The sequence below is a fragment of the Glycomyces sp. YM15 genome (assembly GCF_016918015.1).
Lineage (GTDB): Bacteria > Actinomycetota > Actinomycetes > Mycobacteriales > Micromonosporaceae > Glycomyces.
The window spans coordinates 1-46,251 of record NZ_JAERMK010000024.1 but is presented as its reverse complement, the minus strand read 5'-3'; the positions used below and the strand labels follow the sequence as shown (position 1 = coordinate 46,251).

The following is a 46,251-nucleotide window of genomic DNA, read 5'->3' as shown; positions in this document are numbered from 1 at the left end:
TTTGTCCGGCCCCTCTTACCCCGGCCCCCCGGGGGGGGGGCCGGGGGGGGCCCCGGGGGCCCCCCCGCGGACGGTGAACCGCTCGCTCACGCGAGGGCACCCGAGACGGTCACGAACGAGTGCGCCGGGAGGTGCACCCGCAGCTTCGAGCCTTCGAGCTTGACGCCCTCGTGCGCGCGCGGCGCCACGGCCTCGAGCGCCTCGGGCGTGTTGTGCGCCTGCAGCGTATCGGCGGTGAGGATGAGCGATTCGTACTCGCCCAGGCCGCCGCCGCGCAGGTCGATCTCGACGTCCTGGCCCTCGCTCGCATCCAGGTTGGACAGCGAGACGAGCAGGCGGCCGTCCTTGCGGGAGGCCGAGACCGACACCGTCGGGAGCTCCTTGCCGTCGACCTCGCGGGTCGGGACGCCCTTCGGGGTGTCCACGCGCAGGCTGGCGGCGTCCTGGTGGCCCTTGTTCATCTGGAACACGTGGTAGGTCGGGGTGAGCACCAGCGCGCCCGTGTCGGGGTCGGTGAGGATCATGGCCTGAAGCACGTTCACCGTCTGCGCGATGTTCGCCATGACGAGGCGGTCGGCGTGCTTGTGGAAGATGTCGAAGTGGAGGCTCGCCACCAGGGCGTCGCGCATCGTGTTCTGCTGGTACAGGAACCCGGGGTTGGTGCCGGGCTCGACGTTCCACCACGTGCCCCACTCGTCCATCACGATCCCGATCTCCTTGGTCGGGTCGTACAGGTCCATGACGTTGGCGTGGCCGGTGAGCAGCTCGTCGGTGCGGTTGGCCTTGAGCATCGTCGTGTAGTACTCGTCGTCGGTGAAGACGGTGGCGTCGCCCTTGTCGTCCCAGGTGCCCGCGATCGTGTAGTAGTGCACGGAGACGGCGTTGTAGAGCTTGCGCTCGACGCGCTGGCAGCCGATGTGGCTCAGCTGCTCCATGAGCGTCTTGGTCCACTCGTAGTTGAAGTCGGCGGCGCCGGCGGCGATGCGGTAGAGCTTGTTGTCGCCGTAGTCGCGGCAGTAGGTGGCGTACTTGCGGGCGTCCATCGCGTACTGCGCGGCGGTCATGTTGCCGCCGCAGCCCCAGGTCTCGTTGCCGAGGCCCCAGAACTTGACCTTCCAGGGCTCGTCGCGGCCGTTCCGCTTGCGCAGGCGCGCCATCGGGGATTCGCCGTCGCGGGTGATGTATTCGACCCATTCGCTCATCTCGCGGACGGTGCCGGAGCCGACGTTGCCGGAGATGTACGGCTCGGTGCCGAGCATCTCGCACAGGTCCATGAACTCGTGGGTGCCGAAGTGGTTGTTCTCCTCGACGCCGCCCCAGTGGGTGTTGATCATGACGGCGCGGTCCTCCTTGGGGCCGATGCCGTCCATCCAGTGGTACTCGTCGGCGAAGCAGCCGCCGGGCCAGCGCAGGTTGGGGATGTCGAGGTTGCGGAGGGCTTCGACCACGTCGAGGCGGATGCCGCGCTCGTTGGGGATGTCGGAGTCCTCGCCGACGTAGAAGCCGCCGTAGATGCAGCGTCCCAGGTGCTCGGCGAAGTGGCCGTACACGTGCTTGCTGATCTGGGGGCCTTCGATGTCCACGTTGATGACTGCGGAGACGGCGTCGTTGCTCATGAGGGAGCCTTCCTGGCGGTCGAGCTGGCGGTGCGAGTGATCTTTATCGGTAAAGCGCGGTTCACTCTACCCGGTCGCACACCCGCCGTGTCAAGTCCGACGCGCGCCCGAATCCACGGCGTCCCGACCGCTGCGGCGCCGACGCGCCTCCGTGGGCGATAGAAATAGACATGCATCGATGCTTGACCCGATGTTGAAAGCGGTGTCATAATTTGCGCGGATGTTAGCGCGCGCATCCACCTCCTCCCTCGCACGTGCGAAGTCGCACGAGATAGGCCGGTCCACATGAACGCCGCATCCGCCCCTCGGGGGCGCTCCCTGCTCCGCCTGCTGATCGGTGCGCTGGCCGCGCTGATCCTCGTCCCCGTCGTCGCCCTCTCCAACCCGGCGCCGGCCGCCGCGAACACCAGCGCGTTCCGGGGCTTCAACTGGGCCATGCTGGGCGACAACTTCAACACCGGACCGCTCGTCCTCGACGGCCTGAGCCAGTCCGACAGCTACGACACCGTCCGCGCCAAGGCCGACGCCGTCTACAGCGACATGGAAGCCCTGATGGGCACCAACACGATCCGGCTCCCCGTCAACACCCACACCGTCGGCACCACCTGGTGGAACGCCTACTCCGCGACGATCGACGCCGCCACCGCCCGCGGCTTCAAGGTCATCCTCGCCTACTGGGAGGACGGCGCCGCCTCGGGCGGCCGCATCACGAACATGGCCGCGTTCAACACCATGTGGAACACCGTGGTCGCCAAGTACGGCTCCAACAGCCTCGTCCACTTCGAACCGATGAACGAGCCGCACGGCTACAGCGCCTCCGAATGGGCGAACGTCGCCGCCGCCTGGATCAACGCCCGGCCATCGGTCCCCAAGGGCCGCATCCTCATCGACGGCGCCGGTTACGCCCAGGACATCAAGCCCCTGTGCGCCGACAGCCGCCTCAACGGCACGCTCCTCTCCTACCACCACTACGCCTTCTTCTACGGCGAGCACGACTACAACTGGTGGGTCCAGAGCTTCAAGGACGGCGTCGGCAACTGCGCCTCTCGCGCCGTGCTCACCGAATACGGCTCCCCGATGGACAACGGCCTCAACTACGCCGACGCGGCCAGCTCCCAGAACTTCGTCCGCTACCTGCGCGCCGTCACCGACGCCCAGCGCCAGCTCGGCATGGGCTCGACCTACTGGCCCGCCCTCGGCGGCAAGATCACCGGCACCTCCGGCTACGACTGGTACTCCATGTTCGCCAAGAGCGGCAGCGGCACCGACCTCAACCTGACCATCCGCAACCGCTCCGGCGCCGACCGCATCCTGCACGGTTGGGGCCAGGACACCGGCAGCGGCCAGGTCACCGACATCGTCAGCCGCGTCTCCGGCAAGTGCGTCGACGTCTTGAGCGGCTCCACCGCCAACGGCGCCGAGATCATCCAGTACGACTGCCATGGCCAGGCCAACCAGCAGTGGGAACTGCGCGACGCCGGCGGCGGCTATGTCCAGCTCGTCTCCCAGGCCTCCGGCAAGTGCATCGACATCAGCGGCGCCTCCACCGCCAACAACGCCCGAGCGATCCAATGGACCTGCGGCAGCGGCACCAACCAGCAATGGCAGGTCCGCGACGCCGGCGGCGGCTACGTCGAACTCGTCGCCCGCCACTCCGGCAAGTGCCTCGACGTCATCAGCTCCGGCACCGCCAACGGCGTCCGCCTCCAGCAGTACGACTGCTACGGCGGCACAACCCCCCACGGGCCCCTCTCCCCGCGCGGCCCCGCCGCCCCGCCACCCCCCGTCGCGGCTCGGCGGGCGCGCGTTTCGTCCTCGACTCCGACCCCGGGCGCGCCGACCCCCGGCGATCATCGACCGTCCGTTCTGGAACGGTGGTCGGGGCGACCGCTCGCCCCGGCTCGACCGCTAGGCCTCGAGGTAGTCCTGGGCCTCGTCGAGGTGGCCCTGCATCGTCTCCTGCCAGGCGACCAGGTCAGTCTCGATCGGCTGGTACGCCTCGACGATCATCGCGGCCCAGCCCTGTTCGACGGCCTCGCGCAGACCGCTCTCCCGCCCGCAGGCCGCGAAGTCGCCGGCCATGGCGCGCTCGAGTTCCAGTACGCCCATGAAGTCGCCTGGGACCTCTTCGGGCCCTTCGGGAACCTCGGCGCCCTCCTCGCTGCCGTACTCATCGAAGTAGGCCTGGTCGTACATCGGCCCGAAGTACTCCCAGAGCGGCGGGTAGAACTCGTCGCCGAGCTCCCAGCCCTCGTGGCCGGCGTCGATGAGGCAGCTCTCGAACGCGTCGGCCTCGTCGCGGACGGTCGCGAGCAGCGCACCGAAGTCCTCGAACTCCTCGAGCGTGAACACCGGGCTCGGCTCGTGGGTCTGGGCGTACTCGCCGCCTTCCTCGCCGTCCTCTCCCTCGTACGTCACCATGTACGGCTCGCCGTACATGGTCTCGACCATCTGGAGCCAGCAGCCGCCGGGAGGGGCCTCGGAGTCGATCCGGGCGCCCTTGACGCCGTCCGTGATCGCGGGCGCGCCTGAATAGGCTTCGATCCACTCGGCCTGGTACGCCTGATCCTCGGCGTCCCATTCGCTCGTGTCGAGCCCCATGCCCTCCTCGTCGAGGATGCCGAAGGCGGTCCTCGCCTCGGGCGTCAGCAGTTCCTCGGCGAGGTCGTCGTTGCCGGGATTGCGCATGAAGTCGACCCAGACGCCGAACCCCCACTGCTCGGCGGCTTCTGGCGTCGGCACGGCCCTGAGCGGCGCGCCGGAGAGGTAGCCCGCCGCCCCGTACGCGGCGGTGTTCGAGGCCTGGAACTCCATGGGGTCATGGACGCGAAAGCCCTCATCCTCCATGCAGCGCTTGGTGACCCGGTGCTCGATCTCGGTGAGCTCGTCGCTGATGGCGCGGCTGTCGTTGACGATCTGGTAGAGGCGCTCCGCCTCGGCGACGGCGTCGGGTCCGGGTTCGACGCTGCCGGCGGTCGGCTCCTCTTCGGCGGTGCAGGCGCCGACCGCGAGCAGGCCGCAGACGACGGCGAGCGCGGTGAGGGCGCGGCCGGGTTCGAGTCGCACTTGGCGTGTTCCTTTCGACAGGGGCTTCGGATACGTCTCATACGCGCACCGCTCCGAGGCGGTTGCCCACGCGGAACCACTCCTTCGGTGTGAGCAGTGCCTCCCCTCAATCGGAATAGTCCTCGCCCCCGAGTCGTTAAGGTAGATGCAAACGCATGAAGATAGCACCGCCGCGGCGGGGAGAGCAGGGAATACGATGCAATTCGGTGTCTTCTCAGTCAGTGACATCACGCGCGACCCGGTCTCGGGGGAGACCCCGACCGAGGCCGAGCGGATCGACGGCATCCTCAAGATCGCCGTCAAAGCCGAAGAGGTCGGCCTCGACGTCTTCGCCATCGGCGAGCACCACAACCCGCCGTTCTTCTCCTCCTCGCCCACCACGCTGCTCTCCCACATCTCGGCGCTCACCGAGCGGCTGGTCGTCTCCACGGCGACGACCCTGATCACCACCAACGACCCGGTGCGCATCGCCGAGGAGTACGCGATGCTCCAGCACCTCTCCGGGGGCCGCATGGACCTCATGCTCGGCCGCGGCAACACCGCGCCGGTCTACCCCTGGTTCGGCCAGGACATCCGCCAGGGCCTGCCGCTCGCGCTCGAGCACTACAACCTGCTGCACCGCCTGTGGCGCGAGGACGTCGTCGACTGGGAGGGCGAGTTCCGCACCCCGCTCCAGGGCTTCACCTCCACGCCCCGGCCGCTCGACGACGTGCCGCCGTTCGTATGGCACGGCTCCATCCGCACGCCCGAGATCGCCGAGCAGGCCGCGTTCTACGGCAACGGCTACTTCGCCAACCACATCTTCTGGCCCACCTCGCACTCCAAGCGCCTCGTCGACTTCTACCGCCAGCGCTTCGAGCACTACGGTCACGGCACGCGCAAGCAGGCGGTCGTGGGTTTGGGCGGCCACGCGTACATCGCGAAGCGCTCGCAGGACGCGGTGGACGAGTTCCGCCCGTACTTCAACGAGGCGCCGGTGTACGGCCACGGCCCGTCCCTGGAGGAGTTCACGAAGGGCACGCCGCTCTCGGTCGGCAGCCCGCAGGAGGTCATCGACAAGACCCTGACCTTCCACGACGCGTTCGGCGACTACCAGCGCCAGATGTTCCTCATCGACCACGCCGGGATGCCGCTCAAGATGGTGCTCAACCAGCTCGACCTCCTCGGCGAAGAGGTCGTCCCGGTGCTGCGCAAGGAGCTCGCGGCGCGCCGTGACTCGGAGTCGGCCGACGCGCCGACGCACGCCGGGCTCGTGCGGGCCAAGTACGGCGACGCCCCGGCCCGCCAGCCGCGCCCGAACGCCAACCGCGGCGACAACACCGCCGGCGACATGCCGTACCAGGACGACGAGAGCTGAAGGGGGCGGACATGACCCGCAGCCGGAGCCGCCGCGCGAACGAGGCGTGGGAGTCGCTGCTCACCGCTCACGCCTCGCTCATGAAGCGGTTCGCCGCCGAGCCGATCTGGGGCGAGCTGTCGATGCGCGAGTACGACGTCCTCTACACGCTGTCCAAACACGATGCGCCGCTGCGGCTCTTCGAACTGGGACGCGGTGTGCTGCTCAGCCAGCCCGCCCTGTCCCGGCTCGTCGACCGCCTCGCCGAGCGCGGCCTGCTCGAACGCATCCCCGACCCCGAGGACGGGCGCGGTGTCCGGCTCGCCCTCACCGCGGCCGGGCGCGAGCGGCAGCGCGCCGTCGGCGGCCGCCACGCCGTCGACGTCGCCCGCGCCGTCACCGCCGCCCTCACCGACGAGGAGATGGCCCAGCTCGAGGCCATCGGCCGCAAGCTCGCCGCCCATGGCGCGGCGACCCCCGCACAACGCAACCGGCAGGAGGCCGTCCTGTGACCGTCCAGCAGCGCCAACCCGAAGGCGCCCAACCGTTCCGAGTGGTAGTCGTCAACGGCGGCACCAGCGACCCGTCCTCGACGCGGATGCTCGCCGACCGTATCGCCGACCGCGTCCGCACGCTCGCCGAGGACCGCGACGAGAAGGTCGCGACCGACGTCATCGACCTCCGCGAACTCGCCACCGAGATCTCGACCGCGCTCGTCTCGCAGCTCATGGGCCCCAAGATGACCCGCGCGATCGAACTGCTCGGCCGCGCCGACGCGGTCGTCGCCGGTGCCCCGGTGTACAAGGCCGCGCCGAGCGGCCTGTTCAGCTCGTTCTTCCACGTCCTCGACAACGACCTGCTCATCGCCAAACCGGTGGTGCTCGCCGCGACCGCCGGCACGGCCCGGCACGCCCTCGTGGTGGACGACCAGATGCGCTCGCTGTTCGCGTACCTGCGCACGATGACCGTCCCGACCTCGGTCTTCGCCGCCACCGAGGACTGGAACTCGAAGGAGCTGGGGGAGCGGATCACGCGCGCCGCGATCGAAGTGCTCCTGCTCATGGAGTCCGGTTTCGCCGAGAAGGTCCGCAGCGAGTCATGGAAGAGCTACCAGCACGAATACGGCAGCGCGGGCGGCACGGAGCTGGACATCGACCTCAGCACCGACCTGATGCGCCTGGCCACGGGCGGCTCGGCCAAGCCGAACCGCAAGACCTAGGGTCCCCAGTGGTGGCTCCGAGCCGGTACGTTGGAACGGAGCCACGAACTTTGGAGGCGCGATGGGCGACGGCGGCGACGCGGTGGACTACTCCGCCGCGGATCTCGCGGTGGCATTCGGCACGGAGGCCGTCGAGGCGGCCGCGGCCGCTCCTGAGGACGACTTCGGCGACGTGCTCGTCTCGCCTGGAGGCGGCGGTGACGCCGGGCGGCTCCGGGCGGAAGAGCCGGACCTCATCGAACTGACCTGGGTCGAGCCCGACACGCGGTCGGGGCCTTAGCGCGTGAGGTGCGGCGGCTGCGAGGCCGCCGCACGCTCCGCTACCGGGCCCGGTACGCGGCCACCGCCGCGTCCGTGTCCTCGTTGACCAGCTCCATGTTGATCTGCGCCCCGGCCATCGCCCCCGCTGCGGCGGAGGCGCCGACCTGGGCCATCAGGTCGGTGACGTTGCCCGCGGCCCACACACCGGGCACGTCCGTGCGGCCGAACGGATCGGCCGGGACGTGCTCGCCCGCGCCCGAAGGATGCTCGACCGCGTTGAGCCCCAAGTCCTTCAAGAACCCGGCCCGCGCCTCCATCCGGGAGGCCGTGGCCAGCACGGAACGCTCCACGAACGCGCCGTTCGCCAGTCGCACACCGCGAATGCGCCCGCCCTCGGATTCGATCCGTTCGATCGCGCCGTCCACGATCCGGGTGCCGCGCGCCTGCAGCTTCTCGACCTCCTCGGGCGGCAGTGCCAGCCGTTCATTGGTGAACACCACCAGGTCCGCGGTCCACTGCCGGAACAGCAGCGCGCCGTGCATCGACATCGGGCCGGTCGCGACGATGCCGATCGCCTGGTCGCGGACCTCCCACCCGTGGCAGTACGGGCAGTGCACGACGCCCTTGCCCCATTGCTCGGCGAGACCGGGGATCTCCGGAAGCCGGTCCACCAGCCCCGTGGTGACGAGCAGCTTGCGGGCCTTGACTTCTCGGCCGTCCACCAGCGCGACGGCGAAACCTTCCGCGTTCGCCTTCGCGCTCGTGACGGCGCCCTCGACCACATGGCCGCCGTACTGCCGCACTTCGCCGCGGCCGATCTCCAGCAGCTGCGACGGTGGCATGCCCTCGCGTCCGAGCAGGCCGTGGACCCCCTCGGCCGGGGCGTTCCGCGGCTCACCCGCGTCGATCACGGCCACCGAGCGGCGCGCGCGGGCGAGCATGAGCGCCCCGTTCAGGCCCGCGGCTCCGCCGCCGATCACCACGACGTCGTACAGTTCCCTCAGTTCATCGGTCATTGCGACCACCTCCGTGGACGACCGTAAACCCGACTGCGCGAAACCGGCAAACATTCTTGCCGATCTGGCAAACTTGCATCATGGACGACGACATGGAACAGGCGCTCGACTCGGTCGGCCCGCGCCTGCGCGCACTGCGCAAGGAACGCGAGGCGACCCTCGCGGACCTCTCGGAGCAGACCGGGATCTCCGTGAGCACCCTCTCGCGGCTCGAATCCGGTTCCCGCAAACCGACCCTGGAGCTCCTGCTGCCCTTGGCGAAAGCCCACGGCGTGACCCTCGACGACCTCGTGGACGCCCCGCCCACCGGGGATCCGCGCGTCCACATGCGGCCCATCACCCGCCACGGCATGATCCACCTGCCGCTCACCCGCCGCCCCGGCGGCATCCAGGCCTACAAGATGATCATCCCCGGCGGCTCCCGCAGCGAACCCGACTTGAAAGTCCACGAGGGCTACGACTGGATGTACGTCCTCAACGGCAACCTGCGGGTGGTCCTCGGCGAGCACGATTTCGTGATGAAGCCCGGCGAGGCCGCCGAGTTCGACACCCGCACCCCCCATTGGTTCGGCAGCGCCGACGAGCATCCCGTGGAGATCCTGAGCCTCTTCGGCAGCCAGGGCGAACGCGCCCACCTGCGCGCGAAGCCCAAATCGAAAGCCGATTGACCTCGAATCTCAGAGCGACCCGTCGCCCTTCGACCGAGCCACCGGGGGAGCGGCCGTCATCGGATCCACCCGAGACCCGATACGCCGCCCTTTGGAGCGCAACCGATCGGGTCCCGGGACGGGGCTCAGGCGAAGGTGTTCACCCCGGTGAGCTCGGCCGAGAACGCCCAGAGCCGCTGTGCCTGCTCGGGGTCGATCGCATGCGGGCGCACGCCCGGGCCGGCGTCGAGATCGGGGTTGACTTCGGCGATCTCGCAGTCCTCCAGGTAGAGGCCGCCCAGGCCGTCGAGTTTCGGCGAGGTCGCCGCCCAGGTCTGGGTCGCGGCACCGGCCTCTGCGGACTTGAAGTGCGCCGGGGGATTGCCGTGCTCGTCGATCCAGCCGATCTCGCGCTGCTCGGCCTCGGTGAAGTGGCGCTGGAGCGGCGTGAGGATCGCGCCCGGGTGGAGTGCGAACGCCCGGATCCCCGATGAGGCGGCGAGGCGGTCGAGTTCCACCGCGAACAGCACGTTCGCGGTCTTCGACTGGCCGTACGCCTGCCCGCGGTCGTAGCCGGTGTCGAAGTGCGGGTCGTCCCAGCGGATCGGCGACTGCCGGTGGCCGTTGGAGGAGACCGAGACGACACGTGCGCCTTCGAGCAGCGGCAGGAGGCGGTTGACCAGCGCGAAGTGCCCGAGGTGGTTGGTGGCGAGCTGGAGTTCCCAACCCTTTTCGGTGCGGGTCTCCGGGCAGGCCATGATGCCCGCGCTGTTGACCAGGAGGTCGATGCGTCGCCCGTCCGCGAAGCGGCGCTCCGCGAATCGCCGGACGCTGTCGAGGTCGGCGAGGTCGAGTTCGTCCACTTCGGTGCCCGCGATGCCCTCGAGGTTCGCGGCGGCGAGGTCGGGGCGCCGTGCGGGGACGACGACCTCGGCTCCGGCGCTCGCGAGGGCCCGCGTGGTCTCGAGGCCGATGCCGGAGTAGCCGCCGGTCACGACGGCGGTCTTGCCGGTGAGATCGATGCCGTCGAGCACTTCGGCGGCGGTGGAACGGTTGTCGAAGCCCGACTTGATCGGTTGCTGCTTGTCGCTCATGCCTCGACGCTATGACTTGGAGTGCACTCCAAGTCAAACCGCCAGGTCAGTTCTCACTGTGCTCAGTGGAGGCCGCGCTCTCAGGCTGTGCTCATTCAAGGAAGCCGAGCACGTGCGCCAGGCCGCGCTCGCCGGTGCGGACTTCGCCGGGGAGGAGGTACGCGCGGAGGCCGCTCGCCGCGGCGCCGCCGTCCTTCGCGGGATTGTCGCCGACCATGAGCGTGCGGCGCGGGTCGACGCCGAGCCGTTCGCAGGCGGCGCGGAACAGCACGGGGTCGGGCTTCTCGGTGCCGAACTGGTAGGAGACGACGCGCACGTCGATGAGGTCGTCGAGGCCGAAGTGCTCCATGTGGACGCCGACGTCCCAAGGGAAGTCGGAGACGATGCCGGTCTTGATCCCGCGGCGGCGCAGCTCGCGCAGCAGCGGCTCGGTGTCCGGGTAGGGGACCCACGCGTCAGGGGCGGCGATCGCGGCGTACGCCTCGGCCTCGATGCCCTGGAGGAAGTCGACGTGCTCGAACCAGCCGAGCAGGGCCACACGGTGCTTCTCGGCGGACTCGTCGCGGCCGACCTGCATCGCGGCGACCTCGGGGATCCGGTAGGCCTCGCCGAGCTGCGCGGCGGTCTTCTCGATCAGGTCGTCGTCGATCGCCCGGCCGGTCGCCGCGGCGACGCGGCGCAACCAGGTGCCCGCGTCGATGAGCTTGAAAATGGTGTTGCTGAAGTCGAACAGGACCGCCTCGATCGGCGGCACGGGCTCGGACTGCTCGGCCTCGGTCGGCCGGTACGCGGCGGCGGAGTCGAAGAGGCTGTAGATCACGGCGGGCCTTCCGTCCAGGATTGCGGCGGTCGCCGTAACCGTAACCGAGCGTGCGCGCCCGGACCACGGTTCCAGCCGCACTTCACACCGCGAACCAGGAGTTCCATCGCCGTTCAACCGCTCGCCCGCCGGGCTTTCGCTGTCGCATACGCTGCGGATGCGTCGGTCGACCGGTGCCTGGAGCTGCGCGGGTTCTGCGAGCGCTGGGAGCCGGACGGGCCCGCCGTCGCCGCGTGGGAGCGACGGGCCGCGATCACCGCGGGGTGGTGACTCAGTCCCGGTAGAGCGGGTTCGCGCCAGGCGGGCGCTCCTCCTCGGCTACCGGGTCCGGGGCGGTGCCGTCGCCGAAGGGCTTGCCGCCCAAGGATTCCCGGCCGTGGTCGGAGAGCCAGTTCTCCAGGTCCGGGCCCGCGGGCACGACCTGGGTCGGGTTGATGTCCTCGTGCACCACGTAGTAGTGCCGCTTGATCTGGTCGAAGTCCGCGGTGTCCCCGAACCCGGGGGTCTGGAAGAGGTCGCGCGCGTACGCCCACAGGACCGGCATCTCGGTGAGCTTGTTCCGGTTGCATTTGAAGTGGCCGTGGTAGACCGGGTCGAACCGCAGCAGCGTGGTGAACAGCCGCACGTCGGCCTCGGTGATCGAGTCGCCCATCAGGTACCGGCGGTCGGCGAGTCGCTCCTCGAGCCAGTCGAGGGCCTTGAACAGGCGCTTGTACGCCAGCTCGTAGGCGCGTTGCGATCCGGCGAAGCCCGCGCGGTACACCCCGTTGTTGACTTCGGTGAAGACCCGCTCGATGACCGGGAGCATGTCGTCGATGAGCCCGGCCGGGAGCAGATCCGGCGCGCCTTCGCGGTGGTGCTCGGCCCACTGGGTGGAGAGGTCGAAGGTCAGCTGCGGGTAGTTGTTGGTGACCACCCCGCCCGAGGGCACGTCGACGATCGCCGGCACGGTGATGCCGCGCGGGTAGTCCGGGAAGCGCTTGAAGTAGTGCTCCTGGAGCCGCTCGGTGCCGAGCACGGGGTCGCGGCCGTCGGGGCCCAGGTCGAACGTCCACGAGCGCACGTCGTGCACCGGTCCCGGCGTCGCCAGGGAGATGACCTCTTCGAGGCCGAGCAGGCGGCGGATGATGATCGACCGGTGCGCCCACGGGCAGGCCCGCGCGGCCACCAGCCGATACCGGCCCGGTTCGACCGGCCAGGCGTGGGCGCCCTCGGTGAGCCCGGCCATGCGCGGGTCGCCGATCTTGGCGTGCGCCTCCACGGGCGCGGCCCGCACGGCCGCGACGTCGGCGACGATGCGGTCCTCGATGTAGTTCGTGTCCCTGGTGAACTCGCCGCCGGTCACGTACGCGCCCTTGGTGGAGTGCTCGGTGCCGTCGGTCCGGTTCGGTTCGCTCTGTGCCACGGGCCCAGCCTACGCATTTTCCGTGCCGGAGGCACCGAGGAGGGCCACGCGGTGCAGTTCTGTCAATGGCTGGAAAAACTACTGGACAAACCGGGCCGCGCCGGCCAATACTCGACCGCGATGCCAGCCTCCAAACGCCGCCGCATGTTCGCGCTCGGGGCGCTCGCCTTGGGCGCGTTCGGGATAGGTCTCACCGAGTTCGTCGTGGTCGGCCTCCTCGGTCCGCTCGGCGACGACCTCCACGTCTCGATCTCCACCGCCGGGCTCCTCGTCACCGGCTACGCCGCCTCGGTCGCGATCGGCGCGCCCCTCATGACCGCCGCCGGGACCCGCCTGCCGCGCAAGACCATGCTCGTCATCCTCATGAGCCTCTTCATCGCCGGGAACGTGCTCGCCGCGAAGGCCCCCGACTACGGCGTGCTCATGACCGGCCGCGTCGTCTCCGCCCTCTGCCACGGCGCCTTCATGGGCATCGGCCCGATCATGGCCGCCGGCCTCGTCGCCCCCGAACGGCGCTCCCGCGCCATCGCCCTCATGATGACCGGCCTGACCCTCTCGAACGTGGTCGGCGTGCCGTTCGGCACTGCCCTCGGCCAGCAGCTCGGCTGGCGAGCGGCGTTCTGGGGCATCGCGATCATCGGCGCGGTCTCGCTGACCGCCATCATCGCGTTCGTGCCCTCCCGGCCCGGCGACTCGGGCGGCTCGCTGCGCACCGAACTCGCGGTCTTCCGCAGGCCACAGGTGTGGCGGGTCCTCACGATCACGATGCTCGGCTGGGGCGCGGCCTACGCCGCCATCACCTTCCTCGAGCCGATCCTCACCCGCGTCTCCGGCTTCGACACCGCCGCCGTGCCCTGGCTCCTCATCCTCTTCGGCATCGGCCTCACCTGCGGCAACCTCCTCGGCGGCCGCCTCGCCGACCGCGCGCTCATGCCGACCCTCTACGGCACCGTCATCGCGGCCACCGCCGCCCTGGCCGTGTTCGCCTTCGCGGCCCAGCACGTGGTCTCGGCCGCGATCATGGTGTTCGTGCTCGGCGCGGCCGGCTTCGCGATGGTCCCGGTCTTCCAGACCCGCGTCATGGACGTCGCGAAGGAGGCGCCCGCGCTGGCCTCCTCGGTGAACGCCGCGGCCTTCAACGTCGGCATCGCGCTCTCCGCCTGGTTCGGCGGCCTCGCCATCGACGGCGGTCTCGGCCTCATCGCTCCAGTGTGGATCGGCGTGGCGCTGGGCCTCGCCGCCCTCGTCGTGGCCGCCGCCTCCGGCGCGGCCGATCGCCGTACGAGCACCCGCCCTTCCTCCGCCCTCGCGGCTTCACACTCGGGCGCTTAGGTTGCGGTGAAGGCCGGATCCGTCAGTTGAGGGCCAAGAGGCTGACGGCGGCGGCTGCCGTTCCCAGTCCGATGAGCTGACCTCGGTGGAGGCGTTCGCCCAGCACCTTGCGGGCCAGCAGGACCGTCCCGGCCGGATACAGGGCCACGATCACGGCGACGACCGCCAGGTCCCCGCCGCGGGCCGCCAGCAGGAACAGCAGGTTCGCGATCGAGTCGAGCGCTCCCGCCGCGGCCGACACGGCGTACGCGGGACGCTCCGCTCCGAGATTGCGCCGCAGCAGGAACGCCGCGCTCAGCGTGACCCCCGAAGCGACGGCCCGGCCGACGATCAGCGGCCCGACCCCGCTCCCGGCGGGCGCTTGGTGCAGGAACACCAGCTGCAGCGCGATCGCCGCGCCCGCACCGCACGCCAGCAGCAGCGCCGTGCGCGACGGCCGCGATGACCGCATCCCCGGTCCGGCGCTCACCAGCACCACCGCCACCAGCGCGAGCGGCAGGCCGATCAGGCCGGCCGCCGCCAGATGCTCGCCCTGGAGCAGGCCCACGCCGACCGGAATCGCGGCTGAGACGAGCGCAGTGATCGGCGAGAGCACGTTCATCGGGCCGATCGCCAGCGTGCGGTACAACAGCACGAACGCGGCCGCCGAGGAGAAGCCGGAAGCCGCGCCCCAAGCCACGGTCGACAGCTCGAACGAGGCCCCGAGCAGCGGCCACAGCAGCAGCTCGACCACGAGGCTCGCCGGGGCCGCCACTCTCACCGTCCGCAGCACGTGCGCCTTCCGGGCACCGAGGCCGCCGAGGAAATCCGCGCACCCGTAGGCGAGCGAACTGCCCAGCGCGAGCACGAGCGCGATCACGGCATCCCACCATTCTTCATCGAACCGACCGGATAGAATAGTAGAACGACCGAAGCAGGCAGTCAAACGACCGCACGGACTATTCCAGTGACCTACGCGTCAAGAAAGGCGGACACATGAGCGAGGCGGAGGCGGCGCTGCGAACCGTCGCGACCAACGTCAAGGCCGCCCGCGCCCGGGCAGGCCTCTCCCTCGACGAACTCGGCCGCCGCGCCTCCGTGAGCAAAGGCGCGCTCGTCGGCCTCGAGAAAGCCCAGGGCAACCCCAACCTCGCCACCCTCGTCCGACTCGCCGACACCCTCGGCGTCTCCGTCTCCGCCCTCATGGAAGGCGCCGCCGAAGACCGCGTCCGGGTCGTCACCGCCGAGACCGTCGCGCCGCTGTGGACCGGCGAGCACGGCGGCGAAGCCCGGCTCATGCTCACCACCCCCGGTCCCGCCCCGGTCGAGGTCTGGCGGTGGCGGCTCGAACCGGGCGAGGTGTACACGAGCCACCCGCACCAGGCGGCCGTGCAGGAGACCGTGAGCGTCATGTCCGGCGCGATGGTCCTGGTCGTCGACGGCACCGAGCACGCCCTCGAAGCGGGCCAGACCGCGACCTTCGGCGGCGACGTCCCGCACGCCTACCGCGGCGCGGGCACCGGCACCTGCACCCTCGTCATGACGGTCCACCTCCCACCGGGAGCCTGAGGGACCGGCGGCGCCTTCCGCGGCCGGGCCGGCGAACCCGGGACGCGGCGTTCAAGGACGGAAGCGGTAGCCCATACCCGGTTCGGTGAGGAGGTGCACCGGGCGGGCCGGATCGGGTTCGAGCTTGCGGCGCAGCTGGGCCATGTACTGGCGCAGGTAGTTCGTCTCCCGGTCGTAGTTGGGACCCCAGACGCGGTGCAGGAGCTCGCGCTGGCCCACGAGTTTCCCCGGGTTGCGCAGGAGCACTTCGAGGAGCTGCCATTCGGTCTTGGTGAGGCGCACCTCCGCGCCGTCGCGCAGGACCTCCCGGGTCGCGAGGTCCACGGTGGCCGAACCGATCTCGGTCACCGGCGAGTCGCCGGCGGCGTTCCCGCGCCGCGTGGCGGCCCGGACCCGGGCGAGGAGTTCGCCGATGTCGAACGGCTTGGTCACGTAGTCGTCGGCGCCCGCGTCGAGGGCGGCGATCTTCTCGGCGCTCGCGGCCCGGCCCGAGAGCACCAGGATCGGCACGCTCGTCCAGCCCCGCAGGCCCGCGATGACCTCGGTGCCGTCCATATCGGGCAGCCCGAGGTCGAGCACGACGAGATCGGGGACGAGCGCGGCGGCGGCGCGCAGGGCTTGCGCCCCGTCCGGCGCGGTCGCCACCTCGTAGCCGTGCGCGCTGAGGTTGATCCGCAGCGCCCGCGCGATCTGCGGTTCGTCGTCGACGACCAGGATCTTGATCACTCGGTGCCCTTCTCATCCGCCCGCGGCGGCGCCACGTGACACGGACCCATCATTCCCCGTGCCCCGGGCCTCGGCCATCAAGAAAACGTCAAAGGTGACCTCCGCCGGTGTCGGCCGCGTCGCACCGGCTCCGACGCCGCTCGTTCGCACCGCGCTCAGCGGTCCGGCGGGGGCGCGGTGGCGTCCCGTTCGATGAGCCGGACGCTGAGCGCGGTGGCCCGGCTCGGGCGGTCCTCGCCCCGCACCGCCCGGCCCCGAAGGGTGGCCCCGCACCCGGTGCCCACCCCCACTTCGGCCGCGACGAAGTCCACGACGTCCACCGGCGCCGTCGCTTTCGGCGTCCTCGCCGGCGTCGGCGATGTCCAGGTTCGGCCGTCGCGGTGGGGCAGGGCGGCGGCCCCTCGCTCCACACCTCGTACGCATTGGGCCACAACCGCATCGACGACCCCGACACCGCCTTCCCGGCGGATCCCGACGTCTCCGAAGACTGGCTCGCATGCTCCCGGGAATCGCACCGCGAAACGGGCCCGCGTCCGGATAGGACGCCGGCCCGGTGCGTCTCACTCCCCGATGCGTGTGCCGACCGATCACAGGACCGGGTCTGGCAAGATGTCCCCGTCGCGCAGGGAGCCGCAACACGGCGCGCGCGACGACTGACCGTCGATGCGACGAAAGAAGCGCCAATGCACACTTCCCCCTGCAAGACCCGTGCCCGGAAGGAGGCCTCCCCGTGGTCGACATGACCTGGTTCGAGGCCATCGTGCTCGGGGTCGTCCAGGGCCTCACCGAGATGCTGCCGATCTCCTCCTCGGGGCACCTCCGCCTCACCTCGGCGCTGTTCTTCGAAGAGGACGCCGGCGCGTCCTTCACCGCGGTGACCCAGCTCGGCACCGAGACCGCGGTCCTCCTCTACTTCTGGAAGGACATCGTCCGCATCCTCGTGGCCTGGTGGAAAGGCTTGCGGGACAAGGAACTACGCGGCGAGACCGACTACCGGCTCGGCTGGTACGTCATCATCGGCACCCTCCCGATCGTGTTCTTCGGGCTCCTCTTCAAGGACGCGATCCGCGACGGGGCCCGCAACCTCTGGCTCGTCGCCTTCTCCCTCATCTTCTTCGGCCTGCTGCTCGCGCTGGCGGAGCTGGTCGGCAAGAAGACCCGCACGTGGAAGGACTTCCGGATGAAGGACGGCATCATCCTCGGCTTCGCGCAGGCGGGCGCGCTCATCCCCGGCGTCTCGCGTTCGGGCGGGACGATCACGGCCGGGCTGTTCATCGGCCTCGACCGCGCGGTGGCGGCGCGCTACTCGTTCCTGCTCGCCATCCCGGCGGTGTTCGGCGCGGGCATCCTGAGCCTCGGCGACGTGTTCGACCCGGCCACGGAGGGCTCGGTGCCGAGCGGTGCACAGATGCTCGTGGCGACGATCGTCGCGTTCTTCGTGGGCTTGGCCGCCGTGCACTGGATGCTGAAGTGGGTCGCTAAGCACAGCGTGTTCATCTTCGTCTGGTACCGCTGCATCCTCGGCGTGGCCGTCGTCATCATGCTCGAGACGGGTTACCTCTCCGCCACCTGACCCCAAGCGCGACAAGGAGGGCCGGTCCGATGGGCCGGCCCTCCCGCCGTTCCTAGCGTCGGGATTCGGCCAGCGCGAGGGCCGTGATCGAGCCGAGGAGGACCACCGCGCCCGCCGCGGTGGCGACGGTGAGCGGTTCACGGAGGACCGCGACGGCCAGGAACGCGGCCGTGACCGGTTCGATCAGCATCATCACCGAGGCCGTGGTGGCGCGGACGCGGGCGGCGCCCGCGAAGTACAGCGGGTAGGCGAGCGCGGTGGTGAACACCGCGAGGTACCCGATGACCGCGAAGGTCCGCACCGGATCGCCCGTGGAGGGCGCGAGGCCTTCGAACCAGGCGGGGACGAAGAGCAGGGCCGCGCCGATCCCGAAGGACCACATGGTGAGCGTGAACGGGTCCTCGCCGTCGCTGCGGCGGCCGGTGGCCCGGCCGAGGAGCGTCACGGCGGCGTATCCGGCGGCCGATAGCAGCGAGAGCGCGACCCCTGCCGGGTCGATGACGCCCGCGCCGTTGCCGAGGACGAGCACCCCGAGCCCGGTGACCGCTCCGGCGACGGCGAGCGCGCCGCCGCGGCCGAGGCGTTCGCCGAGGAGGAGCCGGCTCCCGACGGCGGTGAGGATCGGCCCGGAGCCGAGCGTGAGGAGCGTCGCCGCCGCGACCCCGGTGGCCTCCACGGCGGCGAAGTACGCGGTCTGGAAGACCGCCATGCCGATGCCGACCCCGCCCAGGAGCAGCGCCCGCCGCCGCACCGGGGCGGCCTTGGCGATGCGGGTTCGCTTGGGGCGCAGCGCGGTGAACGCGAGGAGCAGCACGAGGCCGCCGAGATGGCGCCAGAACGAGACGGCCATGGGGCCGAGATCGCCTGCGCGGTAGACGAGTTCGGCGGCGGCGCCGGTGGTGCCCCAGGCGAGGCCGGTGACGGTGAGGTAGCCGAGGCCGCGTCTGGCGGCGGGCACGGCAGGGCGGACGAGCGTGGACGTGGACATGCGTTCTCCAGATGAGCGTCGCGGATGAGTGGCACTCGTCTGCGGGCATGCCTGGGGAACCCGCCGGGTCCGAGCCCGTGCGCGGTCGTTCGGGAGCCCGCCTTAAGCGGCGGGCGGGGAGATGCCGAAGTCCATGGCGCGACTCTATCCCGTCAGTCCCGCTCGCAGTCGTTTCAGGCCCTCCTCGAGCACGTCCGCGGGCTTGCAGAACGCGAACCGCACCTCCGGCCGCGCCGCCCGGTCGAGGTAGAACGCCTGGTTGGGGACGGCCACGACCCCGCAGCGCTCGGGCAGTTCCAGGCAGAACGCCATCCCGTCCCCGTAGCCGAACGGGGCGACGCTCGTGGTCACGAAATAGGTGCCCTCCGGCTCGTGCACGTCGAAGCCGATGTCCTTGAGCCCGGCCACCATGAGGTCGCGCCGCTCCCGGTAGCCCGCGACGTAGTCCCGGTAGTAATCGTCGCCCGAGGCCAGCGCCTCCGCGATCCCGTACTGGAACGGGGTGCCGGAGGCGAACGACAGCCACTGCTTGACGTCCTTCACCCGCGCGATCAGTTCGGCGGGGCCGGTCGCCCAGCCGATCTTCCAACCGGTGACCGAGAACGTCTTCCCGGCCGAGCCGATGGTCACCGTGCGGTCCCACATGCCCGGCAGCGACGCGAGCGGCACGTGCTCGCGACCGTCGAAGACCAGGTGCTCGTACACCTCGTCGGTGACCACGAGGAGGTCGCGTTCGAGCGCGATGGCCGCGATCGCCTCCAACTCGTCGCGGCGCAGGACCGTGCCCGTGGGGTTGTGCGGCGAATTGACCAGCAGCAGTCGGGTGCGGTCGGTGACGGCGGCGGCGAGGCGCGCCGCATCGAGCCGCCAGTGCCCCTCGATGCCGACGGGGGTCTCGAGCCGGACCGGCACGAGGGTCCCGCCGGCCATCGTGACGGCGGCGTTGTAGGAGTCGTAGCTCGGTTCGAGCGCGAGCACCTCGTCGCCGGGGTCGACGAAGGCGAGCAGCGCGGCCGTGAGCGCCTCGGTGGCGCCGGCGGTGACGGTGACGCCGTCGTCGGGATCGGGCGCGAGCCCGTACCAGTGCCGCTGATGCGCGGTGATCGCATGGCGCAGTTCGGGAATGCCCGCGAGCGGGGGATACTGGTTGCGGCCCTCGCGCATGGCGGTCGCGGCGGCCTCGATGATGTGCGCGGGCCCGGACTCGTCGGGGAAGCCCTGCCCGAGGTTCACCGCGCCGTGGCGCTGCGCGAGCGCGGACATGAGCGTGAAGATCGTGGTCTGGGGCCGACGGCCGGGTCCGTTCATGGTGCCTCCTCCTCGAACGACCCGGCCATCATCCCAGGCCGCCGCGTCAATCGTCGGCAGGCCAGCGCCCTTCGGCCTTGGCCCGCTCGATCTCGGCGAGCCCTGCCGGCCGCATCCGACCGGCCGCGATGAGCGCCTCGGCGATGCCCCGGTTCCGCTTCGACCAGGGGCTGCGCCTGGTGCGCGGCGAATAGCGCTGCAGGAACGAGTCGCCGTCGAGGCCCTTGCGGTGCCCGTCGATCCAGCCGAAGCACAGCGCCGCTTCGAGCGCGGGCCCGATCCGGAGCCGCCCCTCGGGCGAGTGCTCCTTGCCGATGCGCAGCCACACCGCTCGCTCGCCCTGATGGGCTTCGAGCCAGGCCTCCCATTCGCCGCGGTCGGCGAGATCGAGCGGTTCCACCCCTACGCCCCCTTACCGATCGAGGCGAGCACGTCGAGGTAGTGCCGGTTGACCATGACCGCCAGGACGTTCCCGAACGGGTCGACGAACGAGGCCGTCTCGAAGCCCTCGCCGCGGACGATCTTCGGCTCGTACTCCTCGGCGCCCATGGCGGTCAGCCGCTCGATGGTCGCGTCGAGGTCGTCGACCTGCCAGTACGCGATGGCGCCGCCGGGTGCGGCGTTCATGTCGTGCGGCGCCCACTCGCCTTGGGCGATCCCGATCTCGTGCTGGTAGTCGCCCACGCGGAACTCGATGTACCCGGGCACCTCGAAGTAGGGCCCGGCGCCGAGCAGCTCGGTGTACCAGGCCTTCGCGGCCGCCAGGTCCTCGGCGAAATAGCTGATGGTGCTGAATCCTCGCAGCATGTGCTGGCTCCTTCTTCGATGTCGTTGAGGACCAGGCTATGGCTCATTGCGGAAGGTTCGGTTCCTCAATGTGTGGGAGTATCGGGAAATGTTGGAGACCTCAGCGCGCCTGCTCCGCGTCCTCGCCCTCCTGCAGGCGCAGCGCGACTGGACGGGCGCCGCGCTCGCCGAACGCCTCGACGTCACGACCCGCACCGTGCGCAGCGACATCGACCGACTCCGCCGGCTCGGCTACCGCGTGCACTCCGTGACCGGCAGCGCGGGCGGCTACCGCCTCGAAGCCGGGAACGCCATGCCGCCCCTCCTGCTCGACGACGAGGAGGCGGTGGCGGTCGCCGTCGGCCTGCGGGCCGCGGCCTCCGGTTCGGTGGCCGGGATCGAGGAGACCTCGCTGCGGGCGCTGGCGAAACTCGAGCAGACGATGCCTTCGCGTCTGCGGCATCGGATCGACATGCTCAGGGCCGCGACGGCTTCGGCCGCGGCGGCGGGACCCACTGTGGATGCGGAGGTGCTCACACTGATCGCCGAGGCCGTCTACCGGCACGAGCAGCTGCGCTTCGACTACCGCGACCGCGCGGGGCAGGAGACGCGTCGCCGGGCCGAGCCGCACCGGCTCGTCTACACCGAGCGGCGCTGGTACCTGCTCGCCTGGGACGTGGACCGGGGTGACTGGCGCACCTACCGCGCCGACCGCATCAGCCCGCGTATCCCCAACGGCCCCAGGTTCACCCCGAAGGAGCCGCCGGAGGAAGCGGTCGCGCACGTCCTGCACGGCCTGGGTCAGCGGGCTTGGCGGCATCAGGCCGTGATCCGCCTGCGGGCACCGGTCGAGGCGGTCGCGGCCATGCTCCCGCCGGGCAGCGGTCTCCTCGAGCCGGCGGGGGACGCGGAGTGCCTGTGGCGCACGGGCAGCGACTCCTTGCGGGACCTCACGAACTACATCACCGGGCTCGATCTGCCGTTCATCGTGGAAGCGCCGCAAGCACTTCGCGACCATCTCCGGGCGCTTGCCGCCCGATACACCGAAGCCGCGGCGCCGGATCCGAGAAGACCAGCAGAAGTAGTGGAATAAAGTATTCCGTTCTGATAAGATGGTGATATCGACAGCGACCGCAGACACCTCAAGGAGCATGACATGACCGCGACCGCCTGGCCCCTCCTCGCCGAAGCCCACGAAGCCCTGCTCAACGCCGTCAAGGGCGTCGGCGAGGACCAGTGGCACCTGCCGACCCCCTGCGACCAGTGGACCGTCACCCAGGTGCTCCAGCACGCCGCGGGCGACCAGCTCGCGTACTACGCCGCGATCACCGGCGGCGAAGGCCCCGCCGAGAACCCCTTCGCCCCTTCGGGAACGCTCACCGCCGACCCGGTCGCACTCCTCGTCGCCGCGACCGAGGCCGCGGCCACGGCCTGGGGGAGCGTCGCCGCTGACGACGCCGCGGTCCCGGTCCCGGTGCCGCCGAACACGCTCGACGCCGTGACCGGCGTGGGCGCCTGCGCTCTCGACGCGGCGGTCCACGCCTGGGACATCGCCAAGGCCACCGGCCGGGCCCAGCCGCTCAGCGAGAACGCCGCGAGCGCGATCCTCGTCGCGGCCAAGCAGATCGTCGAACCGCTGCGCGCCTGGGGCGCCTACGCTCCCGCGCTCGAGCCGCAGGACGGCGACGACGCGGTCGCGGCCCTCCTCCGCTACCTCGGCCGCGACCCCGAATGGACCGCCTGAGGATGTGACGCTCACGGCCGCGCCGGAGAACACCGGTGCGGCAGTGAGCGTCTGCCTTTGGAGGAGGGGCGTGACGGCCTGCGGCACTGCCGGGCGCTGGCCCCTTGGTCACGGCCTCCGCTGCCGAGGCTCGGGCGAGGGAGGGGCGGGGTCAGAGCGGGTGGCGACGAAGCGGTGGCGGGGCGGGTGGCGGTCGTCCTGGTGGGTTTCGACCGGGTGCGGCGCAACCGGCCACAGAGGGCTTGCATTCCCTGTGGCGCAATATGTCTGGTCCGGAATGTGAAAAGGTTCCAACCCTGCGGGTGATGACAGTCGGGGGTCGCACGAAGGATGATTGCGGTACGTACAAGGACAGGGAAAACGTACAGGTGTCGAGTAGGTGCAAGCAGACTACGACAAGCCTCTGGCCGACCGACAAACCGGACTGATTCCGAGGCGACGACCCGAAAGCCAGGGTGATCCTCCTTCTTGGAGGCGTCCGATCTCATCCTCATCGTGCTATCGCGTTCCACAGCTGACTACGGCTCCTCACCGGGCCGTACTGGGTGGGAGATCGCTGGTCGGGATCACCTCGGCCAGCGGCAGTGCTCCGAGCGAGGCACATGGCAGGCGGTAAGACCTGAGTGCATCAGGCGGCGTCCGGCCGGGCATATAGAGGACCCGGGCGGGTTGAGCAGGCTGCCAAGGCACGCGACATCATCCGAGTCCCGTCACTCGCTCGAAGGGAGAGGTAGACGAACGCGCATGGATCGTGGCGTCTCAGCGATGGGCGCCGCGCCTCTGATCGACTTGACTGGGAGGCATGAGCAACGAGAACATCATCCTGGTCACCGGCGCCACCGGCAAGGTCGGCCGCCGCCTCACCGCCCGCCTCGCCGAGGCCGGGCACACCGTGCGAGGGGTCTCGCGCAGCACTGAGATCCGCTTCGACTGGCATGACGAGTCGACGTGGGCAGCGGCCTTCGCAGACGTCAGCGCCGTCTACCTCATCCCGCCGGACGAACCGTTCCCGGCGGCGGAGGTCGTCGCCGCAGCGGAGAAGGCGGGAGTTCGCCGCCTCGTCGCGCAGTCCGGGCGCCGCATCCACGTGCTCGCCGAAGCCGCCGGCGCAGGACCCGAGGCGATCGGCATGTACGCGATCCAGGAAGCGGTCCGGGCCTCCGGCGTCGAATGGACCGTCCTGCAGGCCAACAACTTCAACCAGAACTTCAGCGAAGGCGACATGCTGAGGGCGATCCTCGCCGGGGAGCTCTTCCTGCCGGTGGAGGACACCGTGGAGCCCTTCATCGACGTCGAGGACATCGCCGCGGTCGCCGCCGCAGCCCTCACCGAGGACGGCCACCACGGCAAGGTCTACGAACTGAGCGGTCCCGAATCGCTCACCTTCGCCGCGGCGGTCGAAGCGATCGAGCAGGCCTCCGGGCGCACCATCGCCTTCGGGTCGGTGAGCCCCGAGGACTACGCCGCCGCGCTGCGCGCCGAGCGGCTCCCCGAAGACCTCGTGTTCTTCCTCGACGCGATGTACCGCGTCATGCGCGAAGGGAGGATCGGCGACGTCGCCGACGGTGTGGAGCAGGTCCTGGGCCGCAAGCCGGTCGCCTTCGCCGACTGGGCGAAGCGCGCCGCCGCGGAAGGCGCCTGGGCCGCTGCATAACCGTGTCCCGGCCGGACCCGATCGGGTCCGGCCGGGAGGTTCAGTCCTCGGCGGTCGCCAGTTTCGCCAGCAACGCGCCCAGCGCCGCCCGCTCTTCAGCGTTCAAGGCCTCGATGAGCCTGCGCTGATTCGACAGATGGACCTCCATGAGCTCATCGGTGAGTCGCAGACCCGCTGCGGTGAGTGTGATTCGGCGTCCGCGCGAGTCCTCTTCGGCCACTGATCGGGTCACCCAGCCGCCCGCCTCCAAACGGTCCACTCGCTTGGTGATCGCGCCGGTCGTCACCAGCACGGTCCGGCTCAGTTCGCCCGCCGAGAGCGTGTAGGGCTCCCCGGACCGCCGCAAGGCCGCGAGCACGTCGAAGTCCCCGTTCGCGAGGCCCGCTTCGGCGAACGGCCCCCGCAGTGCCCGGTCCCACCGGTTCGCCAAATGGAACACCCTGCCCACCACGAGCATCGGTGAGGCGTCGAGGTCCGGGCGCTCGCGTCCCCACTGCCCGACCATCTGTCCGACCGTGTCGGTCGTCGCTTCCGCATCCATGCCTTGCATCATACCTTCCACGGAAGATAGTATGTCTTCCATGGAAGATAAAATCGCTCCGGTAGGCGTCGACTGCTACTTCGACCCCGCCTGCCCCTTCGCCTGGATCACCTCGCGCTGGCTCACCGAAGTCGAGCGCCACCGCCAGATCGACCTGCGCTTCCGGATCATGAGCCTCGCGGTCCTCAACGAACACCGCGAACTCGAACCCTGGTACCGCGAATTCAACGGCCGGGCCTGGGGCCCGGCCCGCGTCTGCGCCGCCGCCGAACAACGGCACGGCACCGCCGTCCTCCGAGACCTCTACACCGCCCTCGGCACCCGCATCCACCGCGACCGCGACAAGGACTACGACCGCGTCATCGCCGCCGCCCTCGCCGAGACCGGCCTGCCCGCGGACCTCGCGGACGCGGCGCGCACCGACGCCTTCGACACGGCGCTGCGGGCAAGCCACCAGCGCGGCCAAGACGCCGTCGGAGACGAATCCGGCACCCCGCTCACCGTCATCGACGGCATCGGCCACTTCGGACCGGTCCTCACCGCGATCCCCAAGGGCGAAAGCGCCGCCCGCCTCTTCGACGCCTTCCGCGAACTCGCGGCCACGCCCGCCTTCGCCGAGCTCAAACGCAGCCGCGGCCCGCTCGACCCCTCCTGAACACCTCCCGACCGAACGAGGACCCCATGCACCGCCCCGCCTCCGCCCGCCGCCGCTTCATCGCCGCCAGTTTCGTCGACGCCATCGGCAACGGCATCTACGTGCCCCTCACCATGCTCTTCGTCCACCACCTCACCGGACAGTCCCTCACCGCGATCGGCACCGGCCTCACCATCGCCGGACTCGGCGCCCTCGCCGCGATGCCCGCCGTCGGCGCCCTCATCGACCGCCACGGCGGCAAACGCGTCTACATCGGCGCACTCGCGCTCCGAGCCGTCAGCTTCGCGCTCTACCCCCTCGCGACCACCTACCCGGCCTTCCTCGCCGTCGCACTCGCCGTCGCCGTCGCCATGTGGGCCTCCGCGCCGAGCCAGCAGTCCCTCATCGGCGACATGGCCCAAGGCGCCGAACGCGACCGCCTCCTCGCCTGGAACCGCAGCCTCCGCAACGGCGGCATGGGATTCGGCGCCCTCGCCGCAGCCGCCATGCTCGCCCTCGGCAGCGGCGGCTACCTCGCGGCCGCGCTGGTCCTCGCCGTGGCCTTCGCCGCGGCGGCCGTGCTCGTCACCTTCATCCACGTGCAGGCCGGTGGCCCGCGCCGCCGGCCCGCCGACACCTCAGGCGGCTACCGCACCGTCCTCGCCGACCGCCGCTACCGCAGGCTCACGCTCGCGAACTTCCTCATCGGCTTCGGCTACACCGCGCAGGCGATCGCCATGCCGGTCTTCCTCACCCGCGACGCCGACCTCCCCGACACCATGGCGGGCATCGTCTTCGCCGTCAACACCGCGCTCATCGCGGGCCTCGGCGTCCCGGTCGGCCGCCTGATGGCCCGGTTCCGGCGCGGGCGCGGCGCCGCCCTCGGCACCGCCGTGTTCGCACTCTCCTTCGCGGCCTTCGCATTCCTGCCCGCATTCGACGGCACCGCCGCCGTCATCGCGGTCCTCGCCGTCGCCGTCGTCTACACCGCGGGCGAGCTCGTCCACTCCGCACCCGCCGAAAGCCTCGCCGTGCACGCCGCCCCCGACCACCTGCGCGGCCGCTACCTCTCCGCCTACCAGCTCTCCTGGTCCCTCTGCCGCACCCTCGCCCCGATGCTCCTCGGCCTCCTCCTCGACGCCGGCACCTGGCAGCTCTGGGCGGCACTCGCCGCCGCAGTCCTCATCGGAGGCGCGATCCTCCTGCATACCGACCGGGCCCCCACCCGCCCCGCGCCGCAGCGGGAACCGGTGCCGACGACCGCCCGGACCACGGGACCCTACGCACCGTGATCGAGGCGTAGCCTGGAGAGTGGCCGCGATCCGACAGGCCGGCCGACCCCTCCGAAGAAGGCCGCCATGTCCAGACTCCTTGTGACCCTTCGCAGCACCGACGACCGCGACGCCGTCCTCGACAGCGTCCTCGCAACCGGCGTCGAAGTCCTCGCCGAATACCCCGACCAGCTCCTCGTCACCGGCACGCCCCGCCAGGCCCGCGACCTCGACGCCCGCGGCTTCGAGACCACGCCCCTGCCCGAGCAGCCCGTCCAGACCGCGGGCGCCAGCTTCCAGTTCGCCGCCGCCCTCGACGCCCAAGCCGCCGTCACCCTCGCACCCGAACCCGGGCGCACCGCGTACTACCTCGTCAAACTCATCGGCCCGCCCACCGCCGCCTGGCTCGACGAACTCACCGGCGCAGGGGCCGAACTCCACGGCAGCCTCTCCGGCTTCACCCTCCTCGCCGGGTTCCTTCCCGAACGCGCCGAAGCGATCCGGGCCCTGCCCAGCGTCGAGGAGGTCACCCCCTACCGCCCGGCCATGAAGGTCTCCCCGAAGCTCCATCCGGCCCCGCGCCGCGACCTCGACGCCGCCTACCTCGCGGCCGTCGACCCCGAGGACTACACCGACGACGGCCCGCAGATGATCGAGGTCGCCGTCTTCCCCGGCGAGGACACCGCGCCGCTCGCCCGCCGCATCCGGGACGCCGGGGGCTCGGTGTTCACGGCCCTGCCGAAGTCCCTCGTCGCGAGCGTCCCGCGCTCGGTGATCGCCGAACTCGCCGACCTCGAGGGCGTCCAGGCGATCGTGCCGTACGCGTTCTCACAGACCAGCAACGACCAGGCCGCCGCCATCATGGGCGTCCCCATCGACCGACGCTTCGGCGGTCTCGCGCTCGCGGGAGCGGGGCAGATCGTGGCCGTGGCCGACTCCGGTCTCGACAACGGCGACCCGGAGACGGTGCATCCCGACGTGCGGGGCAGGATCCTGGCGATCACCTCGTGGCCGACCCGGGAAGTCCTGGCGCCCTTCACGAACGACCCGCCCGGCCACGACGACGGCCCGGCCGACACCGACTCCGGGCACGGCACCCACGTCACCGGTTCGGTCCTCGGCAGCGGCGAGGCCGCCCGCCGGGCTGCAGCCGGGCCGGTCCCCGCCGGGATCGCGCCCGAAGCGACCCTCTTCTTCCAGGCGATCAATCAGAAGATCCGGTGGAAGACCCGCGCCGAGCTCGCCGCGGCGGGACTGCGGCCGTTCACATTCCCTTGGCCCCCACCGGAATCCGGCCTGTACGGCATCCCCGGCGACATCGGTGCGCTGTTCGCCGAGGCCTACGAGGCGGGCGCCCGCGTCCACACCAACTCGTGGGGTGCGCCGCTCGCGGGGGAGTACGGGCAGAACGCGCGGGCCGTCGACGAGTTCATGTGGACGCACCCGGACATGCTGGTGCTCTTCGCCGCCGGGAACGACGGCGCGGACGCGGACAACGACGGACTGATCGACCCCGACTCGATGGGCTCGCCCGGCACCGCCAAGAACTGCCTCACCGTGGGCGCCAGCGAGAACCTGCGGCCGAACGGTTCGGAGCCGCCGCCCGGCATCGACCGCAACTGGAGCCAGCTCGGGCGCTACCCGAAGCTCGGCGCGGCCGGGCACGTCTCGGACGACGCCGACGGCATGGCCGCGTTCTCCTCCCGCGGGCCCACCGACGACCTGCGGATCAAACCCGACGTGGTCGCCCCGGGCACCAACGTCCTGTCCATGCTCACCTCGGTGTACGCAGGGGACGACGACCCGCTGTGGGGCCGCCTGCCCGAGGGGCATCCGCTGCGCGAGCACTACTGCTGGAGCGGCGGCACGAGCATGGCCACGCCGCTCGTCGCGGGCGCGGCGGCGCTGGTGCGCCAGCATCTCGTCGAGCAGGGCCACGCCGAGGACGGCCGCCGCCCTTCGGCGGCGCTCCTGAAGGCGCTCTTGGTGAACGGCGCGGCCGCGATGCCCGGCCAGTACCCGGGCGAGGTCCCCGCGGGCCCGAACCCGGTGAGCGGTTTCGGCCGCATCGACGTGACCGGCGCGGTCGGCGGCGCCGCCCGCAGCCGCTTCGCCGACGCGCCCGCCGATGCGGTCGCGACCGGCGAGATCCGCCGCTACCGCATCGAGCCCGCCGATCCCGGCCTGCCGCTCAAGGTCACGCTCGTGTGGACGGACGCGCCGTCGCTCGAAGGCCTCGGCGGCTTGGTGAACGAGCTGTACCTCCAACTCGAGACGCCCTCGGGGGAGCTCCTCAACTGGGACGACAACCCGGCCACGCGCGTCACCAACAACGTCCAGCAGATCCACGTCCCCGCACCGGAGGACGGCGTGTACACGGTTCGGGTGCGCGGTGTCTCGGTCACCCGGCACGCCCCGGGCGCGGTCCCTTCGGACGGCCTCCGCCAGGACTTCGCGCTCGCCGCGTCCAACGCGATCGCCGAATCCGACGGCGACGCCGCGCTCGCCCCGATGGCCGCCTCACGATGACGGAGGCGGGCCGCTGTCGCCGAAGCGCTCGACCCGCGCCTCGCAGCGCTTCGGCGCGAAGCCGAGCCTCTCGGCCATTCGGAGAACGCCCGCGAGTCGAGTGCGGCGAGCGGGTCGTCGCCGACCGCTCATCCGCCGGCGTCCCGGCGGGCCATCGGCGCCCGGAACAGGATCTCCACGTACACGATCCGCTCGTCGAGGACATCGAGGATCAGCATGCCCTCCTCCGGATCGAGTAGGACGTTCCGGTGCCCGGGGCCGTACGGCGTGCCCGGCGGATGCTCCGCGGTGCGGATGCTCTGGCAGCAGTCGTCCTTGCACCCGCATTCGGCGACGAGCCGGAGGTCGTGCGCCACGATCGCCAGGTGCCGCTCGCCCTCGGCCTCCAAGAGGCGGGCGAGTTCGGCGACGAGTTCGGGATAGACCTCCCGGACCAGCGGATGCTCCTCCATGAACGCCAAGCATAATGACGCCGCAGCCCTGCCGAAACGGCATTGCCCCGGCGCCCCCGGTTCCCTGGACTCACCGCATGGACTGGGTCGAGGACTTCTACTCCCGAACCGGACGCTGGTGGGCCGAGGCCGAATCGGGTCTCGGTGACCGCGATCGGAGTCGCGTCGAGCGCCTGCACCGCGTGTGCGGCCCCGAACCGCGGCGCGTCCTCGAACTCGGCTGCGGCTACGGCAGCACCGCCGCCGCCTTCGCCGAGGCCGGGCACCGCGTGACCGGCATCGAGCTCACCGACCGCGCCGACCACGCCAAAGCCCATCTCGAGCGGCTCGGGCCCGAACGCCTGCAGATCGTGCGCGGCGACTTCTGCACCGCGGACTTCGAGGGCCGCTTCGACACGGTCGCCTACTGGAACGGCTTCGGGATCGGCTCGGACGCCGACCAGCGCCGCCTCCTGCGCCGGATCGCCGACGAATGGCTGGAGCCGGACGGGACCGCGCTGGTCGACGTGTACAACCCGCTGGTCTGGGCCAGTTGGGACGGCGAGGTCGAACTGCTGCAGGCGAATCCCGAACGCGGCTACCATCACGAGCTGCAGCAGCACCTGGCGTTCGATCCCGTCACCGCCACCGCCGTCGACACGTGGTGGGACACCGCCGAACCCGAACACCGCATCACGCAGCGCCTGCGCTGCTACAGCCCGGCCGACCTGCGGCTGCTCCTCGAAGGCACCGGGCTGGCACTCGCCGGCGTCCTGGTCGGCGGCGAACCGGTCGATCTCGCCGCCGACCACACCGGTGACCCTGCCTGGCTGAGGGACCACTACGAATACCTCGCGGTCCTCAAGCCTGCGCTCTAGACCGGGCGCGGATCTCGGCCACCGCCTGCTGTGGATCGTCCACTTCGAGCAGCAAACGGTCGTATCCGGCGCCTTCGAGTTCGATCACGATGGCCCGGTCCGGATCGGCGACGTCCCAGAAGTCCCGGTTCCCGCCCCGCCGGAACGAGCCCGCGTTCAGGACTCCGGGGATGTTGGTGGCCACGCCCCACCGCGCGCCGGGGAAGACCCGGGCCGCCGCGGGGTCGGCGCGGACGGCCGTGATCGCCGCCAGCGGGACGGTGAGCGGCCGCCAGCGCCCGAGGACCCGCCGGGCCCCCGTGAGCGTGATCGTCAGGTGTGTGTCGGTGTACTGCAGGTTCGCCATGTCGTTGTCCTTCTCTCGCTTCAGGTGACGTCGCGTCGCATGGGCAGCAGCACGGCCGCGCCCGCCGCGAGGACCGCATAGGCCAGGAGCACCGCCGCGCCGAGCGCGGGCGGCAGCAGTGTCGCGGCCGAGCCGGTGACCTCGACGGCGGCCTCGCCCATGAGGCTCGCCTGGGTCAGCGCGGCGGTCGCGCCACCCGGCAGGAACGGGTAGACCGCGCCGACGCCGGGGATGAGCACGAGCAGGTGCTCCACCATGTACAGGTAGGCGCCGAGCACCGCGAGCGTCGCGGTCTGGTCGCGCAGCAGCGCTCCGACGCCGACCCCGATGACGGTGTAGACGGTCATCGCCGCCGCGAGGCTCGCGAGGAGGCCGATCACGGTCCCGACCGGGGCGCCGACGTCGACGCCCCGCGCTGCCGCGCCGCCGTAGAGCGCGGCCGCCGCCGAGACGGCGACGATGAGGCCGTACCCGTTGCCCGCCAAGGCGTACGCCGCGAGTTTCGCCGCGAGCACCCGGTGCCGCCGTGGCGCGAACAGGAACGTGTAGGTGATGGTGCGGTGCCGGTACTCGGAGGTGACCGCGAGCGCCCCGAACAGGGCCGGGGCGAGCACGGTGAGTCCGATCATGCTGATCACCAGGCGAACTCCGGCTTCGGTGTCCATGCCGGGCATCGGCGGGTCGAAGTGCTCGGGGCCCACGAGCACGGCCGTCGCGGTGAGCGCGCCGCCCGAAAGGACCGCGACTGGAGGGCCCCACCGCCACAGCGGGGTCGAGAAGAGGCGGCGCAGTTCGGCGCGGACGAGGCGGTTCATGCCGCGGCTCCCGTCAGTCGGAGGAAGGCCTGCTCGAGGCCGGTGCCATCGGCGGTCAAGGCGTCGAGGGCGCCGGCGGTGAGGAGTTCGCCGCGATGCATGACGACCACGTCGTCGACGAGCCGTTCGGCCTCGGAGAGGACGTGGCTCGCCACCAGGACGGTGCGGCCCTCGGCGGCGAGGTCCCGCAGGAGGCGGCGCAGCCAGGCGATGCCCTCGGGGTCGAGGCCGTTGGTGGGCTCGTCGAGGACCAGGACGGGCGGGTCGCCGAGCAGTGCGGTGGCGAGGTTGAGGCGCTGGCGCATGCCGGTCGAGTAGCCGCCGGCCTTGCGGTGGGCGGCGTCGGCGATGCCGGTGAGCGCCAGGACGAGCTCGATCCTCGCGGCCGGGGCGCCGAGCATGTCGGCGTAGACGCGCAGGTGGTCGCGGCCGGTGCGCGCGGGGTGGAAGTTGGAGGCCTCGAGGACCGCGCCGACGGTGCGGGCGGGTTCGGGCAGGTCGCGATAGCCACGCCCGCCGATGCGCGCGGTGCCCGCGTCGGGGGCGACGAGGCCGAGCAGCATCCGGAGGGTGGTGGTCTTGCCGGAGCCGTTGGGGCCGAGGAAGCCGGTGACGCGGCCGGGTTCGACGTCGAAGGTGAGGCCGGTGACGGCGGCGACAGGCCCGAATCGCTTGGTGAGGCCCCGGAACTCGAGGCGGTGGGGAGGATGCATCGCGAAAACTCCATCTCTTCTATCTGTTCTAGTTCATGTATATCAGATAGACTTGACGTATGCGCATCATGCTTGCGGTGGACAGCGAGATCCCGATCTATCAGCAGATCCGCGATCAGATCGTCACCGCCATCGCCACCGGCGAGCTCACCGCCGAGACGCCCCTGCCCTCCACCCGGCAGCTCGGCGCCGACCTCGCGGTCAACTTCCACACCGTCAACAAGGCCTACGACCTGCTGCGGCACGAGGGGTTCATCCGCGTCAACCGCAAGAGCGGCGCGGTGATCCGCCGCGACCGGACCACCCCGCCCGATCCCGGCACCGCCGACGCCTGGCAGGAGCGCCTGGCGATCATGCTCGCCGAGGCCGTCGCGCACGGACTGGACCGCGATGAAGTCCTCGGCCGCACCGCGCGGATGCTCGACGCCTTCACCGCCCCAGAGAGGACTGAACCGTGACCCTCCCGCTCGTCACCCTGCTCTTGACCGTCGCGCTCGTGACCGCCCTCTGGCGCGCCGTCCCCGCCCTCGCCCGGCCCGCCCTCCCGTTCGGCGTCACCGTCCCGCCCGACCGGATCGACGACCCCGCGATCCGCAAGGCCCGCAACCGCTTCGCCCGCGCAGTCCTGGCCTGCGGCGCGGTCGCGGTCGCGCTCGCCCTCCCCTCGGCCCTCCTGTTCGACCCGGCGGCGGTGACCGCAGCGGCCGTACTCGCGCTGGTCCTGGCCGACACCGTCGCCTACACGGTCGCGGGCCGGCGGGTACGGGCCGCGAAGACCGCAGGCGACTGGTACGCCGGGACGACGCAGGCCGTCACGGCCGACCTCGGCTTCCGCACCGACCCAGTGCGCGTGCCGTGGCGCTGGACCGCCCCCGCCGTCCTGATCCTCGCGGCCACGGCCGCCACCGGGCTGGCCCGCGCCGGTTCCCTCCCCGCCACGCTCCCCGGACTCGAGGGCCTCACCCTCGACAGCGGACCCCGCGTGCCCACCGGGTTCCTCGCGGCCGCGAACCCGGTCCTGGCGCAAGCCGCCCTCACCCTCGCGGCCCCGCTCCTGCTGGCGGCGATCATGAAGTCCCGCCCCGAGATCGACGCCGCCCGCCCCGCCGACTCCGCCCGCCGCTACCGCGCCTACCTGCAGGCGCTCGCCAAACTGCTCCTGTTCACGGCCGCCTGCGCGAACCTCACGCTCCTCGGGATCGCCCTGCGCCTCTGGGAACTCCTGCCGCCCTCGGCCGCGGCGACCATCGCGATCTTCACGCCCCTGCTCGCGGCGGCGGCCACGGCCGTCCTGTTCGAACGCCGCGTCGGCGCCGGCGGCCACCGCCTGCCGGGCGGCGATCCCGAGGACACCGGCGTCGTGCAGCGCGACGACGACCGGCACTGGCACCTCGGCGGCTTCGTGTACGCCAACCGGAACGACCCGGCGTTCCTGGTCCACCAGCGCGCCGGCGGATCGCAATGGACCGTGAACCTCGGCCACCCCGTCGGCTGGGGCGTCGCCGCACTGCTCGTCCTCATCACCGCCGCCTCGATCGGCGCCGCCGTCCTCGACGGCCTCGGCGTCGTCGACCTCCCGAACACCCGCGGTCTGTGACCGAGCGACCAGGAGCGACCGTGGATCTCGACCAGTACTTCGAACCACTGGGCGCCAACGTCGTCGCCCACATCCGCGACCTCTCGGACGGGCGCGGCCTCGGCGTCCGCGAGAGCGACCCGGTGATCCTCGTGTCCATCGTGAAGCTCTTCATCGCCTGGGAATTCCGGTCCCAGGTCGAAGCGGGCCGCATCGACCCCGCCGCCCCGATCCGGGTCACCGCCGCCGACCGCCTCGGCGGCACCGGCGTCGCCGGGTTCCGCTACGACTCGCAGATCGCCGTATGGGACCTCGCCTCGCTCATGATGGAGGTCTCCGACAACTCCGCCGCCGACCTCGTCGTCAAGCACATGGGCGCCGGTGCGCTCCGCAGCCTGCCCGCCCGGCTCGGCCTCAAGGACACCCGCCTGCTCGGCTCCCCCCGCGCCATCCTCAAAGAGGTCGCCCGCGACCTCGACATCGCCGACCTCGAAGCGCTCGCGCACGTCCTCCAGAGCGGCGCGGTCACCACCGCCGAGCTCCGCGCCACCAGCGCCTGGGACCCGATGCGCACCAACGCCTCCACGCCCGCCGACATGACCGCGTTCTTGCGGCACGTCTGGAACGGCCCCGCACCGGTCGCCGCCGACGTGCGGCACTGGATGGGCCGCCAGCTGACCGGCGGCCGCCTCTCCCGTCTCGCCTCCAGCGACGTCAAGCCGTTCGGCCGCTCCGGTTCACTCCCCGGCCGGCTGGGCGAGGTCGCCGTCTGGGAGTGGCCCGACGGCCGCCGCCACGCCATCGCCGTGTTCGCCCAGGTCACCCGCGGCAACTTCCGCGAAGTCGAACTCGCCATGAGCCGGGCCGCCCTCGCCCTCACCGAAGCGCTCGGTCAGTAGAGCGCCGACCACGGCCGCGGCGGGTTCGCCGGATCGGTCGCGGCCGCCCGGCTCACCAGGGTCCGCATCCGCTGATGCGCCCGCAGCAGCTCCGGCGCCTCCCGCATGAGCACATGCCCTGCGGGCGTGAGGGTCACCTGCCCGCCGCCGCGGTCGAACAGGTCCGCGCCGAGCTCCTTCTCGAGGCGCCGGATGCGCTGGCTCAACGGCGGCTGCTCCATGCCGAGACGCTCGGCGGCCCGACCGAAGTGACGTTCCTCACCAACCGCCAGGAAACACTCCAAGTGCCGCATGATGTCCACGCGGCAACGATATCAACGCCCGTATCGGGTGATAGGCGCGTTGATATTGGACGATACGGGACACGGCGGCTTGAATGTCACCCATGACCACAGCCACCGACCACACACCGCCCATTCGCCGCCGCGGCCTGCTCATGGGCACCGGCGCCGCCGCGATCGCGGCGACCGCCACCGCGGGCGGCATCGCCGCCGCACAAGAGGAGGACACGCAGTCCGATGACGCGACCACTCCGGCGGTGCGCCTGCGCTGGCTCGGCACGAACGCCTGGGAGTTCACGACCGAGACGGCCACCGTGCTCGTCGACCCGTGGGTGAGCCGGTTCCCGACCGGCGCGTACACCGCCGAAGGGGCCGACCCGGAGACCGAGATCGAAGTCCACGAGGACGTGATCGACGAGCACCTGCCGAAGGCCGACACGATCCTGGTGACCCACGGCCACTGGGACCACATCGCCGACGTCCCGTACCTCTCGACGCGCACGGGTGCGACGGTGCTCGGCACCGAGTCGCACCTGAACCTGCTGCGGGCCATGGACGCCCCGGAGGCGCAGCTCTCGCAGGTCCTCGGCGGCGAGCTGTATCAGTTCGACGGCTACACGGTCGAGGTCTTCCGCTCCTCGCACTCGGCCGGCGGCGAGCACAAGCAGATCCTCTTCGGCGGCACCCGGCCCGGCCAGGTCCCGAAGCGCCCCAAGAAGATCAAGGACCTCATCGAAGGCGGCAGCCTCACCTACCTGATCGACTTCGGCGGCGTCTCGTTCTTCAACGCCGGCTCGGCGAACTTCCACGAGCACGAGATCGCGCACCTGCGCCCCACGGCCGTGTTCGTGCAGCCCGGCGGCGGGCACACGCCCGAATACGTGGAGCGGCTGCTGGAGGCCACCGGCTTCCCGCCGTACGTGATCGCGACGCACTGGGACGACTTCGACAAGCCGCTCACGGAGCCGGCCGTCGCGGGCGGCAATGTGGAGGCGCTGCGCGAGCGGGTCGCGGCCGCGAGTCCCGATTCGGAGTTCCTGCTCATCGACCATTTGGAGAGCCATGACTTCTGAAGTCCACGTCCGCTGGCTGGGCACGAACGCCTGGGAGGTCACGGGCAACGGCTCCACGGTGCTCGTCGACCCGTACGTGTCGCGCACCTACACCGGCGCGACCAGACCCGGCGAGTTCAACCCGGACACGCCGATCCAGATCGACGAGTCCGCCGTGGACGAGCACATCGGCGCGGCGGACTCGATCCTCATCACGCACGCCCACTTCGACCACATCGCCGACGTCCCGTACGTCGCCGAGCGGACCGGCGCCACGGTGCTCGGCACCGAGACGCACCTGAACCTGCTGCGCGCCATGGACACGCCGTCCGAGCAGTTGGCGCAGGTGGGCGGCGGTGAGCTGTACCAGTTCGAGGGCTACACGGTCGAGGTCTTCCGCTCCTCCCACGGCGTCACCGGGAAGCACAAGAGCCTGCTGTTCCCGGGCACGCGCCCGGGCGAGACCCCGGACCGGCCCGCGGCGATCAAGGACCTCGTGGAGGGCGGCAGCCTCGCCTTCCTCGTCACGTTCGGGGGCGTCTCGCTGTTCTTCAACGCGGTGCCGTCGTTCCACGAGCGGGAGATCGAGGGCATCCGGCCGACGGTGCTGTTCATGCAGGGCCCCAACCCGAACTACCCGGACTACGAGGAGCGGCTGTTCACCGCGGTCGGCAGCCCGCCGTACGTGATCCCCACGCACTGGGACGACTACGAGGAGCCGCTCACCGAACCGGCGGTGGACCTCTTCGGCGGTGCGGCCCTGGGGGAGAAGGTCGCCCAGTACAGCCCGGACTCGCAGTTCGTGCTGCTCGACCACCTGGAGTCGTTCACGATCGAAGGCTAGGGGTGTTCGAGCGGCCCCGCCGGGACCGCTCGAGCGCCGCCTAGATCCAGCCCTGCTCCCAGGCGTGCTGGGCGGCGGCGTGGCGGGTCTTCTTGTCGAGTTTGCGCATCGCGGTCGACAGGTAGTTGCGGACGGTCCCCGGCGCGAGGTGGAGCCGGGCGGCGATCTCCTCGATCGTGCCGCCGCCCCTGGTCGCGCGGAGCAGGTCGAGCTCCCGTTCGGTCAGGGGCGAGCGGTCCTCGGTGAGGGCCGTCGCGGCGATCTCCGGGTCGATGTAGCGGCGGCCCTGGCTGATGTCGCGGATGATCTGCGCGAGCCGCTCGGCCGGGGTGGTCTTGGGGACGAAGCCCGAGACGCCGGCGGCGAGGGCCCGGCGCAGCACTCCCGGGCGGGCGTGCCGGGTCACGAGCATGACCTTGATGTCGGGGTGGTGCTCGCGGATGCGCGCCGCGGCCCAGAGCCCGTCCTGCGGCGGCATCTCCAGGTCGAGGACGGCGATGTCGGGGAGCCGGGAGCCTGCGAGCGTCACCGCGTCGGCCCCGTTGTCGGCCTGGGCGATCACGGTGATGTCGTCTTCGAGCCCGAGGAGCACGGCCAGCGCTTCGCGCACCAGCGTCTCGTCGTCGGCGACCAGGAGCCGGATCATCGCCGCGCCCGCCTGCGCGCGATCCGCCGCACCGGCGTCGCCCGCCGCTGCGGCGGCACCTGCGGCTTCGGCACGGTTCCCTTGAGGACGAACCGGTCGCCGTCGTGGGCATGCTCCACGGTCCCGCCCGCTTCGGCGAACCGGTCCCTGAGCATCGCCAGGCCGTTGCCGTTCCCGCCGGGCGCGGGCGCCCCGTTGTTCGTCACCGTGACCGTGACCTCCGCGTCGATCTCCACGATGGACATGTCGGCGGCGGTCGGGTCCGCGTGTCGGATCAGGTTCGTGGTCGCCTCGCGCACCAGCAGCCCGAGCAGCCTCTCGGTGTCCTCGTCGAGCGACGGCGCGGCGTCGGGCACCGTGGCCTGCACGCCCGCCGATTTGAGGATCCTCGCGGCCGAGTCGATCTCGTCCGCGAGCGCGACCTTCCGGTACCCGCCCACGACCTCCCGCGCGTCCTTGAGCGCCGCCCGGGCGAGCTCCTCTACCGCCCGCATCTCGGCCTCCGCCCGCTCAGGGTCCACGGCCGCCAGTCGCCGGGCGACCTGCGCCTTCAGCGTGATCGCCTGCAGGTTCCCGCCCTGCACGTCGTGCAGCTCGCCGGCGAATCGCAGCCGCTCCTCGGCGACCGCGAGCTCCGCCGCGAGACCGCGGGCCCGCTCGAGCTCCTGCGCCACCTGGTAGTGCCACAACTGGCAGACGACGGCCGTGCTCATGGTGGGCACCATCAGGATCGACACGACCACCGCCCCGGGCGAGAACCAGCCCAGCTGCGCGAAGCACACCACCGCGCCCAGTACGACCGCGCATCCCAGCAGCAGCGCCCGTGCCCGCCTCCCCGGCCTGAACCACAGCGCGAACTCCGCCACGAGCATCCCCACCGGCGCCGCCCACACGCCCTCGATCTGTCCTGCGCGGGCCTCGACGGCGGCACCGAGCACGAGCATCAGCAGCGACGCCGACCAGAAGACCTTCCGCCGCACCGGTCCCTGCCCGTGCCAGTGGAGCGCCAGCGCCGCCGTGCACAGCACCACCGAGACCGTCACGGCACCGCCCGCCAGCGCCAGCTCGATGCCGGTCAGACTGGACCCGGCGAGTGACAGCGCGGCCAGGAACAGCACTGTGGGCCCGGTGCCGATCACGGTGAAGAAGGTGTACGTGCGCAGGCGGCGCAGATTCCGCGCGGAGGACTCGGCTTCAAGGGGCACTCCGAGATTCAACCACCCCAGTCCCGAATGACATTTGTCAGACCGTCCGCACACGTCCGTCACCTGGACTGATGCGGTTCCGGCACTACCTGCGGCCCTTGCAGACCCCGCAGGATTGCACCCATGAACACGACCACCGAGGACCGCCCCGCCGTCGAGGTCCGCGACCTCGCCTGCCGCTACGGGTCCTTCACCGCAGTCGACGGCGTCTCCTTCACCATCGCCCCCGGCGAGCTCTTCGCGCTCCTCGGCACCAACGGCGCCGGGAAGACCACCACCGTCGAGACCGCCGTCGGGCTGCGCCGCCCCGCCGCGGGCACCGTCCGCGTGCGCGGGCTCGACCCGTACCGGCACCGCCGCGAACTCGCCGGCCGCGTCGCCGTCATCGGCCAGGAGACCGGCTTCGCCGACGACCTCACGGTGACCGAGACGCTCCGGCTCTGGACCGACCTGCACCGCCTGCCCTCCCGAGCGGACCTGATCGGACGCGTCGATCTCGCCCACCGCGCCACCGTCCGCGTCGGCGCCCTCTCGGGCGGCGAGCGGCGCCGCCTGGACCTCGCGCTGGCGCTCGCCACCGATCCGGCGGTGCTGTTCGCGGACGAGCCGACCACGGGCCTGGACCCGGCGTCGCGGCGGCGCACCTGGGCGCTGCTGCGCGAACTCACCGAGCGCGGGACGGCGGTCCTGCTGACCACCCACTACCTTGACGAGGCCGCCGAACTCGCCGACCATGTGGCCATCATGGACCGGGGCCGCATCGCCCGCTTCGGCACGGTCGCGGAGATCACCGCCTCCCACGAAGCCCGGATCGCGGTGAGTCCCCAGCCGTTCGACCCGCTCACCTTGCCGGTCCTCGCGGGCCGGACGGCCGTGGCCGACGGGCGGTTGACGATCCGCACCACCGAACTCCAGGCGGACCTGCACCGCCTCCTCGACTGGGCCGCGCGCGCCGGCGTCGATCTCGGCGACCTGACGGCCGGACCGGCCACGCTGGACGAGATCTTCGCCGAGCTCGAAGCCCGGCCCGCAGCCTGATCCCCCTGAACGAACGGAGCCCGACCATGACCGCCTTGACCCTCGCCGTCGCCGAGACCCGCCTGATCCTGCGCAACCGCACCGTCCTCGTGACCGCCGCGATCCTCCCGATCGCCATGGCGTTCTTGGTGGGCCGGTCGAACCTCGGAGGCATGTCCGAGGCCGGCGGCGCGCTCGCCGCCGTGCAGCTGTCGATGCTGCTCGTGTTCGGCGTGCTCATGACGAGCACGATGACGCTCGCCGCCCGCCGCCAGCAGCGATACCTGAAGCGCCTGCGCAGCTCACCGGTCTCCACTGCGTCCATCGTGGCTGGATTGACCGGGCCGCTGGTGCTCGTCGTCGCCGTGCAGGCCCTGATCGTCCTCGCCTCCACCGCTTGGGAGTCCGGCGCCGCCCCCGTCCATCCGGAACTGCTCGTGCTCGCCTTCGCCACCGGGGCCGCCACGTCGGTCGCGCTCGGCTTCCTCACGGCCTCGTTCACCAAGAGCCCCGAGGCCGCCCAGATCACGGTGCTGCCCGGCACGCTGGTGTTCATGGCCGGGACCGCCTTGGGCCTGTTCCCCTTCGAAGGGGTGCGATCCGTCCTCGTCGCGGCCGTCCCGGGCGCGGGCATGGCCGAACTGACCAGGCTCGCCTGGGACGGCTCGCCCGAGGGCCATGCGGCCGCGGTCGAACCGCTGCTCCTCTCGACCGCGGTCGCCGTCGTCGCGATCGTCATCGCCGCCAGGCTCTTCCGCTGGCAGCCCCGTCCCTGAACCGCCGCACCGAAAGGAATCCCGTGTGCCGGGCCGCCGCCGAGGCTCGCCGATGGGGCCAGGCCGCATCGACTGAACAGCTGATTTACCAAACCGTTGCGCCGGGAACCTTGCTGTTGAGGGCCGCCGCGCCATAGCTTGAAAGCACCGCGTCGATCGCGATCGGACCCCCGTCCCCCGTGCACTCCGGTGCCCGCTCCCCAGATCCGGGGGAGCGGGCACCGGCTTCTCACGTCCTAAGCCGAGGAACAGGTGACCGTCGGCGCGGCACTCGGTCCGGACGCGATGAACCCGAAGGCCTCCCGCGACTGGCCCGCCCCGACCGTGCCGTTCCAGCCCACGTCGCCGGCGGCGACCGCCGACCCTGACTGCTGCCACTCGACGTTCCACGACGAGCTGATCTGCTGCGAACCCGGCCATGTCCAGCTGACGCTCCAGCCGCTGAGCGAGGCGTTCCCGGCCGTGACGTCGACGCGTCCCTGCCAGCCCGAACCCCAGTCGCTCACCACGGTCAGCACGGCCGTGCACCCGCTCGCGGGCGGCGGCGAGGTCGTCGGGGGCGGCGTCGTCTCGCCCGTCCCGCCGCAGTCGGGGCTCGAGTTCGTCTGCGTGAGCAGCCCGAGCCGCCACGGCAGGTTGTTGTAGTCGCCCGACGCGTTCGGATCCCTGCCCTGGTAGAGGTACTGCATGTTGCAGGGGTTGATCTCCATCCTCTGGTTCACCCCGGCCCGGATCATCTCGCCGTGGCTGATGTCCTTCGTCCACGCCCCGCCCGGGAACGTCACATTGGACGCGGCCGCGAACGGATTGGCGTTGCTGTCGGCCAGCGGCGTCCAGGGCCCGGCGATGCTCGTCGAGGTCCACGACCGGAAGTACCGCCCGACCGACCCGAAGGCCTCCACCAGCAGCAGGTACTGGTTCGTGCCCTGCACCTTGTAGATGTTGCTGGCCTCCCACAGCGCGTACTTGTCGGAGTCCTGCATGGCGATCACGGGTTCGCTCATGCCGTTCGGGAAGTTCGCGACCGAGGTCTGGGACCGGTAGAGGTGCCCGTTGTCGTCGGAGGAGAACAGGTGGCAGTCGACGTCGTCGCAGGTGACCCACATGTCGACCCAGTAGCCTGAGCCGATGTTGTCCTCGATGATCTGCGGCATGCCGGGATAGAAGTGCTTCGGCGCGCTCCACCCGTTCGGATTCGCGATGTCGGGGTTGGTCGAATAGGACGCGTTCCCGGTCTGGTAGACGAGGTACCACAGGCCCTGCGGCTCGTAGTAGAACACCTCGGGCGCGGCCCGGTAGCCGGCGCCGATCGCGGACCGGTCGAGGTAGTGGTGGGTGGCGCCCGCCGCCTGCGACCAGTCGGCGAAGTTGAAGTACACCAGGTTGTATCCGGCGGAGCTCGCGATGGACGCGAACACGTGCCACTTGCCGTTGTGGAAGACCACCGAGGGGTCCTTCAGCCCGGCGATGTCCGGGTGGGCCGAGTCGGGCTTGGGGCCCGCGAGGACGCCGCTGGAGCTCCAGGTGAAGCTCGCGGGAAGGGCCTCGGCCTGCACCGGGGCGGCCGCGCCCTCCTCCGCGTTCTGGGCATGGGCCGTGAGGCCCGCCGCCATGGTGGCGGCCATCGCGGCGGCGAGCAGTGCGATGCGCACCGCCCGCAGTCGCGTTCGGATCGAGATGCTCATGGTTCGTCTCTCCTTGGGGTACAAGGCGTCCGCGCATGCAATCCGAAAGTTTCAGGAGATTCCGGAAATATCGCGACCGCATGAACAGGTTACCGATAAACATTGATGCATGTAAATGGCTACTGAGGCTGTGAATGGTTTCGGAACTTCCGGACGCCCGGGTACAGTCCAGCCATGACCTTCACCGACGCCCAAGGCCGTCCCGAACCGCCCGCCGACGGCGACGAAGCCGCCACCCTCCTCGGCTTCCTCGACTTCCAACGCGCCACCCTCGCCTGGAAGACCCGCGGACTCGACGGCGAAGCCCTCGACACCACCGTCGCCGCCTCCACCATGACCCTCGGCGGCCTCCTCAAGCACATGGCCTATGTGGAGACCAGCTGGTTCTCCCGCTCCCTCTACGGCCGTCCCATGGGCGAACCCTGGGACTCCGTCGACTGGAACGCCGACCGCGACTGGGAATGGCACTCGGCCGCCGACGACACCCCCGAAGCACTCCACGCCCTCTGGCAGCGCAGCATCCAGGGCGCCCGCGACTCGGTCGCCGAGGCGTTGGCGGACGGCGGCCTCGGCAGAAGCGCGCACCTGGTCTGGCCGAACGGTCGCAGTCCGTCGCTGCGGTGGATCCTGTGCCACATGATCGAGGAGTACGCCCGGCACAACGGGCACGCGGACCTCATCCGCGAGGCGATCGACGGCGAGACCGGCGAATGACCGAATCCCACTGAAAGCGTCTGAAATGGAGGTGGGGGCCGCGGCGGCGATCGTGCGCTGATTCCCTCCCGCGCTGGTCTTCAAACGGTGACGCCGTTGCGCTACGCTCCGGAGACATCACCCCTTTTGGCGTCGAATGCCAACGCAGAGAGGACATTCCATGCGCCGGACCACTGCGCGCCTGCACTTCGTCAACGCCCTCACCGCCCCTGCAGCGCGGGTGCGCCACGATCCCGACCGGTACTTCGACCGCCTGCTCGACGCCCAGCGCTCCGCGAACACGGGCGTTGTCCTGACGGAGGAGGACGAGTCGGAGCTGCAGCACCTTCGCCGCTTCCTCGGTTTCATCGCCGAGGTCCCGTCCCTGAGCGGAGTCGGCTGGCTCTCGGTGCAGGACATGGTGAAGGCCCGTATCCGGAACCGCTTCCAGGTGCGCCGCCTCCAGGCCGAGCACCCCGAGGTCCGCGAGGAGCGGGTCGAGGCGCCGGTGTTCGTGATCGGCCTGCCCCGCACCGCGACCACGTTGACCCACAAGATCCTCGCGAACGCGCCGGGCGGACGCGGGCCCTACATGTGGGAGATGGACAACATCGGGCTGCCGCGGTCTGAAGAGGAGATCGCGAAGCTGCGCCGGCAGACTCAGAAGCGGTTCGACCAGGTCCTCCTGTTGAGCCCGTCGTGGCCGCGCATCCACCCGGTGCGGGCCGACTGGGTGGAGGAGATCTACTTCCTGCTCAACCAGAGCCGCCTGCACAACACGATGGCGCCCATGCCGAAGTACGTGGAGTTCCTGCGCTCGTACGATTCCAGGCCGGACTACCGTTTCGTGCGCGACGTGCTGCAGATCCTCCAGTTCCAGCGCCCGAAGCAGCGGTGGATGCTGAAGCACCCGGACTGCCTGGGGGAGACCGCGGCGATCCACCACGTGTTCCCGGACGCGAAGTTCGTGTGGACCCATCGCGACCCGCACACGGTGATGGGCTCGATGTGCTCGATGGCCGAGTCCCTGGCGTACCTGCACAACCGGCCGAAGTCGGTGGACCCGCATGAGATCGGGCAGCTCTGGCTGACGATCCTGCCCGAGATGGTGGAGCGGGCCCGGAGCGAGCGCATCCGGGTGCCGCGCGAGACCACTGTGGACGTGGCGTATCACGCGATGATGGCGGACCCGTTCAGGTACGTGCCGGAGCTGTTCGAGAAGCTCGACCTGAAGTGGACCGACGCCGACGAGGCCAACCTGCGCGAGGCGCTCAACCGCCCGCGCGACCAGCGGGGCCACGAGTACTCGATGGTGCACTACGGTCTGGAGCCGGCGATGATCGACGAGGCGTTCGGCGACTACGGACTGTTCGTGGACAACCTGACGGCGAGCAGCCGCTGATCCTTAAGCGGCACATGACCATCAGGCGGCGACGTCGAGGCCGGTGAGGGGGACGCCGCGGAACGCGGCGAGCTTCTCGGCCTCGGCTTCGACCGCTTTCAGTTCGGGCCCGTCGAGGTCGCGCCAGGGTTCGACGGCGACGGTGAACTTCTTGCCGGACTTGCGGGGGCGCCACAGGCCGGCGATCTCGCCGTCGACGAGGACCGCTCCGGGCCGCCCGAGGACCGGCCACAGGGCCTTGACCATGGCGGGGTCGGCGACGAGGGTGGACCGGTCGCGGCCCTGGAGGTACAGGTCGTAGGGCCCGAGCAGCCGCGTCGCGGTGGCCGATGCCTCTTGCAGCGCGGGCAGATCGGCTTCGAGCATCCAGCGGGTCTCGCCATCGACCTCGACTTCGACGGCGTCCTCGGGCCAGTGGGCCTTGACCTCGCGGACGGGCGCGTCGACGTATTCGGCGACCTGCTTGTGGGTGGCCGGACCGAGCAGGTGGAGGTAGGCGCGGACGGGGTCGAGGCGGTCCGCGTAGGCGTCGGCGACGGTGAACTCCGGCATCGGCTGCAGCACCGGCGGTGACGTGTCGGGAACCAGTTCGAGCCCGGCCTGGATGGCCGAGAGCCGGAACGGCATCTCATAGAGGTGCACGGCCTCGCAGGCGCGGCAGTACCGTTGGTACGGCTCGGGCATGGCCTCGTGGAGGCGGGTGGACATCTCGCCCTTGACCATGGGCTGCTTGACGATGGCGCGCATCTGCCCGGCGACCGCGTCGAGGGCGTCCAGGACGGGGATGCCGGCGTCCTTCAGGGGCTTGGAGGCGTCGAAGATGCGTTTCGACGCGTCGGCCTCGGACCACGGGGCGACGGCGGCGGCGACCTGGGCGGCGTCGGCCCGCCGGTAGCAGTGGGGCGCACCGCGCAGCGTCCACAGCCACACGAGGTCGTCGCGGTGCTCGGCGGCGGCGCCGAGCCCGGCGGTGTCGACGCCGCGCGCCTCGAGGGCCCAGAGCGCGCCGTCGGGGCCGGTGTCCTGCACGCCGAGGTCGAGGACGGCCGTGTCGGCGATGGTCCCGTGTTCGCGGTCGAGCTGCTGTGCCTGGATGCGGTAGCGGTGCACTTGCCGACGTTCGATCATCCCCTCACGCTAGCGCCGGGGGACGACAAGCGGGGTCAGGCCGGGTCGTTGTCCGAAGAAGTTTCCGGCGGCGCGATGAATCCCCCCGGCGGGGCTCGTCTCTATGGGCGAGGGCCCGATACCCCCGGCTGTACCGCTTGAAAGGCGACCGCATCATGACCACGCACGACCGCACCGCGAACGAGACCGTTCGCACCACCACCGAAGGGCCCGGACGGGCACTGAACATCACCACCTGGGTGTTCCAGATCCTCCTGGGCGCGTTCATGATCGTCGCCTCGGGCACGCCCAAGCTGTTCGCTGTGGAGTCCGCCGCCGCGGGCTTCGACCTCATCGGCTGGGGCGACTGGTTCATGTACTTCGTGGGCGCCTTGGAGATCGCCGGCGGCGTCGGCCTGCTCATCCCGCGCCTCTCGGGCCCGGCCGCGATCGGACTGAGCCTGCTCATGGTCGGCGCCGCGATCTTCAACGTCGCGATCCTCGACTACCCGGTCATCACGCCGCTGATCCTGCTGGCCTTGTTCGCCGGCGTCGCCTGGGTGCGCCGCGACCAGACCCGCCGGTTCTTCAATCACGGCCTGAAGTCCGTGCGGTGACCCCGTGCGGCAAGGGCCGGTGGCACTGGCGGATTCTAGGGGTGGTTGCAACACTGCTGGTTATTCGCTGGTGTGGATGAGTTTAGCGAGGCGCTCGGCTGGGGTTTCCCAGGCGAGCGTTTTGCGTGGGCGTCCGTTGAGTTCGGCGGCGACG

Annotated in this window: 49 protein-coding genes and 1 pseudogene; 27 read left to right on the top strand and 23 right to left on the bottom strand. The window is 70.9% G+C overall.

The annotated features are described in order from the left end of the window. Positions 1-86: 86 nt before the first annotated feature. Positions 87-1,616, bottom strand: a complete 1,530-nt coding sequence (locus JHY01_RS22120; protein ID WP_205327874.1) for an alpha-N-arabinofuranosidase — start codon at positions 1,614-1,616, stop codon at positions 87-89. A gap of 285 nt (positions 1,617-1,901) precedes the next feature. Between JHY01_RS22120 and JHY01_RS22115 the strand changes: the two genes are divergently transcribed. From JHY01_RS22115 to JHY01_RS22090, 6 genes are all read left to right on the top strand, one after another. Further along, the gene (locus JHY01_RS22115; protein WP_205327873.1) at positions 1,902-4,148 is read left to right on the top strand and encodes an RICIN domain-containing protein; all 2,247 of its coding nucleotides are present in this window, start codon (positions 1,902-1,904) and stop codon (positions 4,146-4,148) included. A gap of 288 nt (positions 4,149-4,436) precedes the next feature. Beyond that, positions 4,437-4,775, top strand: coding sequence for a hypothetical protein (locus JHY01_RS22110; protein ID WP_205327872.1), 339 nt, complete (start codon positions 4,437-4,439; stop codon positions 4,773-4,775). A 103-nt stretch (positions 4,776-4,878) separates the two neighbouring features. After that, the gene (locus JHY01_RS22105) at positions 4,879-6,039 is read left to right on the top strand and encodes an LLM class flavin-dependent oxidoreductase (protein WP_205327871.1); all 1,161 of its coding nucleotides are present in this window, start codon (positions 4,879-4,881) and stop codon (positions 6,037-6,039) included. Between the two features lie 11 nt (positions 6,040-6,050). Then, the gene (locus JHY01_RS22100) at positions 6,051-6,530 is read left to right on the top strand and encodes a MarR family winged helix-turn-helix transcriptional regulator (RefSeq protein WP_205327870.1); all 480 of its coding nucleotides are present in this window, start codon (positions 6,051-6,053) and stop codon (positions 6,528-6,530) included. Then, complete coding sequence (locus tag JHY01_RS22095; protein WP_205327869.1) at positions 6,527-7,237, top strand: CE1759 family FMN reductase; 711 nt, start codon at positions 6,527-6,529, stop codon at positions 7,235-7,237. The genes JHY01_RS22100 and JHY01_RS22095 overlap by 4 nt, the downstream gene beginning before the upstream one ends. Positions 7,238-7,298: 61 nt before the next feature. Continuing rightward, positions 7,299-7,517, top strand: a complete 219-nt coding sequence (locus JHY01_RS22090; protein WP_205327868.1) for a hypothetical protein — start codon at positions 7,299-7,301, stop codon at positions 7,515-7,517. Positions 7,518-7,557: 40 nt separating this feature from the next. Here JHY01_RS22090 and JHY01_RS22085 read toward each other — a convergent pair whose 3' ends face one another. After that, positions 7,558-8,514, bottom strand: a complete 957-nt coding sequence (locus tag JHY01_RS22085) for an NAD(P)/FAD-dependent oxidoreductase (protein WP_205327867.1) — start codon at positions 8,512-8,514, stop codon at positions 7,558-7,560. Between the two features lie 80 nt (positions 8,515-8,594). Between JHY01_RS22085 and JHY01_RS22080 the strand changes: the two genes are divergently transcribed. Continuing rightward, positions 8,595-9,182, top strand: coding sequence for a helix-turn-helix domain-containing protein (locus JHY01_RS22080; protein WP_205327866.1), 588 nt, complete (start codon positions 8,595-8,597; stop codon positions 9,180-9,182). Between the two features lie 125 nt (positions 9,183-9,307). Here the strand turns inward: JHY01_RS22080 and JHY01_RS22075 are convergent, their stop codons facing one another. From JHY01_RS22075 to JHY01_RS22065, 3 genes are all read right to left on the bottom strand, one after another. After that, positions 9,308-10,255 (bottom strand): SDR family NAD(P)-dependent oxidoreductase, encoded by a 948-nt coding sequence (locus JHY01_RS22075; RefSeq protein WP_205327865.1) that lies wholly within the window; start codon positions 10,253-10,255, stop codon positions 9,308-9,310. Between the two features lie 91 nt (positions 10,256-10,346). Further along, positions 10,347-11,075: an HAD family hydrolase gene (locus JHY01_RS22070; RefSeq protein WP_205327864.1), complete on the bottom strand. Its 729-nt coding sequence runs from the start codon at positions 11,073-11,075 to the stop codon at positions 10,347-10,349. Between the two features lie 271 nt (positions 11,076-11,346). Further along, entirely contained in the window at positions 11,347-12,480 is a 1,134-nt protein-coding gene (locus tag JHY01_RS22065; RefSeq protein ID WP_205327863.1) for a glutathione S-transferase C-terminal domain-containing protein, read from the bottom strand. A gap of 120 nt (positions 12,481-12,600) precedes the next feature. Here JHY01_RS22065 and JHY01_RS22060 point away from each other — a divergent pair, with 120 nt between their 5' ends. Then, a complete protein-coding gene (locus JHY01_RS22060; protein ID WP_240193102.1) occupies positions 12,601-13,812 on the top strand; it encodes an MFS transporter in 1,212 nt (403 codons plus the stop codon). Between the two features lie 22 nt (positions 13,813-13,834). On the opposite strand, the gene JHY01_RS27905 is transcribed toward JHY01_RS22060, so the two are convergent. Then, positions 13,835-14,671 carry an EamA family transporter gene (locus JHY01_RS27905; RefSeq protein ID WP_205327862.1) on the bottom strand — a complete coding sequence of 279 codons (837 nt, stop codon included), beginning with the start codon at positions 14,669-14,671 and terminating at the stop codon, positions 13,835-13,837. Positions 14,672-14,787: 116 nt separating this feature from the next. On the opposite strand from JHY01_RS27905, the gene JHY01_RS22050 reads away from it, so the two are divergent. Then, entirely contained in the window at positions 14,788-15,360 is a 573-nt protein-coding gene (locus JHY01_RS22050; RefSeq protein WP_205327861.1) for a helix-turn-helix domain-containing protein, read from the top strand. Between the two features lie 51 nt (positions 15,361-15,411). On the opposite strand, the gene JHY01_RS22045 is transcribed toward JHY01_RS22050, so the two are convergent. Then, positions 15,412-16,086, bottom strand: a complete 675-nt coding sequence (locus JHY01_RS22045; RefSeq protein ID WP_205327860.1) for a response regulator — start codon at positions 16,084-16,086, stop codon at positions 15,412-15,414. A gap of 155 nt (positions 16,087-16,241) precedes the next feature. Continuing rightward, positions 16,242-16,406 carry a hypothetical protein gene (locus JHY01_RS22040; protein ID WP_205327859.1) on the bottom strand — a complete coding sequence of 55 codons (165 nt, stop codon included), beginning with the start codon at positions 16,404-16,406 and terminating at the stop codon, positions 16,242-16,244. 419 nt (positions 16,407-16,825) lie between these two features. On the opposite strand from JHY01_RS22040, the gene JHY01_RS22035 reads away from it, so the two are divergent. Then, positions 16,826-17,659, top strand: coding sequence for an undecaprenyl-diphosphate phosphatase (locus JHY01_RS22035; RefSeq protein WP_205327903.1), 834 nt, complete (start codon positions 16,826-16,828; stop codon positions 17,657-17,659). Positions 17,660-17,711: 52 nt separating this feature from the next. On the opposite strand, the gene JHY01_RS22030 is transcribed toward JHY01_RS22035, so the two are convergent. The 4 genes from JHY01_RS22030 to JHY01_RS22015 form a co-directional block, all read right to left on the bottom strand. Next, complete coding sequence (locus JHY01_RS22030; protein ID WP_205327858.1) at positions 17,712-18,647, bottom strand: DMT family transporter; 936 nt, start codon at positions 18,645-18,647, stop codon at positions 17,712-17,714. Positions 18,648-18,791: 144 nt separating this feature from the next. After that, positions 18,792-19,955, bottom strand: a complete 1,164-nt coding sequence (locus JHY01_RS22025; protein ID WP_205327857.1) for an aminotransferase class I/II-fold pyridoxal phosphate-dependent enzyme — start codon at positions 19,953-19,955, stop codon at positions 18,792-18,794. A 46-nt stretch (positions 19,956-20,001) separates the two neighbouring features. Continuing rightward, positions 20,002-20,355: a YdeI family protein gene (locus JHY01_RS22020; protein ID WP_205327856.1), complete on the bottom strand. Its 354-nt coding sequence runs from the start codon at positions 20,353-20,355 to the stop codon at positions 20,002-20,004. A 2-nt stretch (positions 20,356-20,357) separates the two neighbouring features. Further along, positions 20,358-20,762: a VOC family protein gene (locus JHY01_RS22015; RefSeq protein ID WP_205327855.1), complete on the bottom strand. Its 405-nt coding sequence runs from the start codon at positions 20,760-20,762 to the stop codon at positions 20,358-20,360. An 88-nt stretch (positions 20,763-20,850) separates the two neighbouring features. Between JHY01_RS22015 and JHY01_RS22010 the strand changes: the two genes are divergently transcribed. The 3 genes from JHY01_RS22010 to JHY01_RS22000 all read left to right on the top strand — a co-directional run bounded on the left by JHY01_RS22010 (position 20,851) and on the right by JHY01_RS22000 (position 24,139). Beyond that, positions 20,851-21,834, top strand: coding sequence for a YafY family protein (locus JHY01_RS22010; RefSeq protein ID WP_205327854.1), 984 nt, complete (start codon positions 20,851-20,853; stop codon positions 21,832-21,834). Between the two features lie 63 nt (positions 21,835-21,897). Beyond that, positions 21,898-22,485: a TIGR03086 family metal-binding protein gene (locus JHY01_RS22005; RefSeq protein WP_205327853.1), complete on the top strand. Its 588-nt coding sequence runs from the start codon at positions 21,898-21,900 to the stop codon at positions 22,483-22,485. Between the two features lie 802 nt (positions 22,486-23,287). Next, positions 23,288-24,139: an NAD(P)H-binding protein gene (locus tag JHY01_RS22000; protein WP_205327852.1), complete on the top strand. Its 852-nt coding sequence runs from the start codon at positions 23,288-23,290 to the stop codon at positions 24,137-24,139. A gap of 40 nt (positions 24,140-24,179) precedes the next feature. Here JHY01_RS22000 and JHY01_RS21995 read toward each other — a convergent pair whose 3' ends face one another. Continuing rightward, positions 24,180-24,680: a MarR family winged helix-turn-helix transcriptional regulator gene (locus JHY01_RS21995; RefSeq protein ID WP_205327851.1), complete on the bottom strand. Its 501-nt coding sequence runs from the start codon at positions 24,678-24,680 to the stop codon at positions 24,180-24,182. Between the two features lie 40 nt (positions 24,681-24,720). Here JHY01_RS21995 and JHY01_RS21990 point away from each other — a divergent pair, with 40 nt between their 5' ends. From JHY01_RS21990 to JHY01_RS21980, 3 genes are all read left to right on the top strand, one after another. After that, complete coding sequence (locus JHY01_RS21990) at positions 24,721-25,335, top strand: DsbA family protein (RefSeq protein ID WP_205327850.1); 615 nt, start codon at positions 24,721-24,723, stop codon at positions 25,333-25,335. Between the two features lie 26 nt (positions 25,336-25,361). Continuing rightward, positions 25,362-26,606 (top strand): MFS transporter, encoded by a 1,245-nt coding sequence (locus JHY01_RS21985; protein WP_205327849.1) that lies wholly within the window; start codon positions 25,362-25,364, stop codon positions 26,604-26,606. Between the two features lie 66 nt (positions 26,607-26,672). Beyond that, entirely contained in the window at positions 26,673-29,114 is a 2,442-nt protein-coding gene (locus JHY01_RS21980; RefSeq protein ID WP_205327848.1) for a S8 family serine peptidase, read from the top strand. A 128-nt stretch (positions 29,115-29,242) separates the two neighbouring features. On the opposite strand, the gene JHY01_RS21975 is transcribed toward JHY01_RS21980, so the two are convergent. Then, on the bottom strand, positions 29,243-29,566 hold the full coding sequence (locus JHY01_RS21975) for a hypothetical protein (protein ID WP_205327847.1): 324 nt from the start codon (positions 29,564-29,566) through the stop codon (positions 29,243-29,245). A gap of 77 nt (positions 29,567-29,643) precedes the next feature. Here JHY01_RS21975 and JHY01_RS21970 point away from each other — a divergent pair, with 77 nt between their 5' ends. Further along, entirely contained in the window at positions 29,644-30,423 is a 780-nt protein-coding gene (locus JHY01_RS21970) for a bifunctional 2-polyprenyl-6-hydroxyphenol methylase/3-demethylubiquinol 3-O-methyltransferase UbiG (RefSeq protein ID WP_205327846.1), read from the top strand. On the opposite strand, the gene JHY01_RS21965 is transcribed toward JHY01_RS21970, so the two are convergent. From JHY01_RS21965 to JHY01_RS21955, 3 genes are read right to left on the bottom strand one after another with little or no spacing between them, the layout of a single operon-like run. Continuing rightward, entirely contained in the window at positions 30,407-30,769 is a 363-nt protein-coding gene (locus JHY01_RS21965) for a hypothetical protein (protein ID WP_205327845.1), read from the bottom strand. The two genes, JHY01_RS21970 and JHY01_RS21965, sit on opposite strands and share 17 nt — an antisense overlap. Positions 30,770-30,789: 20 nt before the next feature. Then, positions 30,790-31,584 (bottom strand): hypothetical protein, encoded by a 795-nt coding sequence (locus tag JHY01_RS21960; RefSeq protein WP_205327844.1) that lies wholly within the window; start codon positions 31,582-31,584, stop codon positions 30,790-30,792. Next, positions 31,581-32,297, bottom strand: a complete 717-nt coding sequence (locus JHY01_RS21955) for an ABC transporter ATP-binding protein (RefSeq protein WP_205327843.1) — start codon at positions 32,295-32,297, stop codon at positions 31,581-31,583. The genes JHY01_RS21960 and JHY01_RS21955 overlap by 4 nt, the downstream gene beginning before the upstream one ends. Positions 32,298-32,356: 59 nt before the next feature. On the opposite strand from JHY01_RS21955, the gene JHY01_RS21950 reads away from it, so the two are divergent. The 3 genes from JHY01_RS21950 to JHY01_RS21940 are packed head-to-tail and all read left to right on the top strand — an operon-like array spanning position 32,357 to position 34,772. Beyond that, entirely contained in the window at positions 32,357-32,755 is a 399-nt protein-coding gene (locus tag JHY01_RS21950; protein WP_205327842.1) for a GntR family transcriptional regulator, read from the top strand. Then, the gene (locus tag JHY01_RS27900; protein WP_205327841.1) at positions 32,752-33,894 is read left to right on the top strand and encodes a DUF1648 domain-containing protein; all 1,143 of its coding nucleotides are present in this window, start codon (positions 32,752-32,754) and stop codon (positions 33,892-33,894) included. Before JHY01_RS21950 ends, JHY01_RS27900 begins: the two co-directional genes overlap by 4 nt. Before the next feature lie 20 nt (positions 33,895-33,914). Next, positions 33,915-34,772, top strand: a complete 858-nt coding sequence (locus tag JHY01_RS21940; RefSeq protein WP_205327840.1) for a serine hydrolase — start codon at positions 33,915-33,917, stop codon at positions 34,770-34,772. On the opposite strand, the gene JHY01_RS27460 is transcribed toward JHY01_RS21940, so the two are convergent. Continuing rightward, positions 34,766-35,065, bottom strand: a complete 300-nt coding sequence (locus JHY01_RS27460; protein WP_205327902.1) for a LysR family transcriptional regulator — start codon at positions 35,063-35,065, stop codon at positions 34,766-34,768. The genes JHY01_RS21940 and JHY01_RS27460 overlap by 7 nt on opposite strands. 92 nt (positions 35,066-35,157) lie before the next feature. On the opposite strand from JHY01_RS27460, the gene JHY01_RS21930 reads away from it, so the two are divergent. After that, on the top strand, positions 35,158-36,126 hold the full coding sequence (locus JHY01_RS21930) for an MBL fold metallo-hydrolase (RefSeq protein WP_205327839.1): 969 nt from the start codon (positions 35,158-35,160) through the stop codon (positions 36,124-36,126). After that, positions 36,116-36,949, top strand: coding sequence for an MBL fold metallo-hydrolase (locus tag JHY01_RS21925; protein ID WP_205327838.1), 834 nt, complete (start codon positions 36,116-36,118; stop codon positions 36,947-36,949). The genes JHY01_RS21930 and JHY01_RS21925 overlap by 11 nt, the downstream gene beginning before the upstream one ends. 40 nt (positions 36,950-36,989) lie before the next feature. On the opposite strand, the gene JHY01_RS21920 is transcribed toward JHY01_RS21925, so the two are convergent. Both JHY01_RS21920 and JHY01_RS27895 read right to left on the bottom strand, forming a co-directional pair. Next, on the bottom strand, positions 36,990-37,595 hold the full coding sequence (locus tag JHY01_RS21920) for a DNA-binding response regulator (protein ID WP_205327837.1): 606 nt from the start codon (positions 37,593-37,595) through the stop codon (positions 36,990-36,992). Next, complete coding sequence (locus JHY01_RS27895) at positions 37,592-38,800, bottom strand: sensor histidine kinase (protein WP_205327836.1); 1,209 nt, start codon at positions 38,798-38,800, stop codon at positions 37,592-37,594. Before JHY01_RS27895 ends, JHY01_RS21920 begins: the two co-directional genes overlap by 4 nt. A gap of 123 nt (positions 38,801-38,923) precedes the next feature. Between JHY01_RS27895 and JHY01_RS21910 the strand changes: the two genes are divergently transcribed. Next, on the top strand, positions 38,924-39,838 hold the full coding sequence (locus tag JHY01_RS21910) for an ABC transporter ATP-binding protein (protein WP_205327835.1): 915 nt from the start codon (positions 38,924-38,926) through the stop codon (positions 39,836-39,838). A gap of 26 nt (positions 39,839-39,864) precedes the next feature. After that, positions 39,865-40,593 (top strand): ABC transporter permease, encoded by a 729-nt coding sequence (locus JHY01_RS21905; protein WP_205327834.1) that lies wholly within the window; start codon positions 39,865-39,867, stop codon positions 40,591-40,593. 236 nt (positions 40,594-40,829) lie between these two features. Here the strand turns inward: JHY01_RS21905 and JHY01_RS28195 are convergent, their stop codons facing one another. Both JHY01_RS28195 and JHY01_RS21900 read right to left on the bottom strand, forming a co-directional pair. Further along, on the bottom strand, positions 40,830-41,111 hold the full coding sequence (locus tag JHY01_RS28195; RefSeq protein ID WP_374199573.1) for a cellulose binding domain-containing protein: 282 nt from the start codon (positions 41,109-41,111) through the stop codon (positions 40,830-40,832). 75 nt (positions 41,112-41,186) lie between these two features. After that, positions 41,187-42,221, bottom strand: a pseudogene (locus JHY01_RS21900) (non-reducing end alpha-L-arabinofuranosidase family hydrolase); the annotation flags it as partial. Between the two features lie 231 nt (positions 42,222-42,452). Between JHY01_RS21900 and JHY01_RS21895 the strand changes: the two are divergent. Then, on the top strand, positions 42,453-42,992 hold the full coding sequence (locus tag JHY01_RS21895) for a DinB family protein (protein ID WP_205327832.1): 540 nt from the start codon (positions 42,453-42,455) through the stop codon (positions 42,990-42,992). Between the two features lie 160 nt (positions 42,993-43,152). Further along, positions 43,153-44,373, top strand: a complete 1,221-nt coding sequence (locus JHY01_RS21890; protein ID WP_205327831.1) for a sulfotransferase — start codon at positions 43,153-43,155, stop codon at positions 44,371-44,373. A 21-nt stretch (positions 44,374-44,394) separates the two neighbouring features. On the opposite strand, the gene JHY01_RS21885 is transcribed toward JHY01_RS21890, so the two are convergent. Beyond that, on the bottom strand, positions 44,395-45,501 hold the full coding sequence (locus tag JHY01_RS21885) for a winged helix DNA-binding domain-containing protein (RefSeq protein ID WP_205327830.1): 1,107 nt from the start codon (positions 45,499-45,501) through the stop codon (positions 44,395-44,397). Between the two features lie 155 nt (positions 45,502-45,656). On the opposite strand from JHY01_RS21885, the gene JHY01_RS21880 reads away from it, so the two are divergent. Then, the gene (locus JHY01_RS21880; protein ID WP_205327829.1) at positions 45,657-46,097 is read left to right on the top strand and encodes a DoxX family protein; all 441 of its coding nucleotides are present in this window, start codon (positions 45,657-45,659) and stop codon (positions 46,095-46,097) included. Positions 46,098-46,251: the final 154 nt, after the last annotated feature.

What these genes read in the sequence shown, in the direction of transcription:
- JHY01_RS22120 (WP_205327874.1), bottom strand. Translation starts at nt 1,616, where the DNA reads ATGAGCAACGACGCCGTCTCCGCAGTCATCAACGTGGACATCGAAGGC.
- JHY01_RS22025 (WP_205327857.1), bottom strand. Translation starts at nt 19,955, where the DNA reads ATGAACGGACCCGGCCGTCGGCCCCAGACCACGATCTTCACGCTCATG.
- JHY01_RS22005 (WP_205327853.1), top strand. Translation starts at nt 21,898, where the DNA reads ATGACCGCGACCGCCTGGCCCCTCCTCGCCGAAGCCCACGAAGCCCTG.
- JHY01_RS21880 (WP_205327829.1), top strand. Translation starts at nt 45,657, where the DNA reads ATGACCACGCACGACCGCACCGCGAACGAGACCGTTCGCACCACCACC.
- JHY01_RS21950 (WP_205327842.1), top strand. Translation starts at nt 32,357, where the DNA reads ATGCGCATCATGCTTGCGGTGGACAGCGAGATCCCGATCTATCAGCAG.
- JHY01_RS22110 (WP_205327872.1), top strand. Translation starts at nt 4,437, where the DNA reads ATGGACGCGAAAGCCCTCATCCTCCATGCAGCGCTTGGTGACCCGGTG.
- JHY01_RS22115 (WP_205327873.1), top strand. Translation starts at nt 1,902, where the DNA reads ATGAACGCCGCATCCGCCCCTCGGGGGCGCTCCCTGCTCCGCCTGCTG.
- JHY01_RS21955 (WP_205327843.1), bottom strand. Translation starts at nt 32,297, where the DNA reads ATGCATCCTCCCCACCGCCTCGAGTTCCGGGGCCTCACCAAGCGATTC.
- JHY01_RS22075 (WP_205327865.1), bottom strand. Translation starts at nt 10,255, where the DNA reads ATGAGCGACAAGCAGCAACCGATCAAGTCGGGCTTCGACAACCGTTCC.
- JHY01_RS21975 (WP_205327847.1), bottom strand. Translation starts at nt 29,566, where the DNA reads ATGGAGGAGCATCCGCTGGTCCGGGAGGTCTATCCCGAACTCGTCGCC.
- JHY01_RS22030 (WP_205327858.1), bottom strand. Translation starts at nt 18,647, where the DNA reads ATGTCCACGTCCACGCTCGTCCGCCCTGCCGTGCCCGCCGCCAGACGC.
- JHY01_RS21890 (WP_205327831.1), top strand. Translation starts at nt 43,153, where the DNA reads ATGCGCCGGACCACTGCGCGCCTGCACTTCGTCAACGCCCTCACCGCC.
- JHY01_RS22010 (WP_205327854.1), top strand. Translation starts at nt 20,851, where the DNA reads ATGTTGGAGACCTCAGCGCGCCTGCTCCGCGTCCTCGCCCTCCTGCAG.
- JHY01_RS21960 (WP_205327844.1), bottom strand. Translation starts at nt 31,584, where the DNA reads ATGAACCGCCTCGTCCGCGCCGAACTGCGCCGCCTCTTCTCGACCCCG.
- JHY01_RS21905 (WP_205327834.1), top strand. Translation starts at nt 39,865, where the DNA reads ATGACCGCCTTGACCCTCGCCGTCGCCGAGACCCGCCTGATCCTGCGC.
- JHY01_RS21990 (WP_205327850.1), top strand. Translation starts at nt 24,721, where the DNA reads ATGGAAGATAAAATCGCTCCGGTAGGCGTCGACTGCTACTTCGACCCC.
- JHY01_RS27460 (WP_205327902.1), bottom strand. Translation starts at nt 35,065, where the DNA reads ATGCGGCACTTGGAGTGTTTCCTGGCGGTTGGTGAGGAACGTCACTTC.
- JHY01_RS21910 (WP_205327835.1), top strand. Translation starts at nt 38,924, where the DNA reads ATGAACACGACCACCGAGGACCGCCCCGCCGTCGAGGTCCGCGACCTC.
- JHY01_RS22035 (WP_205327903.1), top strand. Translation starts at nt 16,826, where the DNA reads ATGACCTGGTTCGAGGCCATCGTGCTCGGGGTCGTCCAGGGCCTCACC.
- JHY01_RS21885 (WP_205327830.1), bottom strand. Translation starts at nt 45,501, where the DNA reads ATGATCGAACGTCGGCAAGTGCACCGCTACCGCATCCAGGCACAGCAG.
- JHY01_RS22100 (WP_205327870.1), top strand. Translation starts at nt 6,051, where the DNA reads ATGACCCGCAGCCGGAGCCGCCGCGCGAACGAGGCGTGGGAGTCGCTG.
- JHY01_RS22015 (WP_205327855.1), bottom strand. Translation starts at nt 20,762, where the DNA reads ATGCTGCGAGGATTCAGCACCATCAGCTATTTCGCCGAGGACCTGGCG.
- JHY01_RS21920 (WP_205327837.1), bottom strand. Translation starts at nt 37,595, where the DNA reads ATGATCCGGCTCCTGGTCGCCGACGACGAGACGCTGGTGCGCGAAGCG.
- JHY01_RS22000 (WP_205327852.1), top strand. Translation starts at nt 23,288, where the DNA reads ATGAGCAACGAGAACATCATCCTGGTCACCGGCGCCACCGGCAAGGTC.
- JHY01_RS21930 (WP_205327839.1), top strand. Translation starts at nt 35,158, where the DNA reads ATGACCACAGCCACCGACCACACACCGCCCATTCGCCGCCGCGGCCTG.
- JHY01_RS22105 (WP_205327871.1), top strand. Translation starts at nt 4,879, where the DNA reads ATGCAATTCGGTGTCTTCTCAGTCAGTGACATCACGCGCGACCCGGTC.
- JHY01_RS22060 (WP_240193102.1), top strand. Translation starts at nt 12,601, where the DNA reads ATGCCAGCCTCCAAACGCCGCCGCATGTTCGCGCTCGGGGCGCTCGCC.
- JHY01_RS21980 (WP_205327848.1), top strand. Translation starts at nt 26,673, where the DNA reads ATGTCCAGACTCCTTGTGACCCTTCGCAGCACCGACGACCGCGACGCC.
- JHY01_RS21965 (WP_205327845.1), bottom strand. Translation starts at nt 30,769, where the DNA reads ATGGCGAACCTGCAGTACACCGACACACACCTGACGATCACGCTCACG.
- JHY01_RS21970 (WP_205327846.1), top strand. Translation starts at nt 29,644, where the DNA reads ATGGACTGGGTCGAGGACTTCTACTCCCGAACCGGACGCTGGTGGGCC.
- JHY01_RS22050 (WP_205327861.1), top strand. Translation starts at nt 14,788, where the DNA reads ATGAGCGAGGCGGAGGCGGCGCTGCGAACCGTCGCGACCAACGTCAAG.
- JHY01_RS21895 (WP_205327832.1), top strand. Translation starts at nt 42,453, where the DNA reads ATGACCTTCACCGACGCCCAAGGCCGTCCCGAACCGCCCGCCGACGGC.
- JHY01_RS21925 (WP_205327838.1), top strand. Translation starts at nt 36,116, where the DNA reads ATGACTTCTGAAGTCCACGTCCGCTGGCTGGGCACGAACGCCTGGGAG.
- JHY01_RS22080 (WP_205327866.1), top strand. Translation starts at nt 8,595, where the DNA reads ATGGACGACGACATGGAACAGGCGCTCGACTCGGTCGGCCCGCGCCTG.
- JHY01_RS22085 (WP_205327867.1), bottom strand. Translation starts at nt 8,514, where the DNA reads ATGACCGATGAACTGAGGGAACTGTACGACGTCGTGGTGATCGGCGGC.
- JHY01_RS21995 (WP_205327851.1), bottom strand. Translation starts at nt 24,680, where the DNA reads ATGGATGCGGAAGCGACGACCGACACGGTCGGACAGATGGTCGGGCAG.
- JHY01_RS21985 (WP_205327849.1), top strand. Translation starts at nt 25,362, where the DNA reads ATGCACCGCCCCGCCTCCGCCCGCCGCCGCTTCATCGCCGCCAGTTTC.
- JHY01_RS22090 (WP_205327868.1), top strand. Translation starts at nt 7,299, where the DNA reads ATGGGCGACGGCGGCGACGCGGTGGACTACTCCGCCGCGGATCTCGCG.